Genomic DNA, 54,515 nt, shown 5'->3' on the forward strand with positions numbered 1-54,515 from the left:
CCGCCTTCACCGGCGGGCGTGGGTTGAAACGTCCCAGGTCCAGCCGGTGAAGTCGATCGCCTCGGCACCGCCCGCCTTCACCGGCGGGCGTGGGTTGAAACATGCGCAAGGTGCAGGAGGCCTGCCCACTGAGCGGCACCGCCCGCCTTCACGGGCGGGCGTGGGTTGAAACCGTAGGGCGCGACGTCAGGGAAGACGCGCGGGCAGCACCGCCCGCCTTCACCGGCGGGCGTGGGTTGAAACATCGGTCATGCCGGCGTCGCGGGCGAACTTGAACGCACCGCCCGCCTTCGCCGGCGGGCGTGGGTTGAAACATGACGATGGTGCGGCGGCCCGTCATCAACGCACGCGATTGGCTCACGATGCCAATAAGCCATGCCCGACGATTGCCGGGCGGCAGTGCCCGTCTCAGAACGCGCTGTCCGCAGCGCGGCGAAGGTCTGCTGCCATGCTTGGCATGGAGGACTCCATCTCGTGCGCCAGGTGGCGCAAAGCAATCGCCTCGCGGAGCAGGCGACGCCGCTCGCCCCGGGCCGCGTGCGCGCGCTGGAACGCCTGCACCGCGTCTGTCGCACGGCCGATCCAGAACGCCAGGCGCGGGGTGAGAGGCTGAACAGGGACGAGCACTTCGACGTAGGTGGACATGATGGTTCTCCAAACTTTTACTGCCGGGCCTCCGATGGAGACCGATTCATGCAGCGGGATGCATGTTGCACCCAGGGTTAACCCTTTGTTGTGACGCAGATCAACCGGACGACATGGGAGGCCCGCAAGCCCATCGGCGTGACGAAGGTCGCCGTGGTCGGCCACCACGGTTGACTGGACGCCCGAGCCGTCCTGAGCGGTCGGGAATTCACACCCCTTCGCGCGCAAACCGATGCATCGGTGTAAGTTGTGGCGCCCGCCCGACGACCGATCCTTATCCCACTCCCGTGCCATCCCATGCTGATCAAGACGCCCGCCCCCCACGAGCCGCACCCGAGCGAAATCACGCCTCACCGTGCCTACCTCAACCGCCGCACCACGCTGGCCGCCCTGGGGCTCGCGGCGGCCTCGCCGCTGGCGCTGGCCCAACCGACGGCCGCGGGCGGCGGCAAGCTGGCCAAGCTGCCGGGTGCGCGCAGCGCCGTCGCCGGCGCGATGGTGCTGGACAAGCCCACGAGCTACGCCGACGCGACCTCGTACAACAACTTCTACGAGTTCGGCACCGACAAGGCCGACCCGGCCCAGCTTGCGCACACGCTGAAGCCCCGCCCGTGGACAGTGGCCGTCGAGGGCGAGTGCGCCAAGCCGGGCAACTACGACATCGACGCGCTCATGAAGCTGGCTGCCATGGAGGAGCGCATCTACCGGCTGCGCTGCGTGGAGGGCTGGAGCATGGTCATCCCCTGGGTCGGGTATTCGCTGTCCGAACTGATCAAGCGAGCGGAGCCCACGGGCAAGGCCAAGTTCGTCGAGTTCACGACGCTGGCCGACCGCGCGCAGATGCCCGGGCTGCGCTCCGGCGTGCTGGACTGGCCGTATGTGGAGGCGCTGCGCATGGACGAGGCCATGCACCCGCTGGCGCTGCTGACCTTCGGCATGTACGGCGAGGTGCTGCCCAACCAGAACGGCGCACCGGTGCGCGTGGTGCTGCCCTGGAAGTACGGCTTCAAGTCGGCCAAGAGCATCGTCAGGATCCGCTTCGTCGAGAAGCAGCCGCGCAGCAGCTGGGAGCAGAGCGCGCCGCAGGAGTACGGCTTCTATTCCAACGTGAACCCGAACGTGGCGCACCCGCGCTGGAGCCAGGCCAGCGAGCGCCGCATCGGCGAGGACGGCCTGTTCGCCAAGAAGCGGCCGACGCTGATGTTCAACGGCTACGAGGCGCAGGTGGGCCAGCTCTACGCCGGGATGGACCTGCGCAAGTTCTTCTGATCGATGAAGCATGACCTGACGACGGCGCCGCAGGACCAGCGCCGGGCGGCCCCGAGTTCGGCCGCTGCGCCGGGTGGGCGGACGGTGCGGCGTATCGTCCAGCCGGCACTGATGCATCGCGCCGCGAAGCCGCTGCTGTTCTTGGCGTGCCTCGCGCCGCTGGCCTGGCTGGTCTATGCGGCCGCGGCGAATCGGCTCGGCGCGAACCCGGCGGAGGCGTTGATCCGCGGCCTGGGTGACTGGACGCTGCGCGGCCTGTGGCTGACGCTGGCCATCACGCCGCTGCGCGAGCTGACGGGCCTGGCGGCGCTGGCGCGCTTTCGGCGCATGCTAGGCGTGTTCACGTTCTGCTATGCCAGCGTGCATCTGCTGGCCTACGGCTGGCTGGACATGGGGCTGGACCCGGCCGAGATCGCCGCCGACATCGCCAAGCGGCCCTTCATCCTGATGGGCTTCACGGCCTGGGCACTGATGCTGCCGCTGGCCGCAACCAGCTTCAACAAGGCCATCAAGGCCGTCGGCGCCAAGCGCTGGCAGGCGCTGCACAAGGCGGTCTATGCGGTGGCCGTCGTCGCGCTGCTGCACTTCATCTGGATGCGCGCCGGCAAGAACAACTTCGCCGAACCGGCCGTGTACGGCGTGATCCTCGCCGCGCTGCTGGGGTGGCGGCTCTTCAAACGGCTGGGCAGAAAACAAACCCGGCTGGGATAATTCGCGGCTTTGCTCCCGCCGCACCCATGCCCAGCCCTCTTGTCCTCGACGTAGCCATCCTCGGCGGCGGCCCCGCCGGCTGCAGCGCTGCGTCCTGGCTGGGGCAGATGGGCATGACGTCGCTGCTGGTGGAGCGCGAGACCCGGCTGTGCGCCGCTTTGGCCGGGCTCAACTTCGCGCAGGACTGGGTGCTGGGCGAACCCGCCGCGCACCTGGCCGCCTTGGGCCAGCACTACGCCGCCCAGGCCCAGGCCACGCCGGGCCTGACGCTGCGCCTGGGCACGCGGGCCGAATCGGCCCGCCACACGCCCGAGGGCTGGGCGCTGCAGCTGGCCACCGGCGAGCATGTGCAGGCCCGCGCGCTGCTCATCGCCACCGGCCTGCGCCTGCTGCGCCCGGCGCGCTACTTCGCCGTGCCGCACGAGCGCGTGCTGGACGCCTCGCAGCTGACCGCCCGCCGCGAATCCCTGCCCCCCGGCCGCGTGCTGCTGCTGGGCGCCGGCGACAACGCGGCCGAGAACGCCATTTTCCTCGCCGAGCGCGGCCATGACGTGACGCTGTGGTCGCGCGGCAGCTGGCGCGCGCAGATCCACCTGGCCCAGCGCGCCGAGGCGCACCCGCGCATCACGCTGCGGCTGGCCACGCAGCTGCCCGAGGCGCTGCTGCCGGACGACAGCGGCGTCACGGTCGGCGCCGAGCGCTTCGATGTCGTCGCCGCGCTGCTGGGCTTCGAGCCCGAGCCCTCGGCCTTCGCGCTGCTGGACGAGGCCTCGCGCCAGCGCGCCTTCGTGGCCGGCGATGCCAGCCGCCGCTGGCACCCCTGCGTGCAGACGGCGCTGGCCGACGGCGTGCAGGCGGCCAAGCAGATCGAACTGGCGCTGCGCCCACAGGTGGCTGCGGCGCCGCAGCGCTACAACAACCGCCAGGTCATCCATCTGCAGGGCCTGCGCTTTCGCGCCAACCTGGGCGTGCTCGACTTCGAGCGCACCGGGCCGCAGCCCATCCAGGTCGATGCCGAGGTCAACCTCGGCGCGATGCCGGTCGTCGCCCGCGACGCCGACATCGGCCACGTGCTGGACTACCGCCGCGTGCGCACGGCCATCATCGACGAGTGCACCTCCGAGCACACCGACCTCGTCGAAGCCCTGCTCGGCAAGCTCTGCAACCGCCTGATGAGCCTGCCCGGCGTCGTCGGCGTGCGGCTGAAGCTGACCAAGCTCGAAATCTTTCCCGACTGCGAAGTCGCAATCAGCACTGAACTGGGTGCATGGTGAACAACATGTCTGAACTTGATTTGCCCCCACGCTCGCATGGCGAGCTGCCCCCCGAAGGGGCTGCCAGCGGTTTCGGGCGGCCGGGCACCGCTGACGTTTTGGATTTCGCCGACCAAGCCGCCGCCGACAAGAAGGCCGCGCACGAGATCAACAAGCTGTCCAAGCGCCTGCACCGCCAGGTGGGCCAGGCCATCACCGACTTCAACATGATCGAAGACGGCGACAAGGTCATGGTGTGCCTGTCGGGCGGTAAGGACAGCTACGCGATGCTGGACATCCTGCTGAACCTGCAGCAGCGCGCGCCGATCAAGTTCAGCCTGGTCGCCGTCAACCTCGACCAGAAGCAGCCCGGCTTCCCCGCGGAGGTGCTGCCCAACTACCTGCGCTCGCGCGGCGTGGACTTCCACATCGAGACCCAGGACACCTACGCCATCGTCAAGCGCCTCATCCCCGAGGGCAAGACGACTTGCAGCCTGTGCTCGCGCCTGCGCCGCGGCATCCTGTACCGCGTGGCCGGCGAGCTGGGCGCGACCAAGATCGCGCTGGGCCACCACCGCGACGACATGGTCACGACGCTGTTCCTGAACATGTTCTTCGGCAGCCGCCTGAAGGGCATGCCGCCCAAGCTCGTCAGCGACGACGGCCGCAACGTCGTCATCCGACCGCTGGCCTACGTGAAGGAGCCCGACCTCGTGCGCTGGGCCGAGCACCGCGAGTTCCCGATCATCCCGTGCAACCTCTGCGGCAGCCAGGAGAACCTGCAGCGCGTGCAGGTCAAGGCCATGATCAACGAGTGGGAGAAGCGCTACCCGGGCCGCATCGACAACATCTTCACGGCCATGGGCAACATCGTGACCTCGCACATGATGGACAAGAAGCTCTACCCCTTCGAGACGGCCCGCGCCACGGGCGTGCCGGAAGCGGGCGGCGACATCGCCTTCGACGACGATGAAGGCTGCGCGACACCTTCGCCAGCGGCGGTCATCACGCTTCAACGCTAGCGAGAGACGCTTTTGCCTTGCCTTTACACGCAGGCAAACTGGGCGGTTCAAAATCCCAACATCGCCACGATGGAGGTGCTTCATGAACCGCCGCCTGATCCTCACTGTCCTTGCCGCCGCTTCGGTCGCCGCCATCACCGGCTGCGCCGGCCCGTACACGGTCTCCGCTGACGTATCCAGTTATGGCAACTGGCCGGCCGACCGCAAGCCAGGCACCTATGCCTTCGACCGCCTGCCCTCGCAGCAGCAGAGCGAGGAGGCCACCAAGCGCCAGGCCACGCTGGAAGACGCCGCCCGCGGCGCGCTGGAGCGGGCCGGCTTCAAGCCCGCGGCCGACGCGAAGAGCGCCGACGTCCTGGTGACGCTGGGCGCCCGCGTCACCGCGTACGACCCGGTGCCCTGGGACGACCCGCTGTGGTGGCGCTGGCGCGGCCGGCTGCTGTCGCCGCGCTACGGCTACGGCGGCTGGGGGAGCTGGGGCTGGCGCCAGGACCCCTTCTTCGACCGCCGCTACGACCGCGCCGTGGCCCTGCTGCTGCGCGACCGCGCCACCGGCGAGGCCTTGTTCGAGACGCATGCCAGCAACGAGGGCATGACCATGGGCAGCGAGGCGCTGCTGACGCCGCTGTTCGACGCCGCGCTGGCCGAGTTCCCCAAGGTCAACCCGAAATCGCATCGGGTGTCGGTGCAAGCCGTCCGTTAAAGGGCTCGCTGCCCTGCCTGCCCATAATCGCGGCTTCGCAAAAACGTAGTCGCAAGGCAGGCATGGCGCTGAACATCGTGATCATGGCGGCGGGCAAGGGCACCCGCATGAAGTCCGCAACGCCCAAGGTGTTGCACAAGCTCGCGGGGCGCTCGCTGCTGGCGCATGTGCTCAAGAGCGGTGAACCGCTGGCGGCGGACGCGCGCATCGTCATCACCGGCCATGGCGCCGAGCAGGTGGAAGCGGCGGTGAAGGCCGACGGCATCAGCTTCGTGCGCCAGATGCCCCAGCTCGGCACCGGCCACGCCATCCAGCAGGTCGTGCCGGCCCTGGTGGGCGAAGGCACCACGCTGATCCTCAACGGCGACGTGCCGCTCATCGAGACGGCCACCGCCAAGGCGCTCATCGATGCCTGTGCCGGGCATGCGCTGGTGCTGCTGACCGTCGACCTCGCCGACCCGACCGGCTACGGCCGCATCGTCCGCGACAAGGACGATGGCGGCGTGCTGGCCATCGTCGAGCACAAGGATGCGACGCCGGAGCAGCGCCTCATCCACGAGGGCTACAGCGGCATGATGGCCGCGCCCACGGTGGCGCTCAAGCGCTGGGTCGGCCAGCTGACCAACAACAACGCCCAGGGCGAGTACTACCTGACCGACATCGTCGCGATGGCCGTGGCCGAGGGCCTGCCGGTGCTGGGCATCAAGGCCCACAGCGAGACCGAGGTGCTGGGCGTCAACGACCCCGTGCAGCTCGCACAGCTGGAGCGCGCCTTCCAGGCCCAGCAGGCCGAAAGCCTGATGCACGCCGGCGTGCGGCTGGCCGACCCGGCCCGCTTCGACCTGCGCGGCACGCTGACGCACGGGCAGGATGTCGAGATCGACGTGAACTGCGTGTTCGAGGGCCATGTGGCGCTGGGCGACGGCGTGCGCATCGGCGCCAACTGCGTGATCCGCAACGCCACCATCGCCGCGGGCGCGCGCATCCACGAGTTCACCCACATCGACGGCGAGGCGGCGGGCGCGAGCGTCGGCGAGGGCGCGCTGATCGGGCCGTTCGCCCGCCTGCGCCCGGGCGCGCAGCTGGGCGCCGAGGTGCACATCGGCAACTTCGTCGAGGTGAAGAACTCGACGCTGGCCAAGGGCGCCAAGGCCAACCACCTGGCCTACCTCGGCGACGCCACGGTGGGCGAGCGTGTCAACTACGGCGCCGGCTCCATCACGGCCAACTACGACGGCGCCAACAAGCACCGCACGACCATCGGCGACGACGTGCACGTGGGCTCCAACTGCGTGCTGGTCGCGCCGGTCACGCTGGGCGCGGGTGCCACCATCGGCGGCGGCTCCACCATCACCAAGGATGTGACGCCAGGTGACCTGGCCGTGGCGCGCGGCAAACAGGTTGCATTGAGCGGCTGGACCCGCCCGACCAAGAAGCGTTGAATAGAAGCACTGCCGTGACTTTGTTCCGGCGATTGCTTCACGCCGCCCGGGGTCGGGGGGCACCTGCGCAACCGACCCGCCGTTAGGATGACCCCATGGCCGAACACCTCGACTTTGCTGCGTTCTCGCTCGACGATGCCGTGCCGGCGGACCTCGGGGCCCATGAGGCCATCGAAGCCCGGCAGCAGCAAGACGCCCGCAGCCGCGCGCTGGAACTGAAGGCGCAGGCCTGCGACAACGCCGCCGACGCCTGCTGGTACCTCGCCCGCAGCCTGGGCGCGGCCCGCGACCTGCCGCAGGGCGGCGACGCCAGCCTGGAGCTGCTGTTCCAGCTGATCGGCGCCCTTGCCGACCTGCCCGCCGAGATCGCCGCGGCGCCGCTGCCGGACGTGGTCGGCGGCCGCGACGACGGCATCACCGAACTCTGCCTGCAGCTGGAAGCCGCTCGTGAAGTGACGGAAGAGGCGTTGATCGACGCCGACCTGGCGCCGGCCCGCACGCAGCTCTGCCACTGAGCCGCCAACGCACAAAGACAAAGGCGCCCGATGGGCGCCTTTGCTTTTGGGGAGTGCCTGATCAGGATCAACCGCCGCTGGTCGGTGTCACGCCACCCACCGTGGCCACCGGGGGCACCGTCAACCGGTTGTCGACCGCCTTGACGCCGCTCGTCGCGGCGGCAACGACCGTGGCGCGTTCGCGGGTGGAGGCGTCCGGCGCCTGGCCTTCCAGCTTGACGACGCCGTGGTCGGTGCTGACGGCGATGGGCACGGCGGCCAGCGTGGAGTCGGCAGCCAGCGCGGTGCGGACATTGACGGTGATGCTGCTGTCCTCCGGAGCCGCAACGGGCGGCTGCGGCTGCGGCGCGGCCTGGGCCACGGGCGGCACGGTCTCAGGCGGCACCGCGGCCGGCGGCGTCTGAGGGATCGGAGCCGGAGCCGGGGTCGCGGCCACCACCGGCGGCGCGGCCTGCACGGGCGGCGTCACGGCAGGCGTGACCGGGGCCAGCGGCTGCAGCGCCGACTCACGCACGGGCGGCGGGGAGGCCTGAGCCAGCGTCCTGGGCGTCGTGGCGGGGTCCCCACGCACCACCGGTAACGGCGGCGTGGGCGCCTCGGCCACCTTGGTCGGCGTCGCGGCGGCCTTGGGCTCCACGGCGGGCGCAGGCGCCGCCGGCGTCTCGGCAGGTTGCGCTTCCGGCGCTGGTGTCACGGGGCCGGCACTCGGCGGCTGGGACTGCAGCAGCGTGTCCTCAGGCGACGGTGTGGCCTGGCTGAGCACGGCGGCAGGCGGTGCGCTGGGCTCGCTGGGCGACATGGTGCGCGACATCGTCACGGCCAGGCCGATCAACGCCGCGCCAACGCCGGCACCGATGAGCCAGGGGTTGACGCCCGAGCGCGGCGCCGTGCTGGCAGCCGGTGTGCGGCTGGCCCCCGTGGAGGCGGTGAACGGTGCCGGCGCGGCGGCGAAGCTGACCGGCTCGACGCGAGGCGCGGCCTGCGTCGTCGTGGCACGCAGCGGCTCCCCACGCAGGGTGGGCTTGACGCCCATCGGCTTTGCTGCGGGCGAGGGCTTGTCGGACTTGGTCGTATCGATGTGATTGGACCAGCCGTCGGCGTGCAGAGATTTTGGAAACTTCATCACAGCCTCCTGTCGTCGAAATCGACGGTTGCGATGAAGTCATTGTTGAGACGGTCCGGGTGTGCACCCTGCCGGCCCAGGCACCGTCTCCGTGTAGGACAACGGACCCAAGGCGTGTGGAATTGCGAGCCGCGTGAGCAGATCCGCTAGAAACCGCGCACTGGCAACGACTCGTCACGCTGCAGCCAGTTGCGTGGCGAGTAGCGGCTGGCCGCATCCGTCACATGCAGCGTGTAGGCGTGACGGGACTTCGCTGAGCGGTTGGCGGCGGAGTAATGCGGCAGCAGGCCGTGGAAGACGACCAGCGAGCCCGCCTCCACCTCCAGCGGGATCGCCTCCTTCGAATCGGCGGCCGGCCAGGGCGTGGAGTCGATGGATTCCATCCAGGCCTTGCGGCCCTCGCGCACGAAGCGCTCGCGCAGCACGCCGCGCCGGCCCTTGTGGCCGCCCGGCTCGGTCCACAGGCAGCCGTTGGCCAGCGTCGCGTCCTCCAGTGCGAACCAGAAGGTCGTCACGGTGATGGGGTCGGTCTCGAAGAAGCTGGCGTCCTGGTGCCAACGCACCTCGCCGCCGATGCCGGGCTGCTTGAAGATGAACATCGACTGCCAGACCTGCGGCCGCGCCAAGCCCAGTGCGGCGGCGACGCCGCGCAGCGCCTCGCCCTTGGAGAAGGCGCTGAAGACCGGATCGAGGTCGTGCATCGCATGGCCGATTTTGTTGATCGCCAGCTCCTTGGGGACGCGCAGCCGGCCTTGCGCATCAAAAGCCTCCTCCTCGAAGAAGCAGCGCACCTGGTCGCCGCTGTCGAGGAAGTAGTCGTCCACGTGGCGCTGCTGCTCCTCGGTCGTGAACACCGGGCGCTGCTCGCCGGGGTCGAAGGCGTCGACGATCTGCAGCGCGCGCTCGCGCAGCGCGGCGATCTCGGCGGCGGCCTTGAAGCCGGGGATGATGAGGAAGCCTTGTTCGGCGTAGGTGGCGGCGAGGTCGACGTCAACAGTCATGGGGATGCTCGGGGAGTTGTGCGGATTGTGTGGCGGCCGGCGGGCGCTCACAGTGCGCCCCACTCAAACCCAGGGAGAGTCCCGATGAAAGCGCTGAAGACCCTGCTGATCGCCGTCGTCGTGCTGCTGGCCCTGCTGTTCGGCATCGGCCTGCTGCTGTCGCCCAAGTTCGTCGTCTCGCGCAGCGTGACCGTCAACGCCCCACCGGAGAAGATCTACGCTCTCATCGCTGACCCGCGCGGCTGGAAGCAGTGGAGCGCCTGGAACCAGCGCGACCCGCAGATGACCATCGAGTACAGCGGCCCGGCCTCGGGCGCGGGCGCCGTCTGGGCCTGGCAGAGCAAGAGCCAGGGCGACGGCCGCATGACCTTCGCGACCGCCGAGGCCCCCAAGCGGCTGGGCTACGAGTTGTTCTTCCCCGACTTCGGCACGACGTCGACCGGCGACTTCCGGCTGGACGCCAATGGCGGCGCGACGCAGGTCACCTGGTCCATGAACGGCGACATGGGCGCCAACCCGCTCTACCGCTGGATGGGCCTATTCATGGACAAGATGGTCGGGCCGGACTTCGACGCCGGCCTGTCCAACCTCAAGGCCCTCGCCGAGAAGCCCTGACCAAGCCGCCGGCCCCAAGCAGGATGGCGGCCGCACCCAGCCACTGCAGCGGCGCCAGCGCGTGGCCCAGCGCCAGGCGGTCCACGCCGATGGCCACCACGGGATAGAGGAAGGACAGGCCGCCCTGCAGCGCCGTCGGCAGGCGCTGCACGCCGGCGTACATCAGCGCGTACATCAGGCCGGTGTGCACGACACCCAGCACCACCAGCGGCATCCAGCCCAGCGTCGTCTGGGGCAGCGCTTCGAACCGCGCGAAAGGCGCCAGCATCAACACGCCCACGCCCACCTGGATCAACGCAATCAGCGGCGCCGGCATGCCGCTCAGGCGCTTGGCCACGACGGCCGCCACCGCCCACAAGGCCGCCGCGGCCAGCGCCATCAGCACGCCCAGCGTGAAGCTGCCGCCGACGTAGCCCGCGCTCGGGCGCGCCTGGACGATGAGCAGCACGCCCGCGAAGGCCAGCGCCACCCAGGCCAGCCGCGCGGCGCTCAGGCGCTCGCCGAAGAACACCACGCCCAGGCCCATCAGCAGGAAGGGCTGCAGGTTGTAGACCGCCGTGGCGACCGCCACCGAGGCCCGGTTGTAGGCGCCGAACAGCAGCACCCAGTTCAGCACGATGGCCACGCCGCCGAGCACGGCCAGGCCCAGCTCAGGCACGCTCGGCCGGCGCCACAGGCCGAGTGCCGTGCAGATCAGCGCCAGTGTCAGCAGCCCGAAGCCGCAGCGCCAGAACACCACGTCCAGCGGCGCCAGGCCGGACAACAGCACGAAATAGCCGATGGAGCCCAACAGGCTCATCGCGCTGCCCATTTCCAGCACGCCGCGGGTGGTCGGTGACATGCTCGGTTCCTTGCAAGCAAAGACGCCATTGTTTCAAGGCCGCCTGCTGCATCACAGATGATATGAACGGCAAATCAGAAGAAGCGCAGAATCCACGACGGAGAAATTGAATTTCAGCAGAAACATGATTGACGACACCGACCGCCTGCTGCTGCAAGCCCTCGCTGCAGACGCCCGGGCGCCGCTGAAGGACCTGGCCGAGGCCATCGGCCTGTCGCCGCCGGCGACATCGGAGCGGCTGGCGCGTCTGCGCGAACGCGGCGTGATACGCGCCTTCACCATCGAGATCGACCCGCTGGCCCTGGGCTTCCCGCTGCAGGCCATCGTGCGCGTGCGGCCCATGCCGGGCGCGCTCGCCACGGTTCAACAGCGCATCGCCGCCATGCCGGAGGCGTTGGAATGCGACAAGGTCACGGGCGACGACTGCTTCGTGCTGCGGCTGGCGCTGCGCTCCATCGAGCACCTCGACCAGGCGCTGGACCGGCTGGCCGACTGCGCGCAGACCAGCTCCAGCATCGTCAAGGCCCAGGCCCTGCGCCGGCGCGTGCCGCCGCTGAAGCTGGAGACTTGAGGGGTTTCAGCTCGGTTCCGAGGCCAGCGCCAATGCCAGCGCCGCCTCGGTGACGGCGCGGCCCAGCGGCGTTGCGGGGTCGGGCCGGCGCAGGCGCGGCACGCCGCCGCTCAGGTCGACGGTGCCGACCACCGTGCCCTGGTGCAGCATCTCGTAGCCCACGGCCGCCGTGTGCGGCGTGGGACTGCCCTCCATCAGGTGCACCGAGCGCAGGCCCACCGTCAGCTCACCGCGGCGGTAGGCGCCCTCGCGGCTGAGCTTGCCGCGGCGCATCTGGCCTTCGCCGATCTGCAGCATGGCGGCCGGCGCGCTGCCCCAGCGGCAGCTCAGCACCCAGGGCTTGGCAGCGGCCAGGCGGCCATTGGCACTTTGCTCCGGCGTCCAGCCCTCGCAGGTGGTGGCGCTGTCGCCGGCCGGGCTGGCCCAGCTGAAGCGCAGCGGCACGCGCACATCGGCTGCAAGCGGCTCGAACAGCGACAACCGCTCGGCGCCGCGCTCGTAGCGCACGCGCTGGCCGCTCAGCGTGAACTCGCCCTGGCGCCCCCAGGCCGGCTTGCCGAAGCTCTCCTCCGCCACGCCGGCCACCGAGGCTGGCTGGGCCATGCGCGATTCCTTCGCTGGACGCGGCTCCCGCACCGAGGCGCAGCTGGCAAGCAGCAGGACAAGGGTGGCAAGGACGAACGGCGAGCGGCGCATGGCGAATGTCTGAAGGTGTCGGGACGACTTACTCTAGGTCTCCACTGTGCCGTCAAGAAACTGTTACCCGGCGTTGCGTCCTGTCGCGCGTCGCCACCCCCGCCCATGCCCGCCACGTCCTACCCCGTCAGCCGCCACGAACTGCGCCTCGCCGGCCTGTGCTACCTCGCCATCATTGCGCTGGGTCTGAGCAGCGAGGTCTTCCTGCGCGGCGCCCTCGTCGTGGCCGGCGATGCCTCTGCCACCGCGCACAACATCGCCGCGCAGCCGCAGCTGTGGCGCCTCGGCCTCGCCGCCGACCTGCTGATGCAGGTGCTGGACCTGCCCGTCATCGTCGTGCTCTGGCGGCTGCTGCGGCCCGTCAACGAGACCTGGGCGCTGACGGCCACCGGCCTGAACCTCGTGCAGACCGCCGTGCTCGTCGCCAACCGCGTGCAGCTGCTCACCGCATTGGAGTTCGCGACCGCACCCGGCCTGGCGGCCGCCTTCCTGCCCGGCCAACGCGACGCGCTCGCGATGCTGGCCGTGCAGTTGCACGGGCAGGGCTTCGGCATCGGCCTGGTGTTCTTCGGCTTCGCCTGCGTCATCCGCGGCGCGCTGGTCGCCGCCAGCGGCGTGGCACCCCGCGTGCTGGGCTGGCTGCTGATCGCAGCGGGGCTGGCCTATCTGCTCAACAGCTTTGCGCTGCTGCTGGCGCCGACGTTGGCGCAGTGGCTGTTCCCGGCCGTCATGCTGCCCGTCCTGGTCGGCGAACTGGCGTTCGCGCTGTGGCTGACTGCGGGCAAACACCCACTTGCCGCCCCGGCAGCCGGCCCCACTTCCGCCCCTCCACCCTCTGGACCCACCCGATGACCGATGCTGCCGTCCCCACGCTCTACGACTGGCTCGGCGGCCTGCCCGCCCTGCTGCGGCTGACTGAACGCTTCTATGAACGCGTCAAGGACGACGCGCTGCTTGGCCCGGTGTTCGAGCACATGGGCGGCGAGCACCCGGCCCATGTCGCCGCCTTCCTCGCCGAGGTGCTCGGCGGGCCCGCGGCCTACTCAGCCGACCACGGGGGCCATCCGCACATGATCCGCCAGCATCTGCACCGCCACCTGTGCCAGGCGCAGCGCCGCGCCTGGGTCGCGCTGCTGCTGGACACTGCCGACGAGCTGGGCATGCCCGACGACCCGGAGTTCCGCTCCGCGCTGGTGGGCTATCTGGAATGGGGCTCGCGGCTGGCCGTCATCAACTCGCAGCCCGGCGCCGTGGTGGACGCCGACGCGCCCATGCCCAAATGGGGCTGGGGCGAGGTCAAGGGGCCGTACGCCGGTTGATGCCTCAGCCGCGCTCGACGCGGCACTGGAAGCAGTTGAACTTGGAGCGGATGTGCACGTAGGCGACGGCCTCGTTCTCCAGGATGCTGCGGCAGGCGGCCTCAAGCTCACGTCCCACCACCACCCGGCCGGTCTCGTAGACGATCCAGTCGTGGGCGTCATAGCCGCGCACCAGTGCCTGCGTCATGAAGCCGAACCAGGCCGGCAGCGCGTCGGCGTCGTAGCGCTCGCAGCCCGCCGCATGCAGGAAGACGGGGCCTGTCTCGGCATAGGGCTGCGGGCTGGCGAACGGCCGGTAGCTGAGCACCAGCTTGTCATCGCCCTCGGCGATCAAATCCAGGCAGTGCCGGCAGGGATTGCCCTGGCCTTCGGCGCGGCGCCTCAGCGCGGCCTGGCCGTTGGCATCAGGCCCGCCGCGGCGGAGCTGGTCGGCATCGGGGGTCGGGATGCCTCGCACGGCAAGTCTCATCATTCGTTCCTCTGGCGGTGGGTTGCAGAACACCGCCATTCGAACGCCTGCGGCCGCCGGAGGCTGGCCGCTTTGGGACCTGCAATTCAGTTCAAGGGGAACTGGGGTTCCGACGCCGCTTCGGATGCCGGCTCGGGCGGCGGCGGCGGCGGCAGGCCGATGCGGGCGATGGCCAGGTCGCCGGAGAACTCGGTGTAGAACCAGTCCTCGCCCATCTTGACGAGGCCGTCGCCGGGTGGGGCAAGCTGGTTGTTGGGCTGGCCCTTGAGCGCGACGGCCATGGTCGCGGCCCAGACCGGCAGGGCCAGGCCGCCGCCGGTCTCGCGTTCACCCAGCGACTTGGGCTGCGGATAGCCTATCCACACGGCACCGACGCGCGAGGCCTGAAAGCCGCAGAACCAGGCGTCCACGGCGTCGTTGGTCGTGCCCGTCTTGCCATAGAGATCCCAGCGGCCGAGCGTGGTGCTGGCGCGCGCGCCGGTGCCCTCGCGGGCGACGGCCGCCAGCAACTGCGCAGTCATGAAGGCGTTGCGCGCGCTGACCGCCTGGCGCGGCGGGGGCGGGTCGGCCTCGAACAGGGTCTCGCCCTGCGCGTCCTTCACACGCTGCACCAGCCAGCCGGTACGCAGCTGGCCTTCGTTGGCGAAGGCGCCATAGGCCTGCGCCATCTGCAGCGGCGTGACCGCGCCGGTGCCCAGGGCCAGCGTCAGGTTCAGCGGCTGCCGCTCCTCGTCCAGGCCGAACCGGGCCGCCCAGGCGCGCACGCGCTGCGGACCCAGTGTCTGCACGAGGCGGATGGTCACCATGTTCTTGGAGCGCGCCAGGCCCTGGCGCAGCGTCAACGCCTCCTCGTACTGGCCGTCGTAGTTGCGCGGCGCCCAGTCGCCCTGCACGAAGGGCTGGTCGCTGACGAGCGTGCCCGCCCAGGCGCCCTGCTCGATCAGGGCCGAGTAGACGAAGGGCTTGAAGGCCGAACCGGGCTGGCGGTAGGCCTGGGTCGCGGAGTTGAACTGGTTGCGCGTGAAGTCGAAGCCGCCGACCAGCGAGCGGATAGCGCCGGTGGCCGGGTCCATCGTCACGACCGCGCCCTCGGCCTGCGGCGTCTGGCTGAGCTGCCACTGGTTGCCCTTGCCCTCCAGCACGCGCACCACGGCGCCCCGCTTGAGGCTTTGCAGCGGCCGCAGCGACGCGCCCTTGAGCGTGATGCGCTCGCCGTCGGCGAGCACCAGCTTGGCGGCGCCCTTGTCCTGCTCCAGCAGCACGGCGGTGCGCAGCTCGCCCAGGTCGGGGTGGGCGTCGAAGGCGGCGTCCAGCGCGTCGTCCAGGCCGTCGCTCTTGGCATCGGACTCAGGCAGGTCGACCATCGCCTCCGGCCCGCGGAAGGGCTGGCGGCGCTCGAGCTCGAAGAGGGCGTGGCGCAGCGCCTCCTGGGCGGCGCTCTGCTCGGCGTAGAGCAGCGTCGTGGTCACGGTCAGGCCGCGCGTGTAGGCCGCCTCGCCGAAGCGGGTCAGCATCTCCTGGCGCACCTGCTCGGCGGCATGGTCGGCCACGCCCGCCGTGCGCTTGGGGCGGTGGATGTCCAGTGGCTGCTCGCGGGCCGCCTTGACTTGCTCAGGCGTGATCAGGTCCACGGCAGCGAGACGCTCCAGCACGACGGCTTGGCGGCGCTTGGCACGCTCGGGATAGACGGCCGGGTTGAGGCGGTTGGGGTCCTTGGGCAGGCCGATCAGCAGCGCCGTCTCGGCCGTGTCGAGCTTGTCCAGCGTCTTGCCGAAGTAGCGCTCGGCGGCCGCCGCGAAGCCGTAGGCCCGGTTGCCGAGGTAGATCTGGTTCATGTAGATCTCGAGGATCTGCGCCTTGGTCAGCGCGCGCTCGATCTTCACGGCCAGCAGCGCCTCGACGACCTTGCGCGACCAGCGCTGCTCCTTGGTCAGGAAGGTGTCGCGCGCCAGCTGCTGGGTGATCGTCGACGCGCCGTGCAAGGGGCCCCGGACGGTCGTCACATTGCGCCACATCGCGCGTGCAATGCCGCCGAAGTCCAGCCCCGAGTGGGCGTAGAAGTCGGCGTCCTCCACGGCCAGAAGTGCGTCCTGCATGGGCTTGGGGATGTCCTTGAGCGGCACGAAGCGGCGGCGCTCGGCGCCGAACTCGCCCAGCAGCTGGCCGTCGGCACTCATGACGCGCAGCGGCTGGTGCGGCTGGTAGTCGGTCAGCGTGTCGAGGTCAGGCAGCTGCACCCACACCAGCGCCGCCACGATGGCACTCAGCAGCAGGAGCACCAGGGGCAGCGCGACGATGGCGCCCAGCCAGGGACGTCGGACGAGGAGCTTGAGCATGGCGCGCATCGTAGGGCGTGCGCCGGCCGCGTCGCCGTGGTCACGTGGCAAGGTGTTACGCGGCGCCGGTCACCGCCGTCTCAAGCCGAGTTGCTCAGGCCGGCTTGAGCCCGAACAGCCCGGCCGCATTGCCCCATGCGATGCGCCGCGCCACCTCGTCCGGCAGCTGGCCCAGCCAGCCCCGGTAGTCGGCGAAGAGGCTCTCGTAGTGCTGCCAGCGCGGCGTGACCCAGGTGTCGGAGCCCACCAGGAAGCGGCCCGCATGCGCGGCGAACAACGCCCGCCATTCCGGCGTGATGCGGCCGTCGTGCGTCAGGCCGGGCCGGTAGGACAGTTCGCCGCGCAGGCCCGGGTGCTTGGCGAACAGCTCGCGCACCTGCTCGACCGGCTCGCCGGAGATGCCGGTGTGCGCCCAGATCAGCGAGGTGCCGGGGGCATGGCCCAGCAGCTTGTGCACCGCCACACCGTCTACATGGGCCAGCACCGTGAGGCCGCGCTCGCGGGCCAGCTTCATCAGCGCGACGGCCGTCGGCCCGTCCGCATTCGCACTGTCGTAGAGGTGGAACTCGCCCAGGCCGCGGAACGGCCCGGCCGGGCTGCCTTCATTTCCTTTGGCCAGCAGCTCCAGCACCATGCGGCGGATGCTGTCGTCGGCGAACCAGCCCGTGTAGTCCGCGCGGTTGCGGTACAGGCGGATGAAGGGCACCCACTGCGGCCCCGCTTCGGCCACCAGGCGCAGCGTGCCGTCGTTGGGCCGGCTGTTGACCAACGCGCCGCGCACGCCGGCGCGGGCCATGCGCGCCATCACGTCGGCCGGCGGGTGCGGCGCCTGCGCGTCGTCGTTGTAGTGCAGGTGGGCGTCGAAGATGGGGCCGGCATAGGCGGCTTGCGCCTGGGTGGCCAGCGGCAGGCCGGCGAGCAGCAGCGCGCGGCGGCTCACGGACCAGCGGCCTGGGCTCATGTGGGGCGCGGCGTGGCGCTTTCCGGCTGCGTGAAGGCTCGCACGGTCTTGTCCAGCATCGAGAAGAGGATTTCGATACCGTAGCCGAAGATGAACGGCACGAACAGCGGCGGCAGGCTCTTGCTCACTTCGTTGCCCGGCGCCAGCATGCTGCCGAACACGCCGGCGATGGCACCCAGCACGATGCGCACGACGCTGATGCTGACCGACACCGGCACGTAGGTGTGCTCGCGCAGCTGCGTGGTCAGCGCGCGCAGGATGAAGGTCAGTGCGCCCAGCACGCCCAAGGCCATCGCGATCAGGTAGGCACTGATGTTGGCGGCGATCAGCCTCACTTCGACGACGATGTTGCGGAAGTTGTCGGCCTGCTTGGCGCGCTTCTCGGCTTCAAGTTGCCCGATATCGCGCCGCAGGACGTTGCGCGCGGACCAGGCCGAGTAGCTGCGGTCCACCGCCTGTGCCTTCGCGGCGTCGCCGGAAAGGGCGTTGCCCGCTTCGGCCCGGGCGAGTTCAGCCTTCTTGAGTTCGATGTCCTTGTCTATCCTCGCGGTGCCTTGCGGGTCCACCTTCGGTCGGTCCACTGGACAGAAGAATCGCAGCGGCTTCTGTTCGCACACCTCGCAGGCTCGCCCGTGCCACTGCGTCAGCAACTGCTCCACCGGGCGCCACAGCTCCAGCAGCTTCGCCATCTCCGCCTCGAATTCGTGGCCCATCAGCTCCTTGTCCAGCACTTCGCTGCGCAGCGCCCGCGCCTCGCCGTTGAGGGTGCTGAGCAGGTTCTGGTCCGCAGGTGTTTTCGCCCGCGCGGGCAGCGTCATACCCATGTCGAGGAAGAGGCCCGTGCAGGTGCCGAGTTCACATATCCGCCGCATCTTCTCCTCGAGCCTCGCGTTGGCACGCTGCAGTGCAGCGTCGTTTTGCTCCTGGCGCTCGACGAGCTTCGTCTTCTGCGTTTCGAGCTCGGCGGCGCGGCGGGTGAGCTCATCGCCTGCGACCCAGAACGCCTGCAGGATCAGGCACAGGCTGAACACGGCCACCGCTGCGGCGGCATGAAATGACGTGCCGGTGAACAGCGACGCCGGGAAACGCAGCCCGTTGAGGTACTGCGATGAGCGGATGGAGTGGGCGCTCAATGGCGCGATGTCGACCGCGAAGGCGTCGTAGCTGGTCCAGAAGGCTGTCAGCTGGGCGGCGCTGGGCTCCTGCCCGGCGGCGCGCACGGTGCGCAGAACCTCCGCCGCCGTCATCAGCCTCTCGACCTTGTCCGCCTTGACGCTGCGGCGGCTCTGGGCGGCGAATGCCATCAGCAGCTGAACGTCGTCGAGGGCGCCGCCGACCGGGTCCGCCGCGTGGATGGGGCTGTCATTGCGGCCATCGCACGCCGGCAGCCGCAGGGCCAGGCAGGCCCAGGCCGCACGCGCACGTTCCGTCAGCCAGTCGGCGAAGCTCATGGGTTTCTCCCGCGGTGGGCCCGACTCTGCGGGAGCCGGACCGCCCGGTCATCCCCAGTTCTGTCGACCTCGCGGTGCCCGGGATGGCGTCAGACGGCCCGTTCCGCGGCGGCGATGAGCCGGCTGATGCGAGATACCGACAGGCCCAGCTGGGCGGCCAGCTCCGTCATGGCGACGCCACCCTGGGTGTGTGCCAGCCACAGCGCCTGCTCGCGGATGCCGCCGGCGCGCTTCAGCCACTCGGCCCAGCTGGTGCGGGCGACGCGCCGGGGTGCGACGGCGGCGGCGCGCATGCGGCGGGCGAATTCGGCGTCGCCGAGGAAGATCTGCTCGCGCAGCCGGCCCGGGAAGAGCTGCAGCCCCGGTTCGGACGCGACGAGGCGGGCATAGCGGTCACCGGCCAGCCGATGCTGGGCGGCCGTCACCGCCGGGCGGCCCAGCAGGTGGCCATGCAGGCCATCGACGTCCAGCCACTCGGGCGCTGCCTCCAGGCCTGCCAGTGCGCGAAAGCTCGAGCCGGCCCAGCCGGCCGCGCCGCGCGCCAGGCCTTCGCGCACCGGGTTCAGGTCCACCCAGCGGCAGGCGTCCAGCAGATGGCGCTCGCGGTCCACCAGCACGGCGTGGAAGCGCCCCTGGAACAGCGGTCCGCTGAAGCCATGGCGGCGCTGGCGGTGCTGGGTGTAGACGCCGTTCACGTGGCGCATCAGCTGCGACAGGTTGGCCCGGCGCGTGAACAGCAGCAGGTCGTAGTGCTCCGGCATCAGCGCGTAGGCCAGCGCCTGGGCGTCGAAACGGTGCAGCGCCTGGGCCAGCAGCGCACGCATCTCAGCGCGGTCGGTTTCGTCGGCAAAAGCCGGCCGGCCGCTCTCGAACGGGCAGTGGGCGCCGATCAGGTAGACCGCGCCGGCAATCTCGAGTCGAGCAGGCCGGGCCATGCGCGGACCTTAGGGCCAGCGGCCATGAATGGCAAGATGGCGGACCGCCGGCCGTCATTTCCGCCCATGAAAACCCACCAGATCGAAATCCAGAAGTTCAAGGCCGCGTCCGCCAACCAGCACGGCCAGATCCTTTTCAAGGTGGACGCCCTCGTGGCGCCCAAGACGCCCATCGACGGCATCGAGCCCAGCAGCATCCTGCTGATGACCGAGCAAAACGCCCGCGTGCTGATGGCCTTGCTGAAGGTGCAGCTCGCCGAAGTCGACAGCAAGAAACCCAAGAGCCGCCACGGCCGCCACGGTTGAACTCAAAAACAAAGGACGATGCCTTGCAGTACCCCCAATACAACCCCGCCTCCGACAACCGCCCGCTGTCGGACGACGAGATCAACGACCTCGATGAGCTGCTGGCCGCCCTGCCGACCGACGCCGCCATGAACGTCGAGGCGCTGGACGGCTACCTCGCCGGCCTGCTGCTGACGCCGGGCCGCCGCCTGGCCGACCTGCCGGGCGAGGCCTGGCTGCCCCTCATCTGGGGTGGGGACGGCGAGCCCGACCCGGCGCCCTTCGCCAGCGGCAAGCAGCGCAAGAAGGTCACCCTGCTGGTGCTGCGGCACCTCCATTCCATCGCCATCGCCTGGGCCGAGCGCCCGCAGGCCTGGGAACCCATCTTCAGCTTTGCCGAGGGCGAGGACGAGGACACCGAGTACGCCGACGCCGAGGACTGGGCCGCCGGCTTCCTGGTGGCCGTGAGCCTGGCACCCGAGGCCTGGGGCCCACGGTTCGACGGCGAGGCGACCGCCCCGCTGCTGGCGCCGATCGCGGCGCTGGGCGCGGAGGACGGCGGCCTGGCCGACGCCACCGCGGCGGAGCGGGATGCCGCCAGCCGCGCGATTCCTGACGCCATGCTGGCGTTGTGGGCGCTGCACCAGAAAGCCTGACATCCACCGGTGGCCGCAGACGCGGGTTTAGGTCACACTCAAGCCATGGTTCACACCCTGCTCGCCGTCGCCGGCCTGGTCGTCTGCCTTGTGCTGGCGCTGCACATGGCCCTGCCCTACCGCATCCGCGCCCGGGTCGACGCGACTTTGGCGCGCGTGGGCGCCTGGCTGCAGGGCCAGGCCAGCCGCGCCACCGGCTGGCGCCGCCGCCAGCGCCAGACCCGCGCCGCAGCACTGGAGGCGGAGCGCGTCATCCGCCGCGCCCGCGAATCAGCGCAGAAAAGCCGGGTGGACGGCGAATGGGACGGCAACGTCTACCGCCCCAAGAACTTCGACAAGCCGAAGAAGCCTCACTGATCGCCCGACGACTGCTGCAGCCGCCACATCTCGGCATAGCGCCCGCCGCGGGCCAGCAGCACGTCGTGCCGGCCGCGCTCGATGATGCGGCCCTGCTCCAGCACCAGGATCTCGTGCGCATCCACCACCGTCGACAGCCGGTGCGCGATGACCAGCACGGTCTTGTTCTGCCCGACCGCCTCCAGCTCGGCCTGGATGGCGCGCTCGTTGGTGGAGTCCAGCGCCGAGGTGGCCTCGTCGAAGATGAGGATGGGCGGGTTCTTCAGCAGCGTGCGGGCGATGGCCACGCGCTGCTTCTCGCCGCCTGACAGCTTCAGGCCGCGCTCGCCGACCATGGTGTCGTAGCCCAGCGGCGTGGCGCTGATGAAGCCGTGGATGTGGGCCGCGCGCGCCGCCGCCTCGACTTCTTCCTTGCCGGCACCGGGCCGGCCGTAGGCGATGTTGTAGGCCACCGTGTCGTTGAAGAGCACGGTGTCCTGCGGCACGATGCCGATAGCGCGGCGCAGGCTGGATTGCGTGACGGCGCGGATGTCCTGGCCGTCGATGCGGATCTGGCCGCCATCGATGTCGTAGAAGCGGTAGAGCAGCCGCGCCAGCGTGCTCTTGCCCGAGCCACTGGGGCCGACGACGGCGACCTTCTTCCCGGCCGGGATCTCGAAGCTGACGCCGTGCAGGATGGGCCGCACCGGGTCGTAGGCGAAGCGCACGTCGTCGAACACCACGGCGCCGCCGCGCACCTGCAGCTCGGTCGCATCCGGCAGGTCGGCGATCTCGCGCTCGCGGTCCAGCAGCAGGAACATCTTCTCGATGTCGGTCAGCGCCTGCTTGATCTCGCGGTAGACCACGCCGAGGAAGTTCAGCGGGATGTAGAGCTGGATCATGAAGGCGTTGACCATCACCAGGTCGCCCAGGCTCATGTGGCCGTCCACGACGCCCTGCGTGGCGCGCCACAGCATCAGCACCAGTGCCGTGGCGATGATGAGCTGCTGGCCGGTGTTCAGCAGCGACAGCGTGGTCTGGCTCTTGAGCTGGGCGCGGCGCAGCTTCTCCAGGCTCTCGTCGTAGCGCGCCGACTCGAAGCCCTCGTTGTTGAAATACTTGACCGTCTCGTAGTTCAGCAGCGAGTCGATGGCCTTGCTGTGGGCGACGGAATCCAGCTCGTTGAGCGTCTTGCGGAACTTGGTACGCCACTCGGTGACGACGACGGTGAAGCTGATGTAGACCACCAGCGCCGCGACGGTGATGCCGGCGAACCAGACATCGAACTTGACGCCCAGCAGCGTCAGCACCAGCACCACCTCGATCAGCGTCGGCACGATGCTGTAGAGCGAATAGCTGATCAGCGAGTGCACGGCGCGCGTGCCGCGTTCGATGTCGCGCGTCATGCCACCGGTCTGTCGCTCCAGGTGGAAGCGCAGGCTCAGGTCATGGAGATGGCGGAACACCTGCAGCGAGATGCTGCGCGCCGTGCCCTCGGTGGCCTTGGCGAAGATCAGCTCGCGGGCTTCGGTGAACAGCGAGGTGGACAACCGCAGCGCCCCATAGGCCACCAGCAGGCCCAGCGGCACGACCAGCAGAGCCTGCGGCTGGCCGGGCTTGAGGTCCAGGCGGTCGACCAGGTTCTTCAGCAGCAGCGGCACGCCGACATTGCTGAGCTTGGCGCCCACCATGAAGGCCAGCGCCAGGCCGACGCGCCAGCGGTAGCGCCACAGGTAGGGCAGCAGGCGGCCGACGGTACCCCAGTCGCCACGGGCGCTGCTGGCAGGGGCGGGCTCGGGAAGGCGGGCGGCAAGTGAACGCATGCGGGCATTGTCCCGCCCCGCCTTCGGCGGCGCGGCAGGCGGGGTACTGGCATGACGCACCGGCGCTTGCCATGACGCAGCGCAAGTGGCGCGCGCGCCCGCGCTCCTATGCTGGGCCGGCACCAAAACCGGGACGGCGGGTTTGCCACCCCGCCTGAAAGGGCTTCATGCGCAACAACCTGCCGGTGACCCAGAACGGGTACGCCCTGACCCCCGACCAGACCCTGATCTCCATCACGGACCTCAAGGGTCGCATCACCTATTGCAACCCCAGCTTCGTGGCCGTGAGCGGCTTCACGCAGGCCGAGTTGCTGGGCCAGCCGCACAACATCGTGCGCCACCCGGACATGCCGGAGGAAGCCTTCCGCGACCTGTGGGCCACCATCGAGGCCGGCCTGCCCTGGAGCGCCCTCGTCAAGAACCGCCGCAAGAACGGCGACTTCTACTGGGTGCGCGCCAACGCGACCCCGTGCGCAACGGCGAGCGCACGGTGGGCTATCTGTCGGTGCGCACACCGCCGAGCGAGATGGAGGTGTGCCAGTTCGAGCAGCTCTACGCGACGATGCGTGCCGAGGCGGCGACGGGCCGGCGGGTCCATGTGCTCAGGCGTGGCGTGGTCAGGCGCAACGATGTCTTGGGCCGCATGGCGGGCTGGCTGAGGCCGGAGCTGCGGGGGCAGGTCGTCGCGCTGTCCGCCGTGGCCGCAGCCGGCCCGGTGCTTGCAGCCTGGGCCGGCGCCCCCGGTTGGGCACTGGTGCTGGCCGCCGCGGCCAGCGCCGCCGTGGCGAGCGTCGGCGTCATGGCCCGCGCGGTCAGGCCGTTGCGGCAGGTGGTCGCCACCGCCAACCTGCTGGCGGGCGGCGACCTGACCCGGCCAGTCGAGATCAGTGGCCGTGGCGAGATCGGCGAGCTTCAGCTGGCCCTGGCGCAGCTGACGGTGTCGATGCGCACGGTCGTGCGCGACGTCCGCCAGGAAGTGGCCCATCTGCAGGAGGGCGCCCGGGAGAGCGCGGCCGGCAATCAGGATCTGTCGTCCCGCACGGAGTCCCAGGCCACCAGCCTGGAGCAGACCGCCGCGGCGATGGACGAGATCGGCGGGACCGTGCGACAGACCTCGGACCTGGCCAGCGAGGGCGCCCGGTCCGCCCACGACACCACCGCCCTGGCGCAGCGCAGCCAGGAAGCGGTGCACGGCGTGGCGAGCACCATGCACGAGATCGCGGACTCGTCGCGCCGCATCGGCGACATCATCCAGGTCATCGAAGGCGTGGCCTTTCAGACCAACATCCTGGCGCTGAACGCGGCCGTGGAGGCGGCGCGTGCGGGTGAGCAGGGCCGGGGTTTTGCGGTGGTGGCCGCCGAAGTGCGGGCGCTGGCCCAGCGCACCAGCGCCGCCGCCAAGGAGATCCGCAGCCTCATCGAGGACTCGCGCCAACGTGTCACCACCGGCGGCGAGCGCGCCGACGACGCCCGGGTGCGCATGGACGAGGTGATGGGCGCGGTCTCGCGCCTCAGCCGCGTGCTCGAGCAGATCGACAGCGCCGCGCGCGAGCAGTCCGTCGGCGTCGGCCAGGTCGGCGAGGCGGTCCAGCAGCTGGACTCGCTCACCCAGCAGAATGCCGCCATGGTGGAGGAACTGGCTGCCTCGGCCAGCGAGCTGAACGGCCAGGTCGCCCGGGTCCATGACACCATCCGCGTGTTCCGCCTCACCGCGCAGGACAAGAGCCTGGCCGAGACCGACGCCGTCGGATTGCGCCGGGACGCCAGCCGGGCGGCCTGACACCCCACGCCTGCGTGGCGCGCGCTGCGCGGGGACAATGGGGTCATGGATTCAACCGCCTCCCCCTCCCTGTCCGGCACCGACCGTCAACTGGTCTTGCGTGTCATGCCCATGCCGGCCGACGCCAATGCCAACGGCGACGTCTTCGGCGGCTGGATCATGGCCCAGGTGGACATTGCCGGCTCCATCATGCCGGCGCGCATCTCGCGAGGCCGGGTCGCGACCGTGGCCGTCAACGAGTTCGTCTTCAAGCAGCCGGTGTCCATCGGCGACCTGCTGAGCTTCTACGCGACCGTGACCCGCGTGGGCCGCACGTCCGTCACCGTGCATGTCGAGGTGATGGCCGAGCGTGACCCCGAGAACCTGCACGTGGTGAAGGTGACCGAGGCCAACCTGACCTTCGTGGCCATCGACCGCGAAGGCAAGCCCAGGCCGATTACGGTCTAGCCTGGGCTCGCGGGCCGAGCGCCGGGCCGTCCCAAGCCGGCCCGCCTTGGGCGATGTGCATGCGGCTCAATGCCGCATGCATCGCCGTCCCCTCGGGGGACCGGCTGGGCTCGTCCGCGTTCAGCGGAGCGAGCCCGGACGAGGGGCTTCAGGGCGTGACGATCAGGTCGACCGCGTCATAGGACAGGCCCGGGCTGAGGAAGCCCGTGCCCGACGTGCCGCTGACGACGTTGAGGGTCACCGTGTTGGTGCCGGCCACGAGCGCGGTCGACGGGATGTCGAAGCTGTAGAGCCGGTTGACGCCGCGGTAGGTGCCGACCGTCAGGTTGCGCGAGCCCTTGGGCGGCGCGGTCGGGATGGCCGAGGTCCAGCTGTTGTTGTTGACGCTGACCTGGGGGCGGGCGCTGTTGAAGTCGGTCGTCGTGCCGACGCGCAGCGTCAGGTTGCGCACCTGGGCGCTGGTCAGGTTGAACTGGATGACGCGCGCGTTGTTGACGTCCTTCCACTGGTAGGCCGGGAAGCCGCTGGCGGCGCTCGACGAACCGACCACGAAGGTGGCCGGCACCCAGCTGCTCATGCGCACGTCCGACGGGTGCATGGTCGTCAGCCGACCGCCGTTCAGGAACTCGTTGGGCAGGCCGTCCCAGTTGCCGATGCGCCAGATCGCCGCGGTGCTGGACGGGTCGGCATTGATCGTCAGCGTGTTGAGCGTCGTCGTGTTGCCGGCCGTGACCGTCACGCTGCCGGTGTAGACCGCCAGCTCGTTCTTGTAGACCGTGACGGTGTAGTTGCCGGGCCGCATGCCGGTGCTCTTGAAGAAGCCGTTGTTGGCCAGGTTGGCGGTGGTCCAGTACTGCGCCTTGTCGCTGGAGAAGCCCACCGTGTAGGTGTAGGCGGAATCCGTCCCCGACAGGCCCACGCCCGCCACGGTGCCGCGGCCCGACGGCGCGACGAAGCCGTCCAGCCCCATCACCGAGAACCAGCTGGTGTCGGGCGCGGTCGGCGCGGCGCCACCGGTGAACATCAGCGTGTAGCTGTTGAGCACGCCCATGCGGAAGGCCTCGGTCTGGCCTTCGCCGTAGTTGACGATGTAGGTGAGCTCGTTGTTGGTGGAGGTGATCTGGTTGAGCAGGCTGCGATAGAACGGCCCGCCGGAGTTGCCTTCGTTGTTGTCCCGGTAGAACCACAGGCCCACCGTGCTGCCGCTGTTCAGGCCGCCGAAGTACTGCCAGTCCTTCAACCGCATGTTGGAGTAATGCTTGGAGCGCGTCTGACCGGCGTTGGACGTGCCGCTGGAGAAACCGAACACGTCGCTGGCCTCAATGGTGCTGTTCGTGCCACGCAGGTCCTGTGGCCAGGTGCCGTTGCTGGCCAGGCCACCGGGCACGCCAGCCGCGGGCCCGCGGGACAGCACGCCGATCGGCACGCGCACGATGTAGCGCACCAGGTTCAGCGTGTCGGGCTCCTCGGTGAAGTAGGTGCCCATGTAGACGCGCGGCTCGCCGCTCCTGGCCATGTAGTAGTGCTTGAGCACACCGCCATTGGCGCTGAAGACGGTGACCGTGACCTTGATGTACGCGCCGCCGCTGACGACGCCGCCGTTGGCGGTGGAGGCCGGCGTGGCCGCCCCGGTGCTGCTGATCATCTGGGCCTGCACGTCGACGGCCGAGACGTTGCTGTAGAGGAAGTCAAAGCCCGAGTTCAGCTGCGAGCCGCGGCTGGCATCGGCGTATTGGGCGCCGTTGTAGACCAGGCTGGAGATGTCGCCCTTGGACTGGGTGCTCACCCCGTTGTCGTAGGCCATCACCTTGAACACCAGGCCGCCGCCGGTGTCTACCTGGTACTGCACCTTGGCGGCGTTGCCGCCGTCGTGCAGCGTCGTCAGGCTGAATGCCGCCATGGCCGGGGATGCCATGCCTGCCAGCCCGGTTGCGAGCGCGAGTGCGCCCAGCCGGCGCAGGCGCCGGCAAAGTCTGTCGATCCACATTGCTTGTCTCCTTAGGGATCCGACCGTCATTACGGCTCGTGCGGCCGGTGTTGCCACGTGATTGCGGCGCGGCCAGTCTAGGAGTGCAGGCTGCGGGCGCAGCGCTCAAGATCGTGAGTGAATCGGCCGCGGGAAGACCCCGCTGGCGCCGTTGCCGGCATTGCGCCAGCGGTACCGGCGCGGGTCATTTCGTTGTAACGGCGTCAGTGGTGTCCGACTCCATGCACCTGTGCCGTCCGGCATGTCTGGCACGGGCGCGTCGGTAGGCTTCAACTGTCCGCCATTCAGGCATCAACCCGTGAGGAGTTCGCCATGCTGCGTTACGCCATCATCTTCTTTGTCATCGCCCTGATCGCGGCCGTGTTCGGCTTCACGGGCATTGCGGCCAGTGCGGCCGGTTTTGCCCAGATCCTGTTCTACGGCTTCCTGATCCTGGCCGTCATCGGCCTGGTGGTCGGCCTGATCCGGAGATAGCGCCCACCCGCCTCACGCGCTCAATCGAACTTGGAAAAGTCCGGAGCGCGTTTCTGGAAGAACGCCTGGAAGGCCTCCATGGCTTCCGGGCTGCGCAGGCGGGCGCCGAAGATCTCGGCCTCCCGCGTGATGGCCGCCTTGACGGCGTCACGCTGAGGGTCGCGGATCAGGCGCTTGCTGTCGCGCACCGCGCCGGGCGCCAGGTTGTTGAAGCGCTCGGCAATGCGCCGGGCATGGTTGACGACCTCGCTGCCCGGCAACACCCGGTTGGCGATACCGCATTCGACGGCCTGCTCCCCGGTGAAGGGGTCGCCCAACAACAGCTTCTCGGCCGCACGCCGGTTGCCGATCAACTGCGGCAGCACCACGCTGGAGGCGAACTCGGGCACCAGGCCCAGCGCCACGAAGGGCATCGCGAGGCGCGCATCGTCGGCCACGAACACCAGGTCGCAATGCAGCAGCATCGTCGTGCCGATGCCGATGGCCGCACCGGTCACGGCGGCGACGACGGGCTTGCCGCAATCCACCAATGCATGCATGAACTGGAAGGTCGGCGCGTCTTCGCCACGCGTCGGGCCGGCCATGAAGTCCTCGAGGTCGTTGCCCGACGTGAAGATGCCGGGCTGGCCGGTGATCAACACCGCACGCACCGCCTTGTCGGCATCGGCAGCGCGCAGCGCGTCGGCCATGGCCTGGTACATGGCCTGCGTGATCGCGTTCTTCTTCTCGGGGCGGGCGATCTCGAGGGTCGCGACGCCGTTGACGGTGTAGCTCTTGATGGTCATTGTGCGGTCCTTCAGGCGGTAGCGGTCCTGGCGTGGAATTGCGTCCAGTGATTGCCCAGGTGCATCAGGTGGGCTCGCTCGTACTGCGGCTTGGTCAGCTCGCCGTAGGCGAAATGAGGCCGCAGCGTACCGTTGAACTGGGCGAATGCGTCCATCGCGTCCAGCAGCCGCTGTACCGAGGTCTTGAGGGCCTGTGACGCATCCAGCGCCGGCGCGCCGGGAATGGGCTCGGCGAGGTCGTGGCTCATCGTGCCCCGTGCATTGAAGACCGCGAACGCCGCCGAGCCGACCGAGGATCGGAACCAAGCCCCCTTGAGCGCCGGATAGCCCTGCATCGAGTACTCGATGCTTTGGGCCAGGTGCTGCATCACCTGGCTGAGGTTCCAGGCGTTGCCCTGAACGACCTTGGGTGCGAACAACAGGTCCAGCACGGCCTGCTGGGCCTGCTTCCAGTTGGAGAAGGTCTTGAGCTTGCCGGTGCAGGCGGCAAGCGGCGTCGCCGCGAGCAGTACCGTGGTGGTCTTGAGGGCGCGGCGACGGTCCATGGCTTACAGCCTTTCGAAGATGCCGGCTGCGCCTTGCCCGGCGCCGACGCACATCGTCACCATGCCGTACTTGCCGCCGGTGCGGCGCAGGCCGTGGATGACCGAGGCCGCGCGGATGGCGCCGGTGGCGCCCAGCGGGTGGCCCAGCGCGATGGCGCCGCCGTTGGGGTTGACCTTGGCGCGATCCAGCACGATGCCCTTGCTGTCGAGGTCGTTCAGCACGGCCAGCGACTGCGCGGCGAAGGCTTCGTTCAGCTCGATCCAGTCCAGGTCCGCGGCGGTGATGCCGGCGGCCTTCAGCGCCGCCGGGATGGCCTCGATGGGGCCGATGCCCATGATCTCCGGCGGCACGCCGCGCACGGCGAACGACACGAAGCGGGCCAGCGGCGTCAGGTTGAAGCGCTTGAGTGCCGCTTCGCTGACGATCAGCAGGCCGCCCGAGCCGTCGGAGGTCTGCGAGCTGTTGCCGGCGGTCACGCTGCCCTTGGCGGCGAACACGGGCTTGAGCTTGGCCAGGCCTTCCAGCGACGTGTCAGGGCGCGCGCCTTCGTCGAGCTTGACGGTGCGGGTCTTCACGTTGACGGTGCCGTCGGTCAGGTTGGGTGTGCGCTCGACGACATCGAACGGCGTCATCTCAGCGTCGAAGTGACCGGCCTGCATGGCGGCCACCGCGCGGCGGTGCGATTCCACCGAGAACGCGTCCTGCGCTTCGCGGCTGATCTTCCACTGCGCGGCCACCTTCTCGGCCGTCAGGCCCATGCCGTAGGCGATGCCGATGTTCTCGTCGCGCTCGAAGATCAGCGGCGACAGGCTGGGCTTGTTGCCGCCCATCGGGATCATGGACATCGACTCGACACCGCCGGCGAACATCACATCGGCCTCGCCGACGCGGATGCGGTCCGCGGCCATCTGCACGGCGGTGATGCCGGAGGCGCAGTAGCGGTTGATCGTCACGCCGCCGATGGTGGGGCCCAGGCCCGCCAGCACCGAGGCCACGCGGGCGATGTTCATGCCCTGCTCGCCTTCGGGGAAGGAGCAGCCGACGATGGCGTCTTCGATGGCGGCCGGGTCCAGGCCCGGGGCTTGCGCCAGCACGGCCTGCATGACCTTGACGAGCATCTCGTCGGGGCGGGTGTTCTTGAAGTAGCCACGGCCGCTCTTGCCGATGGGCAGACGGGTGGCGGAGACGATGTAGGCGTCTTGGACTTGCTTGCTCATGGTGTTTCCTTGGTCAGTTGGGGACAGAGCTACGCGCGGGTACGCGCTTCGGTCTGTCCCGCAAGGTCTTGGGATTGGGGCTTCTCTTTGGGCACCCAGGCCCAGACAAATTCACACTCGATCGGCTCGATGCCGGCTTCATCGGTCACGGTCACGGCGACGCGCACTTCACCCTTGGTCTCGCTCGCCATGCTGGCGCGCTGGGCGTCCGTCAGATGCGCCTTGGCGGTGAGTCCGCCCGTGGCACGCTTGCGGAAGTTCACCTGCAGCGACTTGCACAGCGGCAGGCAGTCGTCGCGCACGTTCATGCCCACCACCATGCCGGTCGCCGTCTCGGCCAGCAGCGACATCGCGGCCGCATGCACGCCCTTGATGTGGTTCTGCACCGGGCGCTTGTTGGCGACGCGGATCTCGCTGTGCTCGGGGGTGAGCGCAACGAAGTCCAGCGACGCCGTGCCCGTGAAAGGCACCGCGCGGCGCAGCGCAAAGTTGCGCGCAGGCCCACGCAGCGGGGACGGCAGGCCGTCCAGCTTGGCGAGCGTGCGTTGAAGCCGGTTCACGTCGGACCTTAGTTGCGGACGGGCTTGCCGGTCTGCAGCATGCCCATGATGCGTTCCTGCGTCTTGGGGTTGTCCAGCAGCGAGCAGAAGTGCTTGCGCTCCAGCGCCATCAGGTACTCCTCCGTCACCAGGGAGCCGGCCTCGACCTCGCCCCCGCAGACCACGTCGGCGATGGCAGCGGCCAGGTGGTAGTCGTGCGCGCTGACGAAGCCGCCGTCGCGCATGTTGGCGACCTGGCCCTTGATCGTCGCGATGCCGCTGCGGCCGGCGACCGGGAACAGCGCCTTGTGCGGCGCGCGGTAGCCGGCCTCGGCCATGCCCAGCGCGGTGGCCGTGGCCACGTGCAGCAGTTCGTCCTTGTGCGGCACGATGATGTCGGACTCCAGCAGGAAGCCGTTCTTCCTGGCCTCATGCGCCGACGTCGCGACCTTGGCCGTGGCCGCGGTCAGGAAGCCGTCCTTCAGGAAGGTCAGGATGTCGGCACCGGCATTGCCGGCTGCGGCCATCTCGGCGGCGCGGCGGGCGATGTAGGTCAGGCCGCCGCCGCCGGGGATCAGGCCCACGCCGACTTCGACCAGGCCCACGTAGCTCTCGACATGCGCAACGCGGCGCGCGCAGTGCACGGCCAGCTCGGCGCCGCCACCCAGCGCCAGGCCGCGCATGGCGGCGACGACCGGCACCGACGCATAGCGCAGGCGCAGCATCATGTCCTGCAGCTTCTTCTCTTCCGGCGCGATGCCCTTGCTGCCCATCTTCATGAAGACGGGCATCAGGCTTTCCAGGTTGGCGCCGGCGGAGAACACGTCGTCCGGGCTCCAGATCACCAGGCCCTTGTACTGGCTTTCAGCGATCTCGACGGCCTTCAGCAGGCCCTCGGTGACGGCGGGGCTGATCAGGTGCAGCTTGGCGGTGATGGAGGCGATGACGACGTTGCCGTCCCGCGTCCAGACGCGCACTTCGTCGTTCTTGAACAGCTCGGTGCCGCTCTTCAGCGGGTCGGCCGCGCCGGTGCCCAGCAGCGATTCGCGGAAGGCCTGGCGCTCGTACACCGGCAGCTCGCTGCGCGGCTTGAACTTGCCCTCCGCGGCGCTCCACGAGCCCTGCGGCGTGTGCACGCCACCAGCCTCGGCGACCGGGCCTTCCGTGACCCATGCCGGCAGCGGCGCGCTGGACAGCGTCTTGCCGTCGGCGATGTCGGCGGCAATCCACTCGGCCACCTGCTTCCAGCCGGCGGCCTGCCACAGCTCGAACGGGCCTTGTTGCGAGCCGAAGCCCCAGCGCATCGCGAAGTCGATCTCGCGCGCGGTGTCGGCCACGGTGTCCAGGTGCACGGCGGCGTAGTGGAAGCTGTCGCGCAGGATGGCCCACAGGAACTGCGCCTGCGGGTTGCTCGATTCACGCAGCAGCTTCAGGCGGTCGGCCGGCTGCTTCTTGAGCATGCGGGCGACGATCTCGTCGGCCTTCTTGCCGCCGGCGACGTACTCGCCCGTGGCGAAGTCCAGGCGCTGGATGTCCTTGCCGACCTTCTTGTAGAAGCCGGCACCGGTCTTCTGGCCGAGCGCCCCTTTCTGGATCAACTCACCCAGCACCTTGGGCGTGGCATAGGTGCTGTAGAACGGGTCGTCCTTCAGGTTGTCCTGCATCGTCTTGACGACGTGGGCCATGGTGTCCAGGCCCACGACATCCGCGGTGCGGAAGGTGCCGCTCGACGCACGGCCCAGCTTCTTGCCTGTCAGGTCGTCGACGACGTCCACCGACAGGCCGAACTTCTCGGCCTCGATCATCGTGGCCATCATGCCGGCGATGCCGACGCGGTTGGCGACGAAGTTGGGCGTGTCGTGGGCGCGCACGACGCTCTTGCCCAGCGACGTGGTGACGAAGGCCTCGAGCTGGTCGAGGATTTCCGGCTGCGTGGTCGGCGTGTTGATCAGCTCGACCAGCGCCATGTAGCGCGGCGGGTTGAAGAAGTGGATGCCGCAGAAGCGCGGCTTGATTTCTTCGGGCAGAACTTCCGACAACTTGGTGATCGACAGGCCCGACGTATTCGACGCGACGATGGCGTGCGGCGCGACGAACGGCGCGATCTTGGTGTACAGGTCCAGCTTCCAGTCCATGCGCTCGGCGATGGCCTCGATGATGAGGTCGCAGCCCTTGAGGACTTCGAGGTGCTCTTCGTAGTTGGCCTGCTGGATCAGCGCCGCCTCAGCGGCGTCACCCAGCGGCGCGGGCTTGAGCTTCTTCAGGCCGTCGACGGCCTTGGTGACGATGCCGTTCTTGGCGCCTTCCTTGGCGGGCAGGTCGAACAGCACGACCGGCACCTTGCAGTTGACGAGGTGGGCCGCGATCTGCGCGCCCATCACGCCGGCGCCGAGCACGGCGACCTTGCGGACTTGGAACTTGGAACTCATGGGGTCTCCTGTTTGAAGCGGGGACCGCGGCTCAGGCCGCGGTCAGAAAGTCGTGCACGGCCGGCCAGTAGACCGCGCGCTCGTCGCGCATGCCGTGCGTGTGGTCGGCGCGCGCGAGCGTCAGCCGCTCGACGCGTGCGCCTTTGGGCGCGGCAGCGGCGAGTCGGTCGCCATGATCGATGGGTGTCCATCGGTCGCCCCGGCTGTGCACGAGCAGCAAGCGCACGTGCGCGGGCAACCGCGTGATGCTGAGCTCGGGCCGCAGCCGGCGCTCACCTTCGGGCGACACGGCGCTGCCCAGGCGCAGCACCGCATGGGCGAAGGGATAGTGCTTCCAGAATGCCGGCAGGCTGGAGGCACAGCCTTCGGCCACGATGCGGTCGTATGGGTAGTCCGCCGCACCGAGTGCGTTCAGTGCGTGCATCGCACCGAACGACGCGGTCAGCGCATGCACCGGCAGTCCGGGGAACAACTGCCGCGCGTGGCGGCCCGCGGCCAGGCTGTCGGCCGGCCAGTCGAAGTTCGTGGAGGGACTTTCGCCAAAACCGTTGAAGTCGAAGGCGAGCACGTGGAACCCCGCAGCCAGCAGCGCATCCGCGTGGCCGTTGCGCAGCCAGAAGCCTTTGGCGGCCAGGCCCATCGGGTGGGCGCAGACGACCACGCCGCGTGGTGCGCCAGCGGTCGTGCGCTTCAACACCGCGGCCAGCGTCGAACGGCTGGCGCTGGCGATGCGCAGGCGCTCCCACCCCTCGGAGGGCACGTCCAGCGGCCAGCGCCACGGCTTCATGAAGCGCCCGAAGAACGGCTTCTTCAGCTGCCGATGCCAGAACCAGCGCGCCACCGGCATGCCGGTGGCCAGGCCCTGCCAAGCGCGTCCAGCGAGCTCACCCATGCTGCGTCACTCCACGCGCAGCCACAGCTGGCTGCGGTAGAACGGCCCGATGTAGCCACGCATCTCCAGCTTCTTGCCGCCGTCCACCGGCTTCAGGCGCGTGCGGTAGGTCTTGCCGTTGTTGGGGTCCAGGACCTCGCCGCCGCCCCAGACGCCATCGCCCTCGGCCTTCACGCCGCGGATGATCTGCAGGCCCAGCACGGGCTTGTCCTTGCGGTCGTCATTGCACTTGTCGCACTTGGCGTCGGCCGGCGCCGTGGGGTCCAGCAGCTTGTCGATGCTGCCGACCAGGGTGCCCCCCTGTTCGCTGATGCGGACCAGCGACTTCGCGGTTTTGCCGTCGTCGTCGATGGTCTTCCACAGGCCCACGGGTGTTGCCTGCGCGAGCGCAAGCACGGGCGAAAGCAGCGCAGCAGCGAACAGGGATTTCATCGGGGCATCCTTAGAAGAGGGCCTCTTCCATTTCCATCAGCGGCGCCAGGCCGGCACGGCAGGTGCGGATCAGGCTGGCTGTCTCGGGCAGCAGCTTGGCAAAGTAGAAGCGCGCCGTGGCCAGCTTGGCGGTGTAGAACGGATCGCCGCTGTCCTTCTTGGCCAGCGCGATCTTGGCGGCCTGGGCGAAGAAATAGGCAAAGGTCATGTGGCCCACCACGCGCAGGTAGTCCACCGCTGCGGCGCCCACTTCGTCGGGGTTGCCGAAGGCCTTCATGCCGAGCTCCTGGGTCAGCTTGTTGACCTTGTCGCCCAGCTCGGCCAGCGGGTTCACGAACTCCTGCATCGCCTCGTTGGTGCCCTCTTCCTCGATGAAGGCTGCGATCTTCTTGCCGAACTTCTTCAGCGTGGCGCCGTTGTTGCCCAGCACCTTGCGGCCCAGCAGGTCCAGCGACTGGATGGTGTTGGTGCCCTCGTAGATCATGTTGATGCGCGCATCGCGCACGAACTGCTCCATGCCCCACTCGTGGATGAAACCGTGGCCGCCGAACACCTGCATGCAGTGCGACGTGGCGAGCCAGCCGTTGTCGGTGATGAAGGCCTTGATGATGGGCGTCAGCAGCGCGACTTCGGCATCGGCTTCCTTGCGCTCGTCCTCGTCGTCGCTCTTCAGCGCCTTGTCCAGCTGCAGCACCGTGTAGGCCTGCAGCATGCGGCCGCCCTCGGCGAAGGCGCGGGCGGTCAGCAGCATCTTGCGCACGTCGGGGTGCACGATGATGGGGTCGGCCGGCTTGTCCGGCGCCTTGGGGCCGGACAGCGCGCGCATCTGCAGGCGGTCCTTCGCGTAGGCCACGGCGTTCTGGTAGGCCACCTCGGTCAGGCCCAGCGACTGGTTGCCCACGCCCAGGCGGGCCGCGTTCATCATGACGAACATCGCCGCCAGGCCCTTGTTGGGCTGGCCCACCAGCGTGCCGTTGGCGCCTTCCAGGACGATCTGCGCAGTGGCGTTGCCGTGGATGCCCATCTTGTGCTCCAGGCCGGCGCAGAAGATGCCGTTGCGCGAGCCCAGCGAGCCGTCGGCGTTGACGTTGAACTTGGGCACGACGAACAGCGAGATGCCCTTGCTGCCCTGAGGCGCGTCAGGCAGGCGGGCCAGCACCAGGTGGATGATGTTGTCGGCCATGTCGTGCTCGCCGGCCGAGATGAAGATCTTGGCGCCGGTGAGCTTGTAGGTGCCGTCGGGCTGCGGCTCGGCCTTGGTGCGCAGCATGCCGAGGTCGGTGCCGCAATGCGGCTCGGTCAGGCACATCGTGCCGGTCCACTCGCCGCTGGTCAGCTTGGGCAGGTAGGTGGCTTGCTGCTCGGGCGTGCCATGGGCGTGCAGGGCCTCGTAGGCGCCGTGGCTCAGGCCCGGGTACATCGTCCAGGCCTGGTTGGCCGAGTTCAGCATCTCGTAGAAGAACTGGTTCACCAGGTGCGGCAGGCCCTGGCCGCCGAACTCGGGGTCGCAGGAAAGCGCCGGCCAGCCGCCTTCGACGTACTGCTTGTAGGCCTCCTTGAAGCCCTTGGGCGGCGTCACCTCGTGGGTGGCCTTGTCCAGGGTGCAGCCTTCGGCGTCGCCGCTCAGGTTGATGGGCGCGATGACTTCGGCCGCGAACTTGCCGCCTTCCTCGAGCACCGCGTTGATCGTGTCGGCGTCGATGTCCTCATGACCGGGCAGCATCTTCAGCTCGTCGACAACGTTCAACAGCTCGTGCATGACGAACTGCATGTCACGCATGGGCGGGGTGTACTGGGGCATCGGGTACTCCTGGAACGGTCTGTGTAGTGATGGGGTTAGCGCTTGGCAGCGCCGGTCTTGGGCGACTTGCGCGCACGGTCGAGCTCAAGGCCGGCCGGCGTGGCATAGAACTGGATGGTCCGGTCGAAACCGGTGCCGGCGCGCGCGAGGGCGCCGGGGATGCGCATGAAGCGCGCATCGTGGTGCAGCGAAAGGATCAGGCCGTGCAGTTCGAACACGATCTGCTCGACATCCGCATCGGCCCGCAGATGGCCTTCCTCGACGGACAGCACGATGGCCTTGTGCAGCGCCGCATGCCAGGCCTTGACCATGGCGACCAGCGCATCGCGCACCGGGCCGGGCCGGTCGTCGAACTCGACGGCGCCGCTGATGTAGATGCAGCCCGAGTCCACCTCGACCGACACGCGGCGCACCCAGCGCTCGAACATCGCGCGCAGCCGCGGCAGCCCGCGTGGCTCGCGAATGGCGGTGAAGAAGACTTCTTCCTCGAACTTGGCGTGGTACTCGGTGACGACCGCGATCTGCAGTTCCTCGCGCGAGCCGAAGTGGGCGAACACGCCCGACTTGCTCATGCCGGTCACATCCGCCAGCGCGCCGATGGACAACCCCTCCAGGCCCATGTGCGAGGCCAGGCCGAGGGCGGCGTCGAGGATGGCGGCGCGGGTCTGCTGGCCCTTCTGCAGAGAGCGCGCCACCCCGGCGGATTTGGGCACCGGCTTGGCGGCGCGCAGCGGGGCGGCTTTCTTGGCGGGGACGGGCAGCGTGGACACGGACGGAGTGGACTCTGGAATAAAACGAACGATCGTTCTATTTTGCAGGTCGCTCGCGTGACAGCGCCAGCTTGCCCTGGCGATTTCTAGGGTGATGTGCCTAATACTGCCGCGGACCTAGGGATGACCCGGAGGGCCGGGCCGTCACGGGCCCGCGCTTGAGCGGCGGAGGCCTTCTGCAGTAGTCTCACGCTTGGAGGTTGACTTCTGTGGATGTGCTCCAACTCGATGTCTCCGGCCGCCCCCAGGCCTGGATCACGACCCGCGAAGCGGCCGTGATCTACGCCTGCGACGGCGTCGCCTGGACGCTGGGCGACCCCTGCCAGGTGCTGCGCGGTGGCTGGCAGCGCCTGTCGGGCCGCCAGTCGCGCATCGAGGTGCATTCCATCATCGCCGTGCGCGGCGCGGTACCCAGCCGGGCCTGGCGCCAGGCGCCGGCGCTGTCCAACGCCAAGCTGTTCGCGCGCGATCGCTTCGTGTGCGCCTACTGCGGCCACCGGCATGACGTCGAGGACCTGACCCGCGAACACATCCAGCCGACCTCGCGCGGCGGCCGGGACACCTGGATGAACTGCATCACGGCCTGCCGGTCCTGCAACGGCCGCAAGGGCAGCCGCATGCCGGAGGAGGCGCATATGAGCCTGCTCTACCTGCCCTACGTGCCCAGCCTGCACGAGGACATGATCCTGCGCGGCCGCCGCATCCTGGCCGACCAGATGGAGTTCCTGCTGGCCAGCGTGCCGCGCAACTCGCGCCTGCACGGTTGACCGTTGCCGGGTAAAGAGTTGTAGCGGCCGGCCACCAGCGGTCAACGGCGGGACAATTCGACACGTTGGGCCCGCTGTACCGCCCACGGAGATTCCGAATGTCCAAGCTCATGACCTCCCTCACGCTCGCCGCGGCCCTGGTGCTGTCGGCCTGCTCGACGACCAGTCCCGACGTCGTCCAGCGCGGTGACGCGCAGCGCCTGTCGCAGGTGCAGGACGCGACCGTGCTGTCCTCCCGCCCCGTCACGGTCGACGGCTCGCAGAGCGGCGTCGGCGGCGTGGCCGGCGGTGTCACCGGCGCCATCGCCGGCAGCTCGGTCGGCGGGCGCCGTGAAGGCGCGGTCGTCGGCGTCATCGGCGCCGTGGCCGGTGCCGTCATCGGCAACGCCATCGAGCGCTCGGCCACCAAGGAAGACGCGCTGGAGATCATCGTCCAGCTGCGCAACGGCGAGCGCCGCGCCATCATCCAGGCCAAGGGCACCGAGAGCTTCAACAGCGGCGACCCCGTCGTGCTGGTGACGACCGGCGGCAAGACCCGCGTGACGCGCGCGCCGGCCGTCATGCCTGCCGCTTCCGCCAGCAACGGCTGACGGTTCGCCGCGGCGAAGGACAATGGCAGGCTTTCAAGCCTGCCATTTCCATGTCCGATTCCGACGACGAACCCCTCTACGAAGCGCGCCTGTGGCGCGACAACGGCTGGACCGCGCAGGTCATCAAGAACGAGGACGACGAGGGCTGGGCCGTCGCCATGTTCAAGGCCGGCGAGAGCGAGCCCGCGCTGGTCGGCCCGTGGACCATGGGCCGCGACAAGAAGAACCCCAAGCCGCTGGACGTCAACGCCTTCAACACGCTGGTGAAGACGGCGTCCGAAGTGATCCGCCGCCACGAACAGCAGCTGCACGCCCAGCTGAACAAGGCGCTCTACGTCGCGCGCGACGGCAACTGGCTGAAGATCACGCTGGAGATCGTGCCCGCCGAGGACGATCCCTACGCCTGGCTCGCCGCCTTCGACGCGGCCGGCGAGAAGCTGGCGCAGGTCAAGGTGCTGGCCGGCTTCAAGCTCAGCCAGTCGGCCGCCGAGGCCTGGGTGGACAGCGGCTTCGAGCGCCCGGCCGGCCGGGACTGATCAGCCCGCGTCCAGCGCCACGACCACCTGCGCCGCCGCGTCGCGCGGCAGCGTCGCAACCCGGCGCCCGTCCGGCGCGATGACGACGCTGTCGCCGAAGCCGCGCTGCGCCGGTGCATTCAGCGACTCGGGCCAGTTGCTCTGCAGCACCCAGGCGCCCAGGTCGCGCGCCAGGCCCGCGGCGCCGAGGCGGTAGGCCTTGCACAGCGCCGACTGCTCGGCGTCGGATTCGGCGATGTAGCTGGGCCAGAAGACCACGCGCGGCCGCGCATCGCCCGCAGGCAGCGCGGCTCGCAACTCCGGCATGAGGTCGGCGCCGTCGAGCATCTCGCGGCACAGCACCGACGTCGCCAGCACGCCGCCGATGGCCGTCCAGACACGCGGGCCGCCGCGTGCGAAGAAGCTGGCCTCGCTGTCCGTCAGGCCGCGCTTGTGGATGCGGCCGAGCTCGCGGCCCGCGGCGTCGATGTAGAGATGGCTGTTGAAGATGACGCCGGCAGCGCCAGGCGCGCGCAGGCGGCGCGCAGCTGGCGCTCGGCATCGGCCAGCGCCTCGACGTCGAGCAGCTCGGGCACGCGGCGATGAAAGCCGGTCAGCGCCAGCTCGGTGCTCAGCAGCCCGTCGGCACCCGCCGCCGCCGCGGCCTCCAGCGCCGCCAGCGTCTCGGCGAGGTTGCCGGCCAGAGTGACATGCATGCGGGGCTGGGCGATGGCCCAGCGCGGCGCGCGGCTCATGCGGTGATCTCGAAGGACAAACCGGCGCGCGCCTGCAGGCGCCGCACCAGCGCCAGGCCCATCGCGCTGCCCGGCGTCCAGACGCCGCCGGGCGTGGCGTCGCGGCCCACGTCCTGCACGAGGCACAGCGCGGCCTCGCTGATGAGCTTGCAGGTCGAGCCGTAGCCGGGGTCGCGGTCGCCCCTGACGATGGCGCGAAGCGTCTGGCCGCCCGCGGCCCTGCCGGTGAACCAGACCTCGTAGCGCCCGGCTTCGCGCGCCGCCTTGTCCGGGCCGTCGCCGGGCTGGGTCAGCACGAAGCGGCGCAGCAGCGCGCGCGTCGGCCCGAAGCCCAGGGCCAGGTTCTGCAGCCTGGTGAAGCGCGCCAGCGCGACGGCCTTCTTGCGGCCCTTGTCGCCCTGGCCGGGCTTGCCTGTCAGCAGCTTCTCGCTGTAGATGAAGCCCGCGCCCCAGGGGTGGCCGCGCAGCGCGTTGCTGCGGTGCACGTTCTTGGTGTTGATGGTCGCCATGACGAAGGGGCCGGCCCAGGCGTCGGCCCAGTCGTCGTAGCCGGCGCCCTGGTCGTCGGGCTGCCGCGGGCCCTTGAAGCCGCCGGCCAGCGCGAAGGGGTTGGCCATCAGCTTGATCTGCGCCGGGTCGCGGCGGACGGCCTCGATGGTTTCCAGCATGCTGGCAAAGGTGCCGCCGGAGAAGGTGCCCTTGAGCCTGGCGACACGCCCGCGCACCTCGGGCAGCGGCGCGCTAGAGCGGGCCTGCGCCTCGGCCTGCAGGTAGACGACGCCGAGGTCGAAGGGGATGGAGTCGAAGCCGCAGGAGAAGACGATGCGCGCGCCGCTTTGTTGCGCCAGCGGCGAGAGCTTGTCGATCATGCGTGCCATCCACAGCGGTTCGCCGCAGAGGTCGACATAGTCGGTACCCCCTTCGGCGCAGGCGGTGGCGAGCGGCTCGCCGTGCAACTGGTAGGGGCCGACCGTCGTGATGACGCAGCGGGTGCGTGCGACCAGCGTTTTCAACGCTGCGGCGTCGCCGGCATCGGCCTTCAGCAGCGCGACGGCGGGCGGCAGGTGCAGTTCGTCGCGCACCTTGGCGAGCTTGTCGAGGCTGCGCCCGGCGATGGCCCAGCGCGCACCGGCGGCGCCGCTGAGGTGCAGGTACTCGGCGACGAGCCGGCCGGTGAAGCCGGTCGCGCCGAAGACGATGAGGTCGAATTCCTTCTTGTCGCTCACGCCGCCCTGCCCTTCATCGCCAGCCAGTCGCTGCGCAACAGCGACAGCGCATGGCAGTCCACATACTCGCCCGCGACGAAGACGACGCCGCGCTGGATGCCTTCATGCTCGAACCCGCACTTCTCGGCCACGCGCCGCGACGCATGGTTGTGGACGGACATGCCGCAGGACAGGCGGTTCACCGGCCAGTTCTCGAACAGGTAGTCCACCAGCAGGCCGGCCGCCTCGGTCGTCAGGCCCTGGCCACGCATCGACACGTCGGCGAGCGTCCAGCCGATCTCGCGCGCGGTCGTGTAGCGCGCGGCGCTGAAGTGCACCACCTCGCCGATGACGCTGCCGTCCAGCAGGTGGCAGATCAGCAGCCGCTCCAGGTCCTCGCCCGCGAAGCCGTGCTCCTGCCAACGCCGGTCGATCTGGTGCGGCGGCGTCATGCGCGAGCCGCCGAACGGCCCCCGCACCTGCGGGTCGCCCAGCATGCGCTTGAGCCAAGGCAGGTCGTCTTCGGTCATGTGCCGCAGGCCGATGCGTTGACCTCTGAGCATGGATCTCATCCTCTCCAACGAAAAAGCCCGGCCGGAGCCGGGCCCAGTGCGAAGCGCCGAGTTCCGGGCCAAGCGCCGGGCCGCCCCAAGCCGTCCCGACTGGCGGCGCCCAGTGGGCAGCGTGTGCCTGCCGAAGCGCGGTCTGCAAGACCGACCGGGCACGCCCGCGTTCAGCGCGGCGAGCCTGGACGAAGGGTCAAAAGTGTATTCCGCGCATCATCTGCTGCATGGCGATGGCTTCCGGCGACAGCCCCGACTTGCCGGACTTGTCGCCCTTGGCGGCCGAGCTGTCGGGGAACATGCGGAAGGTGGTGTTCATGACGATCTGTGCGATGCGCGGCGCGGCGGCATGCAGCATTTCGCCGGAGATGCCCAGGCGAGTGGCGATGCGCACGGGCTTGTTGATGCAGGCCTGCGCAATCATGTCGGCGGCCTCCTCGGGCGCCAGCGTCGGCACGTTCTTGTAGATGGCCGTGGGGGCGATCATCGGCGTGCGCACCAGCGGCATGTTGATCGTGGTGAAGGTCACGCCGGTGTCGGCGAACTCGCTGGAGGCGCAGCGCGTCCAGGCGTCCAGCGCGGCCTTGCTGGCGACGTAGGCGCTGAAGCGCGGCGCATTCGTCAGCACGCCGATGGAGCTGATGTTGACGACATGGCCCTTCTTCTTGGCCACCATGCCGGGCAGCAGGCCCATGGTCACGCGCAGGCAGCCGAAGTAGTTCAGCTCCATCGTGCGCTGGAAGTCGTGGAAGCGGTCATAGCTGCTCTCGATGGCGCGGCGGATGGAGCGGCCGGCGTTGTTGATGAGGAAGTCGACGCCGCCGAACTCGTCGTTGCACCACTGGAGCAGCCCGGCGCAGCCAGCCTCGTCGGCGATGTCGCAGGCATAGCTGTGGATCTGCGCGTCCTTGCCGGCTGCGGCCTTGATCTCCTTGACCGCCTCGGCCAGCTTGGCCTCGTCGCGCGCGCAGATCAACGTGATCGCACCCGCCTCGGCGAACTTGATGGCCGCCGCCAGGCCGATGCCCGACGAGCCGCCCGTCACCAGCACCACCTTGCCGCCGGTCGCACCGCGCAACGACCGGTCGATGAACAGCGCCGGGTCGAGATGACGCTCCCAGTAGTCCCACAGCCGCCAGGCGTAGTCGTTCAGGTCGGGGCAGGCGATGCCCGAGCCCTTCAGCGCCGCCTCGGTGTCGCGGCAGTCGAAGCGGGTCGGATAGTTGATGAAGGTGAACATGTCCTCGGGAATGCCGAGGTCCTTCATCACCGCGTTGCGGATGCGGCGCACCGGCGCCAGCGCCATCAAGCCCTTCTTCACGCTCTTGGGGATGAAGCCCATCAGCGCCGCATTGATGAAGAGGTTCATCTTGGGCGCGTGCGCGGCCTTGCTGAAGATGTCCAGCACGTCGCCGACGCGGTAGCCCTTCGGGTCCACCAGGTGATAGCAGCCGTGGCCCTTGCTGACCTTGTGCGAGATGTGGTCCAGCGCGTCGACGACGAAGTCCACCGGCACGATGTTGATGCGACCGCCCTCCAGGCCGATGCTGGGCATCCACGGCGGCAGGATCTGGCGCATGCGCTGGATCAGCTTGAAGAAGTAGTAAGGCCCGTCGATCTTGTCCATCTCGCCGGACGTGGAATCACCGACGACCAGCGCGGGCCGGTAGACCGTCCACGGCCGCTTGCACTCCTTGCGCACGATCTTCTCGCTCTCGTGCTTGGTCATGAAGTAGGGGTGATCGAGGTTCTCGGCCTCGTCGAACATGTCCTCGCGGAACACGCCTTCGTAGAGGCCCGCGGCGGCGATCGACGACACATGGTGCACATGGCCGGCGTCGATCGCCTGCGCGAACTCCACCATGCTGCGCGTGCCCTCGATGTTCACCGCGACCTGCGACTCCTCGTCGGCGCCCAGGTCGTACACCGCGGCCAAGTGGTAGAGGTGGTCGATCTGGCCCTTCAGGCTCTTGATGACGTCGCTGGCCGCGCCGAGCTTCTTGCCCGTCAGGTCGCCATAGACCGGAATCGCACGGGTCTTGCCCACGCCCCAGTAGGCCAGCAGGTCGGGCAGCTTGGCCGCGCTCTCCTCGCGCATCAGGAAGTAGACCGTGCTGCCGCGCCGGGCCAGCAGCTTCTTGACGAGTCGCTTGCCGATGAAGCCGGTGGCACCGGTGACGAAATACTGCATGCGAGGTCTCCTGCTTGTTGGAAGGGGGTGAGCGCGCCGATTCTTCCCCAGTGCCTGGGGTGGCCCGCTGCGCACTTTCCCCAGTGAAGGCCACCGCCGGCGTAGAGCGCCCACACTAGGAATGGACGCGCCGATGCAGGATGCGAGGGCTACAGTCCCGCCGGTCAATACATTGCGCTCACTCGAAAGGACACCCCATGGTCAAGAAGCTCCAGAAGATGGCTGACAAGAAGAAGGCTGCGGCCGCCACCGGCTTCCCCGCTGGCCTGCTCGACAGCGCGATGGCACAGAACGTCAAGGACAGCGCCCAGCAGATCTGGGCCGCCGGCCTCGCCTCCTTCGCCAAGGCCCAGGGCGAAGGCTCCAAGGTCTTCGAGGCCCTGGTCTCCGAAGGACAGAAATTGCAGAAGAAGACCCAATCCGCCGCTGAAGAGAAGCTCAGCGCCGCCGCCAGCAAGCTCAGCGGCGTGGCCGGTGATGTCGGCGCCAAGGCCGGCCAGCACTGGGACAAGCTCGAGTCCATCTTCGAGCAGCGCGTCGCCAAGGCCTTGAAGGCGCTGAACGTGCCGTCCGCCAGCGATGTCGACAGCCTGATCAAGCGCATCGACGCGCTGGCCGTGTCGGCCGGCCTGAAGAAGGCTGCACCCGTGAAGGCCGCCCGCAAGACCGTCGCCAGGAAGGCCACCGCGGCCAAGACGGCCGTGGCTGCCAAGGTCGCGCCGGCCAAGAAGGCGGCGGCCAAGAAGGCTGCGCCCGTGAAGGCCGCCGTCAAGGCCGTGGCCAAGAAGGCCGCTGCGCCGGCCAAGGCACCGGCTGCAAAGAAGGCCGCGCCGGCCAAGCGCGCCCCGGCCAAGAAGGCGGCTCCGGCCGCCGACACGGCAGCGCAGGCCTGAGCACCGTTAGCTCTTCCTGACCATGCGCCAGCCCAGGATTGGCCTGGCCCTGGCAGGCGGAGGCCCACTGGGCGCCATCTATGAAGTTGGCGCCCTTTGTGCTTTGGAGGAGGCCGTCGACGGCCTGGACTTCACCGCCTGCGACGGCTACATCGGCGTCAGCGCAGGCGGCTTCATCGCCGCCGGCCTGGCCAACGGCATGACGCCGCGCCAGCTCTGCGCCGCCTTCATCGAGAACACCGCCGGGGCGCCCGACCGCTTCGACCCCGCCGAACTGCTGCAGCCCGCCTGGGCCGAGTTCGGCGAGCGCCTGCGCCTGCTGCCGCGGCTGCTGGGCGACGCGGCGCGCGAGGTGCTGCTGGAAGGCCGCTCCGCACTCGGCGCCATCGAGCGCCTGGGCCGCGTGCTGCCCACCGGCCTGCTGTCCAGCAACCGCTTCGCCGAGGCGCTGACCCGCGTCTTCGCGCGGCCCGGCCGCACCGACGACTTCCGCCAGCTGCGCCACCGCCTGGTGCTGGTCGCCACCGACCTCGACAGCGGCGAGGCCATCCCCTTCGGCACCGAGGGCTGGGACCATGTGCCCATCTCGCAGGCCGTGCAGGCCAGCGCCGCGCTGCCGGGGCTGTTCCCGCCGGTGGAGATCGGCGGCCGGCACTACGTGGACGGCGCGCTGAAGAAGACGCTGCATGCCTCCGTGCTGCTGGACCGCGGGCTGGACCTGCTGATCTGTCTGAACCCGCTGGTGCCCTACGAAAGCGACCGCCTGTCCAACCGCGAGGCGCGCTCGCGCCGCGCGAAGAAGCTGGCCAGCAAGCTCGGCCGCCCGGCCGTGCGCGCGCTGCAGCCGCGCATCCACCGGCTGGTGGACGGCGGCCTGCCGCTGGTGCTGTCGCAGACCTTCCGCTCGCTGATCCATTCGCGGCTGGAACTGGGCCTGCGCGGCTACGAACTCAGCCATCCCGAGACCGACATCCTGCTGTTCGAGCCCGACCCGCGCGACGCCGAACTGTTCCTGGCCAACACCTTCAGCTACAGCCAGCGCCGCCACCTCGCCGAGCACGCCTACCAGGCCACGCGCGAGCTGCTGCGCGAGCGCGCCGCGACGCTCCAGGCCCAGTTCGCCCGCGCCGGCCTCACGTTGCGCGAGGATGTGCTGGCCGATCGCGAAGCACGCCTGCTGCCCGCACCGGGCGAGACCCGCATCGAGCAGGCGTTGCGCTCGCTGCGCGGCAGCCTCGCCGTTCTGGAGGCTCGCGGCGCGCAGCACCCCTAGAAGGCGCACCGTTCCTCAACCGAGCGGATGCCTCGGGCAGAGGCGGCGCCCACACTGACTGCGCCGTCGCATGGCATCGGGCCGGCGATGGCGTTGTCACTTCCTGGGAGCAGCACCATGCCCATCGAATCCATCTCCGACCCTTCGCTCACCGGCCGCGCGCTGACCGAGCCGCCCCAGGGCGCCGCCGCGCCCGGCTGTGCCATCAATCCGTACGCCCTGGCGGAAGTCGTGTCCGGCAAACGCATCGACTGGAAGCAGGTTGCCAACAAGCCGGCCCTGCTCGAGCAAGTGCTGGGCATGCCCTACGAGGAGCTGTTCGACCCGAAGTTCGGCGGGCCGCTCTACATCGGCGGCGCGCGCCAGCCCGACGGCAGCATGCGGGCGCAGCGCTCGACGCTGCTGGACATCGAGATGCCCAGCGGCCCCAACGACGCGGAGCGTCCGCCCATGGCGGAGCTGGGCGGGCTGACCAGCCTGAAAGACATCGCCCGCACGCTGAACATCAACTCGCTGGACGACCTGACCGTCGGCTGCATCGACTGGAGCCGTGCCACCAAGCTGCGCCTCACCTTCGACCTGCCGCGGGCCGTCAGCGACCTGCGCATGGCGCGCCACTACACGCCCGACCTCGTGCGCACCGTCAGCCACGACCCCGCGCTGCAACTCGGCAACAACCAGGACTGGACGCCGCCCAATGCCAGCTGGCAGGACGGCGGCCGCTTCTTCGACGAGACCGCCGAGTTCTACGACCCCGTGCAGGGCGCCGTGGCCAACTGCTACTTCATCGCCGCGCTGTCGGCCATCGCCTGGGCCCAGCCCTACCGCATCGCCCAGCACACGCGGGCCACGGGCGCCAGCCAGAGCCAGTTCTTCGACCGCGTGACTTTCTACAAGCCCGACAACCAGGGCATCGACCGCGAGATCGAGGTCAGCGAGACTGTGCCCAAGACGGCCGGCGGCAACTTCATCTACGCACGCTCCAGCGAAAGCGGCGAGGCCTGGCCCGCCATCTACGAGAAGGCCTTCGCCAAGCTCGAGACCGGCACGACGACCGACCACCCCGACATCACCGCCACCGGCTGGGGCGACTGCGTCTGGGCCACGGCCCAGCTCACCGGCGGCAGCCGCGCCTACCACGACACCGCCTCGCGCTCGGCCGACCAGCTCTGGCACACGCTGCGCAGCCACTGCCTGAGCTACCGCACCATCCGGCCGATGACGGCCTGGACCTACGGCTCCGGCGCCGATGCGCCCGACCCGGTGGACTACAGCTCCGCGCAGGTGGTGGGTTCGCACTGCTACACGGTGCTGGGCTGGGCCTACCGCAACTGCAAGCGCTACATCCTGCTGCGCAACCCCTGGGGCAACACCGAGGCGACGGTGAACGCGCTGGATGCCACGGTCTACGCCCACGACGTGAGCTGGTGGCGCCCGATCGCGCTGAAGGAGGTCGACGGCACCTTCGCGATGGAGATCGGCACGTTCAAGCGGTACTTCGCTGGCTTCGGCGTGGTGAGCTGAAGCCCCTCGCCCGGCCCTCCGCGGGCGCTCGGCCCGCGGCTCAGACAGCGTCCACCAGCCTGCGCGTGATCGCCGCCCGCAGCGGCGGCAGGTGCCGTGCCACGTCGATGACGGCGCGGCGCAGCGCCAGCATCGGCGCGCGGTCGTCGGTGAAGAAGCGCACCAGCGCATTCGTACCGGCATAGAGCGGCCCGGCAGCGCGGCGATGCTCGGCCTCGTAGGCCTGCAGCGGCCCGGGCTCGCCGGGGTCGCGGCCGGGGCCCAGGCGTCGCGCCAGCGCGTCGATGCCGTACAGGCCCAGGTTGTAGCCATGCGCCGTCACCGGGTGCATGCCGACGGCCGCGTCGCCGATCAAGGCAAAGCGCGGCGCGACGAAGCGCTCGGCCCAGACGGCCACCAGCGGATAGACATGCCGCTGGCCGACGACGTGCATCGCGCCCAGCTTGCCGTCGGCGGCCGCCTCGATGGCCGCAGCCAGCGCCGCATCGTCCAGCGCCGCGATGCGCGGCAGCTCGGCGTTCGCCACCGTCCACACGGCCGAGCAGCGCCGCCCCGTCATCGGCAGCAGCGCCAGCGTGTGGCCTTCGAGGAAACACTCCTGCGCCAGGCCCTCGTGCTCGGCCTCGTGGGCCAGCGGCACCAGCAGCGCGCTGCGGCCGAAGTCCTGGTGGCGCGCCGCAATGCCGGCCAGCCGGCGCAGCGCCGAGAAGCGGCTGTCGGCCGCCACGACCAGCGGCGCCGCATGCAGCTCACCGCAGGCGGTACGCACACGCGCCTGCAAGGCGTCGCGCTCCAGGCCGACGACGCTGTGGCCGCACAGCACGTCGATGCCGCGCTCGCGCGCACCCGCCCAGGCCGCCGCGCGGATGCGGTGGTTGGGCACCAGCCAGCCGAGGTCCTGCCCCGCCGACTCGAAAGGCAAGACCTGGCGCGAGCCGCTGGAGCGCACGCTGGCGCGCCGCAGCGGCGCGATGTCGGCGAGGCGCTGCCACAGGCCCAGGCCTTCGAGCAGGCGGCGCGAGCGGTGCGTCAGCGCGATCTCGCGGCCGTCATCCGCGGGCTCGGCGAGCTGGGCCTCGCCGGCCTGCTCCAGCACCTGCACGGCCAGGCCACGGTCGTGCAGCGCGCAGGCGAGCGCCAGGCCGGCGGGGCCGGCGCCGCAGATCAGCACCTGGGGAAAAGTGGGATTCATGAAGAAGACGGACGAGCCCGGGACAACGCTGCAGCCTAGGCGCCATCGCACCGCCCCGTCTTGACCCAGGTCAGGTCGCCTCGGAATCCGGCTCGGCTTCTTCCAGCGTCTGCAGCTCGACCAGGCGCCGGTACAGGCCGCCGTCCAGGCCCATCAGCGCCTCGTGCGTGCCGCGCTCCTGCAGGCGACCGTGGTTCAGCACCAGGATCTGGTCGGCCGCGCGGATGGTGGACAGGCGGTGCGCAATGGCGATGACGGTCACGCGGCCGCGCAGCGCCGTCAGCGCCTCGCCGACGCGCTGCTCGGTGGCGCTGTCGATGTTGCTGGTGGCCTCGTCGAGGAACAGGATGCGCGGCGCACCGGCCAGCGCGCGCGCCATCGCGATCAGCTGCTTCTGCCCGGTGGACACGCGCGCGCCGCCTTCGCCCAGCCGGGTGTCGTAGCCCTGCGGCAGCGCGGTGATGAAGTCGTGCGCGCGGGCGGCCTGCGCCGCGGCCTGAACGGCGGCCTCGGTGATGCCGGGCCGGCCCATCGCGATGTTCTCGCGCACGCTGGCCGCCATCAGGTACGGCTCCTGCGGCACCAGGCCCACGGCGTCGCGGAAGGCCGCGTCGGGCACGGCTGCCAGCGGTTGCCCATCGACGGTGATGCGGCCTTGTTGGGCCGTGTAGAAGCGCAGCAGCAACGACAGCAGCGTGCTCTTGCCGCTGCCGGTGTGGCCCACGATGCCGACGAAGCTGCCGGCGGCGATGTCCACGTCAATGCCATGCAGCACCGGGCGCGCCGGGTCGTAGCCGAAGGTCAGCCCCTCGATGCGGATGGCGCCCTGCGTGACCGGCGCGCCGTCCTGCGGCGGCCCGCGGAACTCGTCCTCCTCCAGCAGCGCCCGCACGCGCGACGCCGCCACCATGGACTGCTGCAGCTGGCCGAACTGCATGGTGATCTGGATCAGCGGCTCCACCACACGGGCGATGTAGGCCAGGAAGGCGTACAGCAGCCCCACCTCCAGCCCCGACAGCTCGCGCCGGCCGAAGCCGTAGATGACGGTGACCAGCAGCAGCACGTTGAGCAGGTCCAGCGCCGGGCGCAGCAGCCAGGCGTTGGCGCGCAGCTCGGCGATGCGAGAGAGGCGGTGCTCGGCGTTCACCGCCTCGAAGCGCTCGCCGAAACGCCCCGCCGCGCCCGCCGCCTGCAGCACCGCCATGCCGGCCATGCTCTCGGCCATCTGCGCGTTGATGTCACTGCGCAGCTGGCGCGTGCGCGCCACGGCCGGGGCGGACAGGCGCTGGTAGGTCTTGATGATGACCACCATGGCCGGCACCAGCGTCGCGACGATGAGCATCAGCCGCCAGTCAAGCCAGGCCATCGCGACCAGCGAGCCGACGACGACGATGGTCGAGTCCAGCATCACATACAGCACCTGCCGGTACAGCTGGTTGACGGCCTCGGTGTCGTTGGTGACGCGGCTGACCAGCTGGCCGGTGATGGCCTTGTCGAAGAAGGCCATCGGCAGCGCCAGCACATGGGCGTAGACCCGCTCGCGCAGCCGCAGTACCGAGCGCCGCGCCACGCCGGCCATGCGCGACAGCTGGGCGTAGCGGATCCAGCTCGACGCCCAGCCCGTCAGCAGCACGGTGGCGAGCAGCGCGCCCATCGCGCCGAGGTCGTAGTGGCCGGGCAGCAAGTAGTCGTCGATGTAGCGCTTGCCGAGGATGGGGGCGATGGCTTCGAGGCCGGCGGCCAGCAGCAGCCACAGGCCGCCGCGGACGAGCTGCGGGCGCTCCGGCCGCGCCGAGTCCATCAGCAGGCCGACGCTCTGCCACGGCTTCTCTAGGGTCCTTGCCATCTCAGCTGTCCATTCCACACTCGCGACGCATGAAGCTGCAGCATTCCGGGCCGAGCGCTGGGCCGCTCCCGAGCCGGCCCGCACCGGCGATGGGCTCGCGGCTCGATGCCGCGAGCATCGCCGTCCCCTCGGGGGACCGGTCAGACGCACCGCGTTCAGCGGCGTGCGGCTGGACGAGGGGCTTCACATCACTCGGCTTCAAGGCTGGCCTCGATCTGTTGGTAGCGCCACTGCACGGCATACCAGCCGCCCAGGCGCAGCAGCTCGGCATGCGTGCCGCGTTCGACGACATGGCCCTGCTTGAGCACGATGACCTCGTCGGCATCCATCACGGCCGACAACCGGTGCGCGACGACGATGACGCTGCGGTCGGGCCGCGCGGCGCGCAGCTCTCGCAGGTGGTCGAGGATGTCGGTTTCGGTGCCGGTGTCGACGGCCGACAGCGCGTCGTCCAGCACCAGCAGCGGCGCGTCCGACAGCAGCGCCCGCGCGATGGCCACGCGCTGGCGCTGGCCACCGGACAGTGTCACGCCGCGCTCGCCGACCTCGGTGGCATAGCCGCTGGGCAGGCGGACGATGTCGTCATGCACGGCGGCCAGTCGCGCGGCCGCTTCGATCTCGGCCGGCGTGGCGGCGGGCCGCGCCAGCGCGATGTTCTCGGCCACCGAGGCGGAGAACAGGAAGGGCTCCTGCGGCACCCATGCGATGTGGGCGCGCAGGGTCGCCAGCGGCAGCTCGGGCAAGGGCAAGCCACCCAGCGTCAGCCGGCCCGCATCGGGCTCGGCCTGGCGCAGCAGCAGCCGCACGAAGGTCGACTTGCCGGCGCCGGTCGCGCCGACGATGCCCAGCGTCCGGCCCGGGCGCAGCGTCAGGTCCAGGCCTTCGAGCGCGGGCCGCTTGGCGCCGGGGAAGGTGAAGGTGAGACCTTCCGCCCGCAGCTCGGCGCGAGGGGGCGGCGCCGCATGACCGTTATCGGCCAGCGTCAGCGGCGCATCCAGCACCGGCGCCAGCCGGGCCCACGCGGCGCGGCCGCGCTCCAGCAGCGCCAGCACCCAGCCGGCCGCGAACATCGGCCAGATCAGCTGGCCCAGGTACATCGTGAAGGCCGTCAGCTGGCCGATGCTGATCTCGCGCTGCGCCACCAGCCAGCCGCCCACGGCCAGTGCGATGGCGGTCGCCGCGCCCAGCGTCATGCCGACGGCGGGCTCGTAGGCGGCCTCCCAGCGCTGCGATCGGAAGGCCGCCTCGGCCGCGTTCCCGGCCAACTCGCCGAAGCGCTGCTGGCTGCGGCCGACGAGGCCTAACGCCCGCAACGTGCGCACACCGGCCAGGCTTTCCTGCACCTGCTGGTTGAGGTCGCCGAAGCGGCTCAGCGAGTCCTGCGCGGCTTCATGCAGGTGCTTGGAGATCCACCAGAACGCCAGCGCCATCAACGGGAACGGCACGAGCGCCGCCAGGCCCAGGCGCCAGTCGATGGCGAGCGTCATCATGGCCAGCACGAGGACCAGCGTCTGCGTGCCGTCAAAGCCGGCGAGCATTGCCTCACCCGCCGCCTGCTCGACGGCGTCGATGTCGTTGGTCGCCAGTGCCATCAGGTCGCCGGTGCGCTGCTGCTGGAAGTAGGCCGGCCCCTGCAGCGCCAGCCGCGCGAACAGCCGCGTGCGCAGGCGCGCGCCGAGCTTGAACGCCGCCCTGAACAACGCCAGCCGCCAACCCACGCGCAGCAGGTAGATCACGAGGCCGGCGGCGACGAGCAAGGCGAGCTGCTCGATGAGCGCCGGCCCCTTCAGGCCGCCGGCCACCAGCGCGTCGACGACATGGCCCACCTGGCGCGGGATCCAGACGGTCAGTGCGGCGATGCAGGACAGCATCGCGGCGGCGGACGCATAGGCGTGCCAGTGCTCGCGCACGAAGGCGGCGAGCATGCGGGTGAGGCTGTTCTCTATTCGCACAACGCAACGAAGACTTTAGAAGCTGACAAGTCTGTACTCGAAGGTTGTGCTCGGAAAGCCGCAGTCTCTTCGCATCGCAGCGATGGCGGCTGCATACGCTCGTTGAAGAGTGTTCTCCCTTACCGAGCCACGTTCGGCAGAGTTTTTCCTGATGAGGTCTAGCAATTCGCCAACCGCGTTCATCACATCGTCAGGAGCCCACAGCGCTGCCTCGTCGTAAGCCTCCAAGAAGCTCATTCTTTGCTCGTCCTCCCGCTGCGTACTAGCGCTGAGAAAGACACGCATGGAAACAGCAAGCTTGCCGTACACATTCCGACGTCGGACCAAAAGTTCTTGTTCTCGAACACCCGTCAACTTTTCACGCTCAACAATTCGAGCGGCCCAGAGTCCGCCAAGCCACTGCGTTAGTGCAAAAACCAGAGCGGCACCGCCACCCAATCCGATGAAAACTGAGCCAGCAATGGAAAGTAGATCGAGAAAGGTCATGGCGAAGTGCAGATTACCGGCGGCCGACGAGTGTCCCTTGGTGCTTGCCAAACATCCACAACCCGGCCCACGTCAGCACACCGTTCAGCAACAACAGCTCCAACCCGATCCGATACCCCCCATACGGCTGCCCGAAGTCCAGCACCGCACACAGCAGCGGCGCCGCCACGCACACCGCCACCAGCGCCCGCCCCGACACCTGGCGCGGGGTGAACATCGCAAACGCGAACAGCCCGAGCAGCGGCCCGTAGGTGTAGCCCGCGAGCTTCAGGATCAGATAGATCATGCTGGCGTTGTCCAGCGCCTTGAAGCCAAGCACCAGCAGCAGGAACAGCGCCGCGAAGCCGAGGTGCACGCGCCGGCGGGTGCGGGTGTCTTCCTTGCCCACCCGAAGCAGATCAAGACATGTGCTGGCGGTCAGCGCCGTCAGCGCACCGTCCGCGCTCGGCAGCAGCGCCGAGACCAACGCGATGACGAAGACCGCCTGCACCCAGGCCGGCAGGTATTGCATGACGACCGCGGGGAAGAGCGCATCGCCGCTGACGTTCAGGCCGTGTTCGCGTGCGAACAGCGTCAGCAGCCCGCCGAGCAGCAGGAAGGCCGCGACGACGACGAGCATCAGCACGGCCAGCACGAGCAGGTTCTTCTGCGCGTCGCGCAGCTTGGCGACCGACAGGCTCTTCTGCATCATTTCCTGGTCCAGCCCCGTCATGGCGATGGCGATGAACATGCCGGCCAGCAAGGCCTTCACGGAGAAGTCGCGGCTCAGCGGGTCGCCCACCCACACGCGCGACAGGCCCGTGGCATCCAGCTGAGCGAAGGCGTCCGGCCGCCACAGCAGCACCGCGCAGACGACGAGGCCCGTCAGCATGCCGGCGGTCTGCAGCGTGTCGGTCCAGACCAGCGCCTTCACGCCGCCCTCGACGGTGTAGAGCAGGATCATCACCAGCACGACCGCCGCACCTACCGCGAAGGGCACGCCCAGCGGCTGCAGGATCAGCGTGTGCAGCACCGCGACGACCAGGTAGAGCCGCGCCGTGGCGCCCAGCGTGCGGCTCAGCACGAAGTAGGCCGAGCCCAGCCGCTGCGCCGCCGGCCCCAGGCGGTCGCCCAGCAGGCCGTAGATGGAGGCCAGCTTCAGCCGGTGGTAGGCCGGCAGCAGCACCAGGGCGATGACGGCATAGCCGACGACCTGGCCGAGCGCGATCTGCAGGTAGGTGAAGCCGCTGGCCGCGACCGAGCCCGGCACGCTGATGAAGGTGACGCCGGACAGCGACGTGCCGACCATTCCGAAGGCGACAACCGGCCAGGGACTTTCCCTGCCCCCCACATAGAAACCCTCAGCACCGGAACCGCGCGAGACGCACCGCGCCAGTACCAGCAGCAGGCCGAAATAGGTGAGAACCCCGATCAAAAGCAGTGCAGGCGGCATGGGCCGGGATGATGCCCGAGGGCGGGTTTGCGCGCCCCCACGAACGGGGTGGATCAAATCGTCATCAAGCCTCCCTACGATGCGCCCCGTTTGGGCAATTTTTACTAACCCGTCATGCAACTGAAACCCCTGGTGTCCCTCCTCGCCGCGGCCTTCGCCGTGCCCGTCGCGCTGGCGTCGACGAACGGTGTCGTCATCAGCCAGGTCTACGGCGGCAATGGCAACGTCTACAAGAGCGACTACGTGGAGCTGTT

General features: G+C 69.5%; 55 protein-coding genes, 2 pseudogenes and 1 CRISPR repeat array (1 of these 58 cut by a window edge). Of the genes and pseudogenes, 26 read left to right on the forward strand and 31 right to left on the reverse strand.

Going from position 1 to position 54,515, the window contains the following annotated elements; all coding sequences use genetic code 11:
- Positions 1-314: direct repeats of the CRISPR family, unit length 30 nt; unit sequence CCGCCTTCACCGGCGGGCGTGGGTTGAAAC.
- Positions 315-408: 94 nt separating this feature from the next.
- Entirely contained in the window at positions 409-645 is a 237-nt protein-coding gene (locus ASD35_RS07860; protein WP_056874301.1) for a hypothetical protein, read from the reverse strand.
- A 297-nt stretch (positions 646-942) separates the two neighbouring features.
- Between ASD35_RS07860 and msrP the strand changes: the two genes are divergently transcribed.
- From msrP to ASD35_RS07895, 8 genes and pseudogenes are all read left to right on the forward strand, one after another.
- Entirely contained in the window at positions 943-1,914 is a 972-nt protein-coding gene (msrP, locus tag ASD35_RS07865; protein WP_056874302.1) for a protein-methionine-sulfoxide reductase catalytic subunit MsrP, read from the forward strand.
- A gap of 3 nt (positions 1,915-1,917) precedes the next feature.
- A complete protein-coding gene (locus ASD35_RS07870; RefSeq protein ID WP_082579984.1) occupies positions 1,918-2,625 on the forward strand; it encodes a protein-methionine-sulfoxide reductase heme-binding subunit MsrQ in 708 nt (235 codons plus the stop codon).
- A gap of 26 nt (positions 2,626-2,651) precedes the next feature.
- Positions 2,652-3,191 (forward strand): annotated as a pseudogene (locus tag ASD35_RS27950) (FAD-dependent oxidoreductase); the annotation flags it as partial.
- Between the two features lie 324 nt (positions 3,192-3,515).
- The gene (locus ASD35_RS27955) at positions 3,516-3,899 is read left to right on the forward strand and encodes a dihydroneopterin aldolase (RefSeq protein ID WP_056874642.1); all 384 of its coding nucleotides are present in this window, start codon (positions 3,516-3,518) and stop codon (positions 3,897-3,899) included.
- Positions 3,900-3,904: 5 nt separating this feature from the next.
- Entirely contained in the window at positions 3,905-4,900 is a 996-nt protein-coding gene (gene ttcA / locus ASD35_RS07880; RefSeq protein WP_082580046.1) for a tRNA 2-thiocytidine(32) synthetase TtcA, read from the forward strand.
- An 82-nt stretch (positions 4,901-4,982) separates the two neighbouring features.
- Positions 4,983-5,603: a DUF4136 domain-containing protein gene (locus tag ASD35_RS07885; RefSeq protein WP_235538270.1), complete on the forward strand. Its 621-nt coding sequence runs from the start codon at positions 4,983-4,985 to the stop codon at positions 5,601-5,603.
- Between the two features lie 62 nt (positions 5,604-5,665).
- Positions 5,666-7,045: a bifunctional UDP-N-acetylglucosamine diphosphorylase/glucosamine-1-phosphate N-acetyltransferase GlmU gene (gene glmU, locus ASD35_RS07890; protein ID WP_056874304.1), complete on the forward strand. Its 1,380-nt coding sequence runs from the start codon at positions 5,666-5,668 to the stop codon at positions 7,043-7,045.
- 95 nt (positions 7,046-7,140) lie between these two features.
- Positions 7,141-7,560, forward strand: a complete 420-nt coding sequence (locus ASD35_RS07895; protein WP_056874305.1) for a hypothetical protein — start codon at positions 7,141-7,143, stop codon at positions 7,558-7,560.
- A gap of 67 nt (positions 7,561-7,627) precedes the next feature.
- On the opposite strand, the gene ASD35_RS07900 is transcribed toward ASD35_RS07895, so the two are convergent.
- Together ASD35_RS07900 and ASD35_RS07905 are read right to left on the reverse strand one after the other, a co-directional pair.
- Positions 7,628-8,683, reverse strand: coding sequence for a BON domain-containing protein (locus ASD35_RS07900; RefSeq protein ID WP_157275427.1), 1,056 nt, complete (start codon positions 8,681-8,683; stop codon positions 7,628-7,630).
- A 146-nt stretch (positions 8,684-8,829) separates the two neighbouring features.
- A complete protein-coding gene (locus tag ASD35_RS07905) occupies positions 8,830-9,684 on the reverse strand; it encodes a phytanoyl-CoA dioxygenase family protein (RefSeq protein ID WP_056874307.1) in 855 nt (284 codons plus the stop codon).
- An 84-nt stretch (positions 9,685-9,768) separates the two neighbouring features.
- On the opposite strand from ASD35_RS07905, the gene ASD35_RS07910 reads away from it, so the two are divergent.
- Positions 9,769-10,299 (forward strand): SRPBCC family protein, encoded by a 531-nt coding sequence (locus ASD35_RS07910; RefSeq protein ID WP_056874308.1) that lies wholly within the window; start codon positions 9,769-9,771, stop codon positions 10,297-10,299.
- On the opposite strand, the gene ASD35_RS07915 is transcribed toward ASD35_RS07910, so the two are convergent.
- Positions 10,274-11,140, reverse strand: coding sequence for a DMT family transporter (locus ASD35_RS07915; protein ID WP_056874309.1), 867 nt, complete (start codon positions 11,138-11,140; stop codon positions 10,274-10,276). The genes ASD35_RS07910 and ASD35_RS07915 overlap by 26 nt on opposite strands.
- A 124-nt stretch (positions 11,141-11,264) precedes the next feature.
- On the opposite strand from ASD35_RS07915, the gene ASD35_RS07920 reads away from it, so the two are divergent.
- Entirely contained in the window at positions 11,265-11,711 is a 447-nt protein-coding gene (locus tag ASD35_RS07920) for an Lrp/AsnC family transcriptional regulator (protein WP_056874310.1), read from the forward strand.
- A 6-nt stretch (positions 11,712-11,717) separates the two neighbouring features.
- Here the strand turns inward: ASD35_RS07920 and ASD35_RS07925 are convergent, their stop codons facing one another.
- Complete coding sequence (locus ASD35_RS07925) at positions 11,718-12,314, reverse strand: hypothetical protein (RefSeq protein ID WP_157275428.1); 597 nt, start codon at positions 12,312-12,314, stop codon at positions 11,718-11,720.
- Positions 12,315-12,512: 198 nt separating this feature from the next.
- Between ASD35_RS07925 and ASD35_RS07930 the strand changes: the two genes are divergently transcribed.
- Both ASD35_RS07930 and ASD35_RS07935 read left to right on the forward strand, forming a co-directional pair.
- Positions 12,513-13,259: a DUF4386 domain-containing protein gene (locus ASD35_RS07930; RefSeq protein WP_056874312.1), complete on the forward strand. Its 747-nt coding sequence runs from the start codon at positions 12,513-12,515 to the stop codon at positions 13,257-13,259.
- Positions 13,256-13,726: a group II truncated hemoglobin gene (locus ASD35_RS07935; protein ID WP_056874313.1), complete on the forward strand. Its 471-nt coding sequence runs from the start codon at positions 13,256-13,258 to the stop codon at positions 13,724-13,726. Before ASD35_RS07930 ends, ASD35_RS07935 begins: the two co-directional genes overlap by 4 nt.
- 4 nt (positions 13,727-13,730) lie before the next feature.
- Here ASD35_RS07935 and ASD35_RS07940 read toward each other — a convergent pair whose 3' ends face one another.
- From ASD35_RS07940 to ASD35_RS07960, 5 genes are all read right to left on the reverse strand, one after another.
- A complete protein-coding gene (locus tag ASD35_RS07940) occupies positions 13,731-14,195 on the reverse strand; it encodes a DUF1203 domain-containing protein (RefSeq protein WP_157275429.1) in 465 nt (154 codons plus the stop codon).
- 86 nt (positions 14,196-14,281) lie between these two features.
- Positions 14,282-16,531 (reverse strand): penicillin-binding protein 1A, encoded by a 2,250-nt coding sequence (locus tag ASD35_RS07945; protein WP_056874315.1) that lies wholly within the window; start codon positions 16,529-16,531, stop codon positions 14,282-14,284.
- Between the two features lie 94 nt (positions 16,532-16,625).
- Entirely contained in the window at positions 16,626-17,492 is an 867-nt protein-coding gene (locus ASD35_RS07950) for an amidohydrolase family protein (RefSeq protein WP_056874316.1), read from the reverse strand.
- Positions 17,489-18,943 (reverse strand): hypothetical protein, encoded by a 1,455-nt coding sequence (locus tag ASD35_RS07955; RefSeq protein WP_056874317.1) that lies wholly within the window; start codon positions 18,941-18,943, stop codon positions 17,489-17,491. Before ASD35_RS07955 ends, ASD35_RS07950 begins: the two co-directional genes overlap by 4 nt.
- Before the next feature lie 89 nt (positions 18,944-19,032).
- On the reverse strand, positions 19,033-19,878 hold the full coding sequence (locus ASD35_RS07960) for a transposase (protein WP_056874318.1): 846 nt from the start codon (positions 19,876-19,878) through the stop codon (positions 19,033-19,035).
- A 66-nt stretch (positions 19,879-19,944) separates the two neighbouring features.
- Here ASD35_RS07960 and ASD35_RS07965 point away from each other — a divergent pair, with 66 nt between their 5' ends.
- The 3 genes from ASD35_RS07965 to ASD35_RS07975 are packed head-to-tail and all read left to right on the forward strand — an operon-like array spanning position 19,945 to position 21,176.
- On the forward strand, positions 19,945-20,184 hold the full coding sequence (locus tag ASD35_RS07965; RefSeq protein WP_157275430.1) for a hypothetical protein: 240 nt from the start codon (positions 19,945-19,947) through the stop codon (positions 20,182-20,184).
- 23 nt (positions 20,185-20,207) lie between these two features.
- Positions 20,208-20,819: a UPF0149 family protein gene (locus tag ASD35_RS07970; protein WP_056874320.1), complete on the forward strand. Its 612-nt coding sequence runs from the start codon at positions 20,208-20,210 to the stop codon at positions 20,817-20,819.
- 45 nt (positions 20,820-20,864) lie between these two features.
- Positions 20,865-21,176 carry a hypothetical protein gene (locus tag ASD35_RS07975; RefSeq protein WP_056874321.1) on the forward strand — a complete coding sequence of 104 codons (312 nt, stop codon included), beginning with the start codon at positions 20,865-20,867 and terminating at the stop codon, positions 21,174-21,176.
- Here ASD35_RS07975 and ASD35_RS07980 read toward each other — a convergent pair.
- A complete protein-coding gene (locus ASD35_RS07980; protein ID WP_056874322.1) occupies positions 21,170-22,978 on the reverse strand; it encodes an ABC transporter ATP-binding protein/permease in 1,809 nt (602 codons plus the stop codon). The two genes, ASD35_RS07975 and ASD35_RS07980, sit on opposite strands and share 7 nt — an antisense overlap.
- Positions 22,979-23,145: 167 nt before the next feature.
- Here ASD35_RS07980 and ASD35_RS28505 point away from each other — a divergent pair.
- The 3 genes and pseudogenes from ASD35_RS28505 to ASD35_RS07990 form a co-directional block, all read left to right on the forward strand.
- Positions 23,146-23,421, forward strand: a pseudogene (locus tag ASD35_RS28505) (PAS domain-containing protein); the annotation flags it as partial.
- A gap of 26 nt (positions 23,422-23,447) precedes the next feature.
- Positions 23,448-24,758, forward strand: coding sequence for a methyl-accepting chemotaxis protein (locus tag ASD35_RS07985; protein ID WP_369819194.1), 1,311 nt, complete (start codon positions 23,448-23,450; stop codon positions 24,756-24,758).
- A gap of 45 nt (positions 24,759-24,803) precedes the next feature.
- Entirely contained in the window at positions 24,804-25,205 is a 402-nt protein-coding gene (locus ASD35_RS07990) for an acyl-CoA thioesterase (RefSeq protein WP_056874323.1), read from the forward strand.
- A 148-nt stretch (positions 25,206-25,353) separates the two neighbouring features.
- On the opposite strand, the gene ASD35_RS07995 is transcribed toward ASD35_RS07990, so the two are convergent.
- Positions 25,354-27,192: a rhamnogalacturonan lyase B N-terminal domain-containing protein gene (locus ASD35_RS07995; RefSeq protein ID WP_056874324.1), complete on the reverse strand. Its 1,839-nt coding sequence runs from the start codon at positions 27,190-27,192 to the stop codon at positions 25,354-25,356.
- A gap of 312 nt (positions 27,193-27,504) precedes the next feature.
- Between ASD35_RS07995 and ASD35_RS26510 the strand changes: the two genes are divergently transcribed.
- Positions 27,505-27,666 carry a DUF1328 domain-containing protein gene (locus tag ASD35_RS26510; protein WP_082579988.1) on the forward strand — a complete coding sequence of 54 codons (162 nt, stop codon included), beginning with the start codon at positions 27,505-27,507 and terminating at the stop codon, positions 27,664-27,666.
- 20 nt (positions 27,667-27,686) lie between these two features.
- Here the strand turns inward: ASD35_RS26510 and ASD35_RS08000 are convergent, their stop codons facing one another.
- From ASD35_RS08000 to ASD35_RS08040, 9 genes are read right to left on the reverse strand one after another with little or no spacing between them, the layout of a single operon-like run.
- Positions 27,687-28,451 carry an enoyl-CoA hydratase gene (locus ASD35_RS08000; protein ID WP_056874325.1) on the reverse strand — a complete coding sequence of 255 codons (765 nt, stop codon included), beginning with the start codon at positions 28,449-28,451 and terminating at the stop codon, positions 27,687-27,689.
- Positions 28,452-28,462: 11 nt separating this feature from the next.
- On the reverse strand, positions 28,463-28,996 hold the full coding sequence (locus ASD35_RS08005; RefSeq protein WP_056874326.1) for a DUF1569 domain-containing protein: 534 nt from the start codon (positions 28,994-28,996) through the stop codon (positions 28,463-28,465).
- Between the two features lie 3 nt (positions 28,997-28,999).
- Positions 29,000-30,214, reverse strand: a complete 1,215-nt coding sequence (locus ASD35_RS08010; RefSeq protein ID WP_056874327.1) for an acetyl-CoA C-acyltransferase — start codon at positions 30,212-30,214, stop codon at positions 29,000-29,002.
- A 29-nt stretch (positions 30,215-30,243) separates the two neighbouring features.
- Positions 30,244-30,774: a DUF4442 domain-containing protein gene (locus tag ASD35_RS08015; protein WP_056874328.1), complete on the reverse strand. Its 531-nt coding sequence runs from the start codon at positions 30,772-30,774 to the stop codon at positions 30,244-30,246.
- 8 nt (positions 30,775-30,782) lie between these two features.
- The gene (locus tag ASD35_RS08020; protein ID WP_056874329.1) at positions 30,783-33,182 is read right to left on the reverse strand and encodes a 3-hydroxyacyl-CoA dehydrogenase/enoyl-CoA hydratase family protein; all 2,400 of its coding nucleotides are present in this window, start codon (positions 33,180-33,182) and stop codon (positions 30,783-30,785) included.
- A gap of 31 nt (positions 33,183-33,213) precedes the next feature.
- Positions 33,214-34,074 (reverse strand): S9 family peptidase, encoded by an 861-nt coding sequence (locus tag ASD35_RS08025; RefSeq protein ID WP_056874330.1) that lies wholly within the window; start codon positions 34,072-34,074, stop codon positions 33,214-33,216.
- A gap of 6 nt (positions 34,075-34,080) precedes the next feature.
- The gene (locus ASD35_RS08030; protein ID WP_056874331.1) at positions 34,081-34,506 is read right to left on the reverse strand and encodes a DUF2147 domain-containing protein; all 426 of its coding nucleotides are present in this window, start codon (positions 34,504-34,506) and stop codon (positions 34,081-34,083) included.
- 10 nt (positions 34,507-34,516) lie between these two features.
- Positions 34,517-36,307, reverse strand: a complete 1,791-nt coding sequence (locus tag ASD35_RS08035) for an acyl-CoA dehydrogenase C-terminal domain-containing protein (protein ID WP_056874332.1) — start codon at positions 36,305-36,307, stop codon at positions 34,517-34,519.
- Positions 36,308-36,342: 35 nt separating this feature from the next.
- Positions 36,343-37,038 (reverse strand): TetR/AcrR family transcriptional regulator, encoded by a 696-nt coding sequence (locus tag ASD35_RS08040; RefSeq protein WP_235538290.1) that lies wholly within the window; start codon positions 37,036-37,038, stop codon positions 36,343-36,345.
- A gap of 248 nt (positions 37,039-37,286) precedes the next feature.
- Here ASD35_RS08040 and ASD35_RS08045 point away from each other — a divergent pair, with 248 nt between their 5' ends.
- From ASD35_RS08045 to ASD35_RS08055, 3 genes are all read left to right on the forward strand, one after another.
- Positions 37,287-37,844, forward strand: a complete 558-nt coding sequence (locus ASD35_RS08045; protein WP_056874333.1) for an HNH endonuclease — start codon at positions 37,287-37,289, stop codon at positions 37,842-37,844.
- A 98-nt stretch (positions 37,845-37,942) separates the two neighbouring features.
- A complete protein-coding gene (locus tag ASD35_RS08050; RefSeq protein ID WP_235538271.1) occupies positions 37,943-38,434 on the forward strand; it encodes a glycine zipper domain-containing protein in 492 nt (163 codons plus the stop codon).
- A 50-nt stretch (positions 38,435-38,484) separates the two neighbouring features.
- On the forward strand, positions 38,485-38,970 hold the full coding sequence (locus ASD35_RS08055) for a hypothetical protein (RefSeq protein WP_056874334.1): 486 nt from the start codon (positions 38,485-38,487) through the stop codon (positions 38,968-38,970).
- Here the strand turns inward: ASD35_RS08055 and ASD35_RS08060 are convergent, their stop codons facing one another.
- The 5 genes from ASD35_RS08060 to ASD35_RS08080 all read right to left on the reverse strand — a co-directional run bounded on the left by ASD35_RS08060 (position 38,971) and on the right by ASD35_RS08080 (position 43,663).
- On the reverse strand, positions 38,971-39,327 hold the full coding sequence (locus tag ASD35_RS08060; RefSeq protein WP_056874335.1) for a hypothetical protein: 357 nt from the start codon (positions 39,325-39,327) through the stop codon (positions 38,971-38,973). It lies immediately after the preceding gene.
- A gap of 62 nt (positions 39,328-39,389) precedes the next feature.
- Positions 39,390-39,704: a hypothetical protein gene (locus tag ASD35_RS08065; protein WP_056874336.1), complete on the reverse strand. Its 315-nt coding sequence runs from the start codon at positions 39,702-39,704 to the stop codon at positions 39,390-39,392.
- On the reverse strand, positions 39,701-40,930 hold the full coding sequence (locus tag ASD35_RS08070; protein WP_056874337.1) for a trans-acting enoyl reductase family protein: 1,230 nt from the start codon (positions 40,928-40,930) through the stop codon (positions 39,701-39,703). The genes ASD35_RS08065 and ASD35_RS08070 overlap by 4 nt, the downstream gene beginning before the upstream one ends.
- Positions 40,927-41,472 (reverse strand): GNAT family N-acetyltransferase, encoded by a 546-nt coding sequence (locus tag ASD35_RS08075; RefSeq protein WP_056874338.1) that lies wholly within the window; start codon positions 41,470-41,472, stop codon positions 40,927-40,929. Before ASD35_RS08075 ends, ASD35_RS08070 begins: the two co-directional genes overlap by 4 nt.
- A 196-nt stretch (positions 41,473-41,668) precedes the next feature.
- Complete coding sequence (locus ASD35_RS08080; protein WP_056874339.1) at positions 41,669-43,663, reverse strand: SDR family oxidoreductase; 1,995 nt, start codon at positions 43,661-43,663, stop codon at positions 41,669-41,671.
- A 197-nt stretch (positions 43,664-43,860) separates the two neighbouring features.
- Here ASD35_RS08080 and ASD35_RS08085 point away from each other — a divergent pair, with 197 nt between their 5' ends.
- From ASD35_RS08085 to ASD35_RS08095, 3 genes are all read left to right on the forward strand, one after another.
- Entirely contained in the window at positions 43,861-44,556 is a 696-nt protein-coding gene (locus ASD35_RS08085; RefSeq protein ID WP_056874340.1) for a phasin family protein, read from the forward strand.
- Between the two features lie 22 nt (positions 44,557-44,578).
- On the forward strand, positions 44,579-45,829 hold the full coding sequence (locus ASD35_RS08090; RefSeq protein WP_056874341.1) for a patatin-like phospholipase family protein: 1,251 nt from the start codon (positions 44,579-44,581) through the stop codon (positions 45,827-45,829).
- A 117-nt stretch (positions 45,830-45,946) separates the two neighbouring features.
- Positions 45,947-47,353, forward strand: coding sequence for a C2 family cysteine protease (locus ASD35_RS08095; protein WP_056874342.1), 1,407 nt, complete (start codon positions 45,947-45,949; stop codon positions 47,351-47,353).
- Positions 47,354-47,393: 40 nt separating this feature from the next.
- On the opposite strand, the gene ubiM is transcribed toward ASD35_RS08095, so the two are convergent.
- The 5 genes from ubiM to ASD35_RS08120 all read right to left on the reverse strand — a co-directional run bounded on the left by ubiM (position 47,394) and on the right by ASD35_RS08120 (position 54,261).
- Positions 47,394-48,545: a 5-demethoxyubiquinol-8 5-hydroxylase UbiM gene (gene ubiM, locus ASD35_RS08100; RefSeq protein WP_056874343.1), complete on the reverse strand. Its 1,152-nt coding sequence runs from the start codon at positions 48,543-48,545 to the stop codon at positions 47,394-47,396.
- Positions 48,546-48,615: 70 nt separating this feature from the next.
- The gene (locus ASD35_RS08105) at positions 48,616-50,391 is read right to left on the reverse strand and encodes an ABC transporter ATP-binding protein (RefSeq protein WP_056874344.1); all 1,776 of its coding nucleotides are present in this window, start codon (positions 50,389-50,391) and stop codon (positions 48,616-48,618) included.
- A 188-nt stretch (positions 50,392-50,579) separates the two neighbouring features.
- Positions 50,580-52,316: an ABC transporter ATP-binding protein gene (locus ASD35_RS08110; protein ID WP_056874345.1), complete on the reverse strand. Its 1,737-nt coding sequence runs from the start codon at positions 52,314-52,316 to the stop codon at positions 50,580-50,582.
- Positions 52,317-52,358: 42 nt separating this feature from the next.
- A complete protein-coding gene (locus ASD35_RS27045; protein WP_157275431.1) occupies positions 52,359-52,829 on the reverse strand; it encodes a hypothetical protein in 471 nt (156 codons plus the stop codon).
- A 13-nt stretch (positions 52,830-52,842) separates the two neighbouring features.
- Positions 52,843-54,261, reverse strand: coding sequence for a sodium:solute symporter (locus ASD35_RS08120; RefSeq protein ID WP_056874347.1), 1,419 nt, complete (start codon positions 54,259-54,261; stop codon positions 52,843-52,845).
- Between the two features lie 114 nt (positions 54,262-54,375).
- Here ASD35_RS08120 and ASD35_RS08125 point away from each other — a divergent pair, with 114 nt between their 5' ends.
- A protein-coding gene (locus tag ASD35_RS08125) for an ExeM/NucH family extracellular endonuclease (RefSeq protein WP_056874348.1) crosses the window boundary here: on the forward strand, positions 54,376-54,515 show its start. 2,893 nt of this gene lie beyond the right edge of the window; 140 of the gene's 3,033 nt are visible here — the first part of the coding sequence; its start codon is at positions 54,376-54,378; its stop codon lies beyond the right edge, outside the window.

The sequence above is a fragment of the Pelomonas sp. Root1444 genome (genome assembly GCF_001426885.1).
GTDB lineage: Bacteria > Pseudomonadota > Gammaproteobacteria > Burkholderiales > Burkholderiaceae_C > Pelomonas.

Excerpts from the sequence above, each read along its gene's own strand:
- ASD35_RS08090 (WP_056874341.1), top strand. The coding sequence starts at position 44,579 with ATGCGCCAGCCCAGGATTGGCCTGGCCCTGGCAGGCGGAGGCCCACTG.
- ASD35_RS08080 (WP_056874339.1), bottom strand. The coding sequence starts at position 43,663 with ATGCAGTATTTCGTCACCGGTGCCACCGGCTTCATCGGCAAGCGACTC.
- ASD35_RS08055 (WP_056874334.1), top strand. The coding sequence starts at position 38,485 with ATGTCCGATTCCGACGACGAACCCCTCTACGAAGCGCGCCTGTGGCGC.
- ASD35_RS08120 (WP_056874347.1), bottom strand. The coding sequence starts at position 54,261 with ATGCCGCCTGCACTGCTTTTGATCGGGGTTCTCACCTATTTCGGCCTG.
- ASD35_RS07915 (WP_056874309.1), bottom strand. The coding sequence starts at position 11,140 with ATGTCACCGACCACCCGCGGCGTGCTGGAAATGGGCAGCGCGATGAGC.
- ASD35_RS07930 (WP_056874312.1), top strand. The coding sequence starts at position 12,513 with ATGCCCGCCACGTCCTACCCCGTCAGCCGCCACGAACTGCGCCTCGCC.
- ASD35_RS07965 (WP_157275430.1), top strand. The coding sequence starts at position 19,945 with ATGAAAACCCACCAGATCGAAATCCAGAAGTTCAAGGCCGCGTCCGCC.
- ASD35_RS07995 (WP_056874324.1), bottom strand. The coding sequence starts at position 27,192 with ATGTGGATCGACAGACTTTGCCGGCGCCTGCGCCGGCTGGGCGCACTC.
- ASD35_RS08085 (WP_056874340.1), top strand. The coding sequence starts at position 43,861 with ATGGTCAAGAAGCTCCAGAAGATGGCTGACAAGAAGAAGGCTGCGGCC.
- ASD35_RS08105 (WP_056874344.1), bottom strand. The coding sequence starts at position 50,391 with ATGGCAAGGACCCTAGAGAAGCCGTGGCAGAGCGTCGGCCTGCTGATG.
- ASD35_RS07960 (WP_056874318.1), bottom strand. The coding sequence starts at position 19,878 with ATGGCCCGGCCTGCTCGACTCGAGATTGCCGGCGCGGTCTACCTGATC.
- ASD35_RS07980 (WP_056874322.1), bottom strand. The coding sequence starts at position 22,978 with ATGCGTTCACTTGCCGCCCGCCTTCCCGAGCCCGCCCCTGCCAGCAGC.
- ASD35_RS07895 (WP_056874305.1), top strand. The coding sequence starts at position 7,141 with ATGGCCGAACACCTCGACTTTGCTGCGTTCTCGCTCGACGATGCCGTG.
- ASD35_RS07900 (WP_157275427.1), bottom strand. The coding sequence starts at position 8,683 with ATGAAGTTTCCAAAATCTCTGCACGCCGACGGCTGGTCCAATCACATC.
- glmU (WP_056874304.1), top strand. The coding sequence starts at position 5,666 with ATGGCGCTGAACATCGTGATCATGGCGGCGGGCAAGGGCACCCGCATG.
- ASD35_RS07935 (WP_056874313.1), top strand. The coding sequence starts at position 13,256 with ATGACCGATGCTGCCGTCCCCACGCTCTACGACTGGCTCGGCGGCCTG.
- ASD35_RS07860 (WP_056874301.1), bottom strand. The coding sequence starts at position 645 with ATGTCCACCTACGTCGAAGTGCTCGTCCCTGTTCAGCCTCTCACCCCG.
- ASD35_RS07990 (WP_056874323.1), top strand. The coding sequence starts at position 24,804 with ATGGATTCAACCGCCTCCCCCTCCCTGTCCGGCACCGACCGTCAACTG.
- ASD35_RS08095 (WP_056874342.1), top strand. The coding sequence starts at position 45,947 with ATGCCCATCGAATCCATCTCCGACCCTTCGCTCACCGGCCGCGCGCTG.
- ttcA (WP_082580046.1), top strand. The coding sequence starts at position 3,905 with ATGTCTGAACTTGATTTGCCCCCACGCTCGCATGGCGAGCTGCCCCCC.
- ASD35_RS27045 (WP_157275431.1), bottom strand. The coding sequence starts at position 52,829 with ATGACCTTTCTCGATCTACTTTCCATTGCTGGCTCAGTTTTCATCGGA.
- ASD35_RS07955 (WP_056874317.1), bottom strand. The coding sequence starts at position 18,943 with ATGAGCTTCGCCGACTGGCTGACGGAACGTGCGCGTGCGGCCTGGGCC.
- msrP (WP_056874302.1), top strand. The coding sequence starts at position 943 with ATGCTGATCAAGACGCCCGCCCCCCACGAGCCGCACCCGAGCGAAATC.
- ASD35_RS08030 (WP_056874331.1), bottom strand. The coding sequence starts at position 34,506 with ATGAAATCCCTGTTCGCTGCTGCGCTGCTTTCGCCCGTGCTTGCGCTC.
- ASD35_RS07975 (WP_056874321.1), top strand. The coding sequence starts at position 20,865 with ATGGTTCACACCCTGCTCGCCGTCGCCGGCCTGGTCGTCTGCCTTGTG.
- ASD35_RS07925 (WP_157275428.1), bottom strand. The coding sequence starts at position 12,314 with ATGGCCCAGCCAGCCTCGGTGGCCGGCGTGGCGGAGGAGAGCTTCGGC.
- ASD35_RS08025 (WP_056874330.1), bottom strand. The coding sequence starts at position 34,074 with ATGGGTGAGCTCGCTGGACGCGCTTGGCAGGGCCTGGCCACCGGCATG.
- ASD35_RS07910 (WP_056874308.1), top strand. The coding sequence starts at position 9,769 with ATGAAAGCGCTGAAGACCCTGCTGATCGCCGTCGTCGTGCTGCTGGCC.
- ASD35_RS08010 (WP_056874327.1), bottom strand. The coding sequence starts at position 30,214 with ATGAGCAAGCAAGTCCAAGACGCCTACATCGTCTCCGCCACCCGTCTG.
- ASD35_RS07950 (WP_056874316.1), bottom strand. The coding sequence starts at position 17,492 with ATGAGCCCAGGCCGCTGGTCCGTGAGCCGCCGCGCGCTGCTGCTCGCC.
- ASD35_RS08020 (WP_056874329.1), bottom strand. The coding sequence starts at position 33,182 with ATGAGTTCCAAGTTCCAAGTCCGCAAGGTCGCCGTGCTCGGCGCCGGC.
- ubiM (WP_056874343.1), bottom strand. The coding sequence starts at position 48,545 with ATGAATCCCACTTTTCCCCAGGTGCTGATCTGCGGCGCCGGCCCCGCC.
- ASD35_RS08065 (WP_056874336.1), bottom strand. The coding sequence starts at position 39,704 with ATGAGCCGCGCGCCGCGCTGGGCCATCGCCCAGCCCCGCATGCATGTC.
- ASD35_RS07945 (WP_056874315.1), bottom strand. The coding sequence starts at position 16,531 with ATGCTCAAGCTCCTCGTCCGACGTCCCTGGCTGGGCGCCATCGTCGCG.
- ASD35_RS26510 (WP_082579988.1), top strand. The coding sequence starts at position 27,505 with ATGCTGCGTTACGCCATCATCTTCTTTGTCATCGCCCTGATCGCGGCC.
- ASD35_RS07870 (WP_082579984.1), top strand. The coding sequence starts at position 1,918 with ATGAAGCATGACCTGACGACGGCGCCGCAGGACCAGCGCCGGGCGGCC.
- ASD35_RS08075 (WP_056874338.1), bottom strand. The coding sequence starts at position 41,472 with ATGCTCAGAGGTCAACGCATCGGCCTGCGGCACATGACCGAAGACGAC.
- ASD35_RS08110 (WP_056874345.1), bottom strand. The coding sequence starts at position 52,316 with ATGCTCGCCGCCTTCGTGCGCGAGCACTGGCACGCCTATGCGTCCGCC.
- ASD35_RS08035 (WP_056874332.1), bottom strand. The coding sequence starts at position 36,307 with ATGCCCCAGTACACCCCGCCCATGCGTGACATGCAGTTCGTCATGCAC.
- ASD35_RS07905 (WP_056874307.1), bottom strand. The coding sequence starts at position 9,684 with ATGACTGTTGACGTCGACCTCGCCGCCACCTACGCCGAACAAGGCTTC.
- ASD35_RS08000 (WP_056874325.1), bottom strand. The coding sequence starts at position 28,451 with ATGACCATCAAGAGCTACACCGTCAACGGCGTCGCGACCCTCGAGATC.
- ASD35_RS08050 (WP_235538271.1), top strand. The coding sequence starts at position 37,943 with ATGTCCAAGCTCATGACCTCCCTCACGCTCGCCGCGGCCCTGGTGCTG.
- ASD35_RS07940 (WP_157275429.1), bottom strand. The coding sequence starts at position 14,195 with ATGAGACTTGCCGTGCGAGGCATCCCGACCCCCGATGCCGACCAGCTC.
- ASD35_RS08005 (WP_056874326.1), bottom strand. The coding sequence starts at position 28,996 with ATGGACCGTCGCCGCGCCCTCAAGACCACCACGGTACTGCTCGCGGCG.
- ASD35_RS07920 (WP_056874310.1), top strand. The coding sequence starts at position 11,265 with ATGATTGACGACACCGACCGCCTGCTGCTGCAAGCCCTCGCTGCAGAC.
- ASD35_RS07885 (WP_235538270.1), top strand. The coding sequence starts at position 4,983 with ATGAACCGCCGCCTGATCCTCACTGTCCTTGCCGCCGCTTCGGTCGCC.